Source organism: Paenibacillus dendrobii, assembly GCF_009807035.1.
GTDB lineage: Bacteria > Bacillota > Bacilli > Paenibacillales > Paenibacillaceae > Paenibacillus_AQ > Paenibacillus_AQ dendrobii.
In genome coordinates, this window is record NZ_WUBI01000006.1 from 94012 (window position 1) to 151682 (window position 57671).

45 protein-coding genes and 2 pseudogenes (1 of these 47 running past the window's edge) are annotated in these 57671 nt (G+C 46.5%); 38 read left to right on the forward strand and 9 right to left on the reverse strand.

Features of this window, described 5'->3' with window-relative positions:
• The 17 genes and pseudogenes from GRF59_RS26380 to GRF59_RS26460 form a co-directional block, all read left to right on the forward strand.
• Window positions 1–2395: S-layer homology domain-containing protein (locus GRF59_RS26380; protein WP_202128894.1), on the forward strand; the 2395-nt coding region annotated here is incomplete at its 5' end.
• A 726-nt stretch (window positions 2396–3121) separates the two neighbouring features.
• The gene (locus tag GRF59_RS26385; protein ID WP_160500711.1) at window positions 3122–3745 is read left to right on the forward strand and encodes a hypothetical protein; all 624 of its coding nucleotides are present in this window, start codon (window positions 3122–3124) and stop codon (window positions 3743–3745) included.
• 161 nt (window positions 3746–3906) lie between these two features.
• Window positions 3907–4172: pseudogene (locus GRF59_RS26390) on the forward strand (DUF4317 family protein); the annotation flags it as partial.
• A gap of 569 nt (window positions 4173–4741) precedes the next feature.
• A complete protein-coding gene (locus GRF59_RS26395; RefSeq protein ID WP_160500872.1) occupies window positions 4742–5923 on the forward strand; it encodes an ROK family protein in 1182 nt (393 codons plus the stop codon).
• Between the two features lie 189 nt (window positions 5924–6112).
• Window positions 6113–7195, forward strand: a complete 1083-nt coding sequence (locus GRF59_RS26400) for an extracellular solute-binding protein (RefSeq protein ID WP_160500712.1) — start codon at window positions 6113–6115, stop codon at window positions 7193–7195.
• Window positions 7196–7358: 163 nt separating this feature from the next.
• On the forward strand, window positions 7359–8441 hold the full coding sequence (locus GRF59_RS26405) for an ABC transporter ATP-binding protein (RefSeq protein ID WP_160500713.1): 1083 nt from the start codon (window positions 7359–7361) through the stop codon (window positions 8439–8441).
• A 16-nt stretch (window positions 8442–8457) separates the two neighbouring features.
• Window positions 8458–10203 carry an ABC transporter permease gene (locus GRF59_RS26410; protein WP_160500714.1) on the forward strand — a complete coding sequence of 582 codons (1746 nt, stop codon included), beginning with the start codon at window positions 8458–8460 and terminating at the stop codon, window positions 10201–10203.
• Between the two features lie 199 nt (window positions 10204–10402).
• A complete protein-coding gene (locus tag GRF59_RS26415; protein WP_237392087.1) occupies window positions 10403–12934 on the forward strand; it encodes a PIG-L family deacetylase in 2532 nt (843 codons plus the stop codon).
• Window positions 12935–13366: 432 nt separating this feature from the next.
• Window positions 13367–14878, forward strand: a complete 1512-nt coding sequence (gene argH, locus GRF59_RS26420; RefSeq protein ID WP_160500716.1) for an argininosuccinate lyase — start codon at window positions 13367–13369, stop codon at window positions 14876–14878.
• Entirely contained in the window at window positions 14875–15909 is a 1035-nt protein-coding gene (locus tag GRF59_RS26425; RefSeq protein WP_160500717.1) for a BadF/BadG/BcrA/BcrD ATPase family protein, read from the forward strand. Before argH ends, GRF59_RS26425 begins: the two co-directional genes overlap by 4 nt.
• A 549-nt stretch (window positions 15910–16458) precedes the next feature.
• Window positions 16459–17919, forward strand: coding sequence for an ATP-binding protein (locus tag GRF59_RS26430; protein WP_160500718.1), 1461 nt, complete (start codon window positions 16459–16461; stop codon window positions 17917–17919).
• A complete protein-coding gene (locus tag GRF59_RS26435; protein WP_160500719.1) occupies window positions 17920–20655 on the forward strand; it encodes a Z1 domain-containing protein in 2736 nt (911 codons plus the stop codon). It abuts the gene before it with no gap.
• Window positions 20645–21580 (forward strand): PD-(D/E)XK motif protein, encoded by a 936-nt coding sequence (locus GRF59_RS26440; RefSeq protein WP_237392070.1) that lies wholly within the window; start codon window positions 20645–20647, stop codon window positions 21578–21580. The genes GRF59_RS26435 and GRF59_RS26440 overlap by 11 nt, the downstream gene beginning before the upstream one ends.
• 19 nt (window positions 21581–21599) lie before the next feature.
• Window positions 21600–23678 (forward strand): AIPR family protein, encoded by a 2079-nt coding sequence (locus GRF59_RS26445; protein WP_160500720.1) that lies wholly within the window; start codon window positions 21600–21602, stop codon window positions 23676–23678.
• Window positions 23679–23694: 16 nt separating this feature from the next.
• Window positions 23695–25386 (forward strand): DNA cytosine methyltransferase, encoded by a 1692-nt coding sequence (locus tag GRF59_RS26450; RefSeq protein ID WP_160500721.1) that lies wholly within the window; start codon window positions 23695–23697, stop codon window positions 25384–25386.
• On the forward strand, window positions 25313–25726 hold the full coding sequence (locus tag GRF59_RS26455) for a very short patch repair endonuclease (protein ID WP_160500722.1): 414 nt from the start codon (window positions 25313–25315) through the stop codon (window positions 25724–25726). The genes GRF59_RS26450 and GRF59_RS26455 overlap by 74 nt, the downstream gene beginning before the upstream one ends.
• 608 nt (window positions 25727–26334) lie before the next feature.
• A complete protein-coding gene (locus GRF59_RS26460; RefSeq protein WP_160500723.1) occupies window positions 26335–28014 on the forward strand; it encodes a hypothetical protein in 1680 nt (559 codons plus the stop codon).
• 748 nt (window positions 28015–28762) lie between these two features.
• Here the strand turns inward: GRF59_RS26460 and GRF59_RS26465 are convergent.
• Window positions 28763–29110 carry a helix-turn-helix domain-containing protein gene (locus GRF59_RS26465; protein WP_160500724.1) on the reverse strand — a complete coding sequence of 116 codons (348 nt, stop codon included), beginning with the start codon at window positions 29108–29110 and terminating at the stop codon, window positions 28763–28765.
• 265 nt (window positions 29111–29375) lie between these two features.
• On the opposite strand from GRF59_RS26465, the gene GRF59_RS26470 reads away from it, so the two are divergent.
• From GRF59_RS26470 to GRF59_RS26485, 5 genes are all read left to right on the forward strand, one after another.
• Window positions 29376–29867 (forward strand): hypothetical protein, encoded by a 492-nt coding sequence (locus tag GRF59_RS26470; RefSeq protein WP_160500725.1) that lies wholly within the window; start codon window positions 29376–29378, stop codon window positions 29865–29867.
• Between the two features lie 50 nt (window positions 29868–29917).
• The gene (locus tag GRF59_RS29535; RefSeq protein ID WP_202128912.1) at window positions 29918–30103 is read left to right on the forward strand and encodes a hypothetical protein; all 186 of its coding nucleotides are present in this window, start codon (window positions 29918–29920) and stop codon (window positions 30101–30103) included.
• Between the two features lie 569 nt (window positions 30104–30672).
• On the forward strand, window positions 30673–31272 hold the full coding sequence (locus GRF59_RS26475) for a YdeI/OmpD-associated family protein (RefSeq protein ID WP_160500726.1): 600 nt from the start codon (window positions 30673–30675) through the stop codon (window positions 31270–31272).
• 148 nt (window positions 31273–31420) lie between these two features.
• The gene (locus GRF59_RS26480; RefSeq protein ID WP_160500727.1) at window positions 31421–31960 is read left to right on the forward strand and encodes a GNAT family N-acetyltransferase; all 540 of its coding nucleotides are present in this window, start codon (window positions 31421–31423) and stop codon (window positions 31958–31960) included.
• A 340-nt stretch (window positions 31961–32300) separates the two neighbouring features.
• Entirely contained in the window at window positions 32301–33485 is a 1185-nt protein-coding gene (locus GRF59_RS26485) for an alanyl-tRNA editing protein (protein ID WP_160500728.1), read from the forward strand.
• 557 nt (window positions 33486–34042) lie between these two features.
• Here GRF59_RS26485 and GRF59_RS26490 read toward each other — a convergent pair.
• Both GRF59_RS26490 and GRF59_RS26495 read right to left on the reverse strand, forming a co-directional pair.
• Entirely contained in the window at window positions 34043–34276 is a 234-nt protein-coding gene (locus tag GRF59_RS26490) for a hypothetical protein (protein WP_160500729.1), read from the reverse strand.
• 36 nt (window positions 34277–34312) lie between these two features.
• Window positions 34313–34903: a hypothetical protein gene (locus tag GRF59_RS26495; RefSeq protein WP_160500730.1), complete on the reverse strand. Its 591-nt coding sequence runs from the start codon at window positions 34901–34903 to the stop codon at window positions 34313–34315.
• A 596-nt stretch (window positions 34904–35499) separates the two neighbouring features.
• Here GRF59_RS26495 and GRF59_RS26500 point away from each other — a divergent pair.
• The 3 genes from GRF59_RS26500 to GRF59_RS26510 all read left to right on the forward strand — a co-directional run bounded on the left by GRF59_RS26500 (window position 35500) and on the right by GRF59_RS26510 (window position 37669).
• On the forward strand, window positions 35500–36579 hold the full coding sequence (locus GRF59_RS26500) for a Gfo/Idh/MocA family protein (protein WP_160500731.1): 1080 nt from the start codon (window positions 35500–35502) through the stop codon (window positions 36577–36579).
• Window positions 36576–37421, forward strand: coding sequence for a Gfo/Idh/MocA family oxidoreductase (locus GRF59_RS26505; RefSeq protein ID WP_160500732.1), 846 nt, complete (start codon window positions 36576–36578; stop codon window positions 37419–37421). Before GRF59_RS26500 ends, GRF59_RS26505 begins: the two co-directional genes overlap by 4 nt.
• Before the next feature lie 71 nt (window positions 37422–37492).
• The gene (locus GRF59_RS26510) at window positions 37493–37669 is read left to right on the forward strand and encodes a YjfB family protein (protein ID WP_160500733.1); all 177 of its coding nucleotides are present in this window, start codon (window positions 37493–37495) and stop codon (window positions 37667–37669) included.
• A 97-nt stretch (window positions 37670–37766) separates the two neighbouring features.
• Here GRF59_RS26510 and GRF59_RS26515 read toward each other — a convergent pair whose 3' ends face one another.
• Window positions 37767–38108: a helix-turn-helix domain-containing protein gene (locus GRF59_RS26515; protein WP_160500734.1), complete on the reverse strand. Its 342-nt coding sequence runs from the start codon at window positions 38106–38108 to the stop codon at window positions 37767–37769.
• Window positions 38109–38297: 189 nt separating this feature from the next.
• On the opposite strand from GRF59_RS26515, the gene GRF59_RS26520 reads away from it, so the two are divergent.
• From GRF59_RS26520 to GRF59_RS26530, 3 genes are all read left to right on the forward strand, one after another.
• Window positions 38298–38786, forward strand: coding sequence for a hypothetical protein (locus GRF59_RS26520; protein ID WP_160500735.1), 489 nt, complete (start codon window positions 38298–38300; stop codon window positions 38784–38786).
• Window positions 38787–39379: 593 nt separating this feature from the next.
• Window positions 39380–39895 (forward strand): DUF4241 domain-containing protein, encoded by a 516-nt coding sequence (locus tag GRF59_RS26525; RefSeq protein WP_160500736.1) that lies wholly within the window; start codon window positions 39380–39382, stop codon window positions 39893–39895.
• 130 nt (window positions 39896–40025) lie between these two features.
• Entirely contained in the window at window positions 40026–41420 is a 1395-nt protein-coding gene (locus tag GRF59_RS26530; protein WP_160500737.1) for an MATE family efflux transporter, read from the forward strand.
• A gap of 329 nt (window positions 41421–41749) precedes the next feature.
• On the opposite strand, the gene GRF59_RS26535 is transcribed toward GRF59_RS26530, so the two are convergent.
• From GRF59_RS26535 to GRF59_RS26550, 4 genes are all read right to left on the reverse strand, one after another.
• Window positions 41750–42244, reverse strand: coding sequence for a hypothetical protein (locus GRF59_RS26535; RefSeq protein WP_160500738.1), 495 nt, complete (start codon window positions 42242–42244; stop codon window positions 41750–41752).
• Window positions 42245–42517: 273 nt separating this feature from the next.
• Complete coding sequence (locus tag GRF59_RS26540; RefSeq protein ID WP_160500739.1) at window positions 42518–43450, reverse strand: dihydroorotate dehydrogenase; 933 nt, start codon at window positions 43448–43450, stop codon at window positions 42518–42520.
• Window positions 43434–44135, reverse strand: coding sequence for a dihydroorotate dehydrogenase electron transfer subunit (locus GRF59_RS26545; protein WP_160500740.1), 702 nt, complete (start codon window positions 44133–44135; stop codon window positions 43434–43436). The genes GRF59_RS26540 and GRF59_RS26545 overlap by 17 nt, the downstream gene beginning before the upstream one ends.
• A gap of 308 nt (window positions 44136–44443) precedes the next feature.
• On the reverse strand, window positions 44444–44650 hold the full coding sequence (locus GRF59_RS26550) for a hypothetical protein (RefSeq protein ID WP_160500741.1): 207 nt from the start codon (window positions 44648–44650) through the stop codon (window positions 44444–44446).
• Between the two features lie 205 nt (window positions 44651–44855).
• Here GRF59_RS26550 and GRF59_RS26555 point away from each other — a divergent pair, with 205 nt between their 5' ends.
• The 6 genes from GRF59_RS26555 to spoVB all read left to right on the forward strand — a co-directional run bounded on the left by GRF59_RS26555 (window position 44856) and on the right by spoVB (window position 52811).
• On the forward strand, window positions 44856–45842 hold the full coding sequence (locus GRF59_RS26555) for a serine hydrolase domain-containing protein (RefSeq protein WP_160500742.1): 987 nt from the start codon (window positions 44856–44858) through the stop codon (window positions 45840–45842).
• 254 nt (window positions 45843–46096) lie between these two features.
• Entirely contained in the window at window positions 46097–48685 is a 2589-nt protein-coding gene (locus tag GRF59_RS26560) for a winged helix-turn-helix domain-containing protein (protein WP_160500743.1), read from the forward strand.
• 12 nt (window positions 48686–48697) lie between these two features.
• Complete coding sequence (locus tag GRF59_RS26565) at window positions 48698–49354, forward strand: M48 family metallopeptidase (protein WP_160500744.1); 657 nt, start codon at window positions 48698–48700, stop codon at window positions 49352–49354.
• Between the two features lie 135 nt (window positions 49355–49489).
• On the forward strand, window positions 49490–50002 hold the full coding sequence (locus GRF59_RS26570; RefSeq protein WP_160500745.1) for a ferritin: 513 nt from the start codon (window positions 49490–49492) through the stop codon (window positions 50000–50002).
• 508 nt (window positions 50003–50510) lie between these two features.
• Complete coding sequence (locus tag GRF59_RS26575; protein ID WP_160500746.1) at window positions 50511–51011, forward strand: GNAT family N-acetyltransferase; 501 nt, start codon at window positions 50511–50513, stop codon at window positions 51009–51011.
• 243 nt (window positions 51012–51254) lie between these two features.
• Complete coding sequence (gene spoVB, locus GRF59_RS26580) at window positions 51255–52811, forward strand: stage V sporulation protein B (RefSeq protein ID WP_160500747.1); 1557 nt, start codon at window positions 51255–51257, stop codon at window positions 52809–52811.
• A 182-nt stretch (window positions 52812–52993) separates the two neighbouring features.
• Here the strand turns inward: spoVB and GRF59_RS26585 are convergent.
• Window positions 52994–53182: pseudogene (locus GRF59_RS26585) on the reverse strand (GTP pyrophosphokinase); the annotation flags it as partial.
• A 248-nt stretch (window positions 53183–53430) separates the two neighbouring features.
• Here GRF59_RS26585 and GRF59_RS26590 point away from each other — a divergent pair.
• The 4 genes in view from GRF59_RS26590 to GRF59_RS26605 are tightly spaced (at most 56 nt apart) and all read left to right on the forward strand, a layout consistent with a single transcriptional unit that may run on beyond the window.
• A complete protein-coding gene (locus GRF59_RS26590) occupies window positions 53431–54663 on the forward strand; it encodes a PTS sugar transporter subunit IIC (RefSeq protein ID WP_160500748.1) in 1233 nt (410 codons plus the stop codon).
• Window positions 54664–54711: 48 nt separating this feature from the next.
• A complete protein-coding gene (locus GRF59_RS26595) occupies window positions 54712–55989 on the forward strand; it encodes a hypothetical protein (RefSeq protein ID WP_160500749.1) in 1278 nt (425 codons plus the stop codon).
• Between the two features lie 56 nt (window positions 55990–56045).
• The gene (locus GRF59_RS26600; RefSeq protein ID WP_160500750.1) at window positions 56046–57077 is read left to right on the forward strand and encodes a Gfo/Idh/MocA family protein; all 1032 of its coding nucleotides are present in this window, start codon (window positions 56046–56048) and stop codon (window positions 57075–57077) included.
• Between the two features lie 16 nt (window positions 57078–57093).
• On the forward strand, window positions 57094–57671 hold the 5' portion of the coding sequence (locus tag GRF59_RS26605; protein ID WP_160500751.1) for an HD domain-containing protein. The gene runs 367 nt beyond the window's last position; only the first 578 of its 945 coding nucleotides appear in the window; it begins with the start codon at window positions 57094–57096; the stop codon falls past the right edge of the window.

Here is a 57671-nt window from a genome sequence, read left to right on the forward strand (position 1 = left end):
TATCTACCGAGTGATTGCCAGCGGTTCGGCAGGGCCAAACGCGGTGTCGAACGGCGCGACGCTGACGGTGAACTCGTCGCCGACGATCACCAGTCAGCCGAGCGCCGCAACGATTGCCGCCGGGGGCAAAACGACCTTCTCCGTGATGGCGTCGAATGCCACCGGCTACCAATGGCAAGTAGATCAAGGCTCTGGCTATACGAATATCTCGAATGGAGCGCCGTACAGCGGAGCGACGACGGCGATACTGACGATCACCGGTGCGACGTCCGGTATGAACGGCTATATCTACCGAGTGATTGCCAGCGGTTCGGCAGGGCCAAACGCGGTGTCGAACGGCGCGACGCTGACGGTGAACTCGTCGCCGACGATCACCAGTCAGCCGAGCGCCGCAACGATTGCCGCCGGGGGCAATACGACCTTCTCCGTGATGGCGTCCCATGCGACGGGTTACCAATGGCAAGTGGATACAGGAGCAGGATTTACGAACATTTCCAATGGAGCGCCATACAGTGGGGCGACGACGGCAACGCTGACAATCACCGGAGCGACGTCCGGTATGAACGGCTATGTCTACCGGGTAGTTGCCAACGGTTTAGCAGCGCCAAACGCGACATCGAACAGCGCGACGCTGACGGTGAACTCGCCGCCGGTGATTTCCAGTCAGCCGAGCAACGCCACCATAGCTACAGGGGAGAATACAACCTTCTCCGTGACAGCGTCTGATGCGACGGGTTACCAATGGCAGGTGGATGAAGGTGCAGGATTTACGAACATTTCCAATGGAGTGCCATACAGCGGAGCGACGACGGCAACGCTGACGATTACGGGGGCAACGTCCGGTATGAACGGCTATGTCTACCGGGTAGTTGCCAACGGTTTGGCAGCACCAAACGCGGTGTCGAACGGCGCGATGCTGACGGTGAACTCGCCGCCGGCGATTTCCAGTCAGCCGAGCAACGCCACCATAGCTACAGGGGAGAATACAACCTTCTCCGTGACAGCGTCTGATGCGACTGGTTACCAATGGCAAGTGGATACAGGAGCAGGATTTACGAACATTTCCGATGGAGCGCCATACAGTGGGGCGATGACGGATACGCTGACGATCACCGGAGCAACGGCAGGGATGAACGGCTATGTCTACCGGGTAATTGCCAGCGGTTTGGCAGCGCCAAACGCGACATCGAACGGCGCGACGCTGACGGTGAACTCACCGCCGGCAATTACGAGCCATCCGAGCAACGCCATCATAGCTACAGGGGAGAACACGACCTTCTCCGTGACAGCGTCTGATGCGACGGGTTACCAATGGCAAGTGGATACAGGAGCAGGATTTACGAACATTTCCAATGGAGTGCCTTACAGTGGAGCGACGACGGATACGTTGACGATCACCGGTGCGACGTCCGGTATGAACGGCTATGTCTACCGTGTAATTGCCAGCGGTTTGGCAGCGCCAAACGCGACATCGAACAGCGCGACGCTGACGGTGAACTCGCCGCCGGTGATTACCACACCGCCTGTAAATCCGCCTTATATTGCTTCAAATAATGCAGAGCTGAAGTCGTTGACGCTATCGGCCGGAGAAGGAGAATCGCTGACGTTATCGCCGGCGTTCCGGGCGGATGTGCTTACCTACGAGGCTAACACAGATGCGTCTCAGATTGTAATCGGGACGGCTGCGAATCACTGGGCGGCAAAGACAACGTATCGGTTGAACGGACAAGTCGTGCCCGCTGGCATAAAAGCGGATCTGAACCTGGGCAAGAACGAGCTTCTTATCCAAGTTCAAGCAGAGAACGGCACGACTCGCACGTATACGGTGAACATTACCCGTACCTCTGAAGAGACGACTTACAATGACACGAAGGGACACTGGGCAGAGCAGAAAATCGGACAAGCAACACGCCTGAAAATCGTCAGCGGATACGAAGACGGTTCATTCGCTCCGGACAAGTCCGTCACGCGTGCGGAATTTCTCGTGATGCTAATGAACGCATTGAAGCCGCAAACGGACGGCGCTGCGCTAACATTTTCCGACGCAGGCAACATCGGAGATTGGGCGCGTGACGCCGTAGCGCAAGCATTGCAGGCAGGCATTGTTACGGGGTACGAGGATGGTACTTTCCGTCCGAATGCGGAGATAAGGCGCTCCGAGATGGCAGTCATGATCGCGAAGGCGCTAGGCTTGTCCGCTAGTGCGAACACTGGCAATATCGGCTTCGCGGACGAGCGGGACATTCCGCTTTGGGCCCAAGGCGCGGTCGCCGCGTTGAAGCAGCTAGGCGTCGTCGGCGGTAAAGGCGCGAACGCGTTCGATCCCGCTGGCCTATTGACCAGAGCGGAAGCCGTAACGGTTGTAGTGAACATGCTGACGCAACTGAACAAGTAAGTTTTGAAGGGTGCAGCGATACGAGCGCAAGCGGCGGTGGTATTCATTCGTACGCTGCATCAGCTTGCAGTGACCGACTGAGAGACATCAACTAAGCGGTAAGAGGGTTATCCTGAAGGCTGTGAACTACCGGCTTCAGGATAACCCTTTTTGATTAGATGAGTGGACTCTGCTTACTCCGCACGTAGAATCTGTGGCTTGTTGTAAAGGGTTGGTGTGAAAAGTAATTAAAGTCTTCTCAAAAGCCAAAAAATTTGCATACGAGCTGAGTGAAAAGCAGGAATTGCCTACTGTTTCTCCTCAGCTTTTTTGTCATAAGCGCCGAACCTCCTAGATTTTAGATTTAACCTGGCATTTCCATGTTAAACTCCCTAGATTCTGAGTTAGTGGTGAATGACTTTTTCACAATACAGTCATTTTTTTACTCAGCGGGTGAGCGTACGGCTTTCTTTGTTATTTTGGGGAATGAAGGGAATGATGATCGATGCGGATCTGCAGATAAGTGGTGTAGAATGGAAACAATGTGATGGGATCTAGTGGTGCGGACGGACAAATAGTTGAGATGTATTGGCGGAAATAATAAGGAGCTTTTTTCTATAAAAGATACCTAACAGCTAGGAAGATTATCTCTTTTTGGGTTTTGTAAATGAAGTGCTACAATAAATTGTGTAGAGAGCCTTTACGTGAATCAGGCTTTCTTTCGCAAACTTTAAAGGAGAAAAACAAATGACCATAATCGATCAATTAGCAACCTCACTTAACCGCAAAGACGAAGGCCCTAATCAGGAACTGGCAAAATATATCGTTGACCAAGATGACCGGGAAGCTGTGAAGGAACTTGTTGACAACATGCATAACCAAGACAAAAACATTCAAAGCGATTGCATGAAAGTTCTCTATGAAATCGGAGAGCTCAAACCGTCTTTAGTTGCTGAATACATAGAAGAGTTCCTGGCATTGCTGGATCATAAGAACAATCGGCTTGTATGGGGTGCAATGACGGCACTAGATGCGATCACGCTTGAAAATCCGGAAGCCATTTATGGAAAACTTGCAAAAATTGTCGATATTGCTGACAAAGGATCGGTAATCACCAGAGATCATGGAGTACATATCCTGATAAAACTTTGTTCAGTCAAACCGTATGCCGACCATGCATTTGCCTTACTCATCCAACAGCTCGAGAGCTGTCCGACAAATCAACTTCCAATGTATGCGGAGAAAGCAATATCCATCGTTAACGATCAGAACAAGGTACTTTTCATAGAGACGCTTTCCTCCCGGCTCAGTGATATTGAAAAAGATACAAAACGAAAGCGAGTGGAGAAAGTAATAAAGAAATTGAGTTGATTCAGCCCGCACCGCATATATCGAATTGAAGCAAAGCCAGTAGAAACGGCAGCTACTGTCGATTGAACCAAATCTTATTAACGTGGCAGTATCCAGAACAAAATATCGCTTTTATGTCGTAGGAGATATAAAGGTCTGGGGAGCATTGGATAACATGAAGGACCAAGGAAGCTGTGGAACGGGCGTTTGAGACCATCGTTGATGATAAAAACTATGAACTGAAGGCCAGCAGCGTGGTCCCGAAATTCATGTCAAAATCGATCAAGATCGATACCAAGGTAGCCACGATTACATCAGTCCACAGAATCTAAGGTATATTAAAGAGGTGAGCTTTCAAGCCAGACGCTGCATTATGATTGAGGTTGATGAAGATGCTGTCATCGAGGGGTTTAAGCTCACAACAGAGACGTTATTGGAAAGAGCTTAACAGGACAACTATGAAACCGAGAAGTAACAAACAATAGGCATAAAAATCACCAGAAGACAAATGATTGTACCTCCTTCAAGATTTTGTAACTCGCAAAATAATAACAGAAAAGTTGTATAAGACTATGCTGTTGCAACTGTATAATGCTTGATATAAGAACGGCCCATTCGATGGGCTGTTCTTTTTTTGTGAGCTGATTTCCAGGTATTTATGCCTGATTGTCGACCGGTTTTTCCTCGTTAATATGGAGGATTGAAATTCGGAAAGAGGGAAAAAGGTTCCGGGAAGAAAGTCATAACGAACCAAAAACGTTTTTGAACAATATTTGGCCTATCCAAAGAGATATTTCAAAGATGGAGGAGAGTTGGAAATCCGCACCGTTCGGGGGCAACTGGGCATTTCATCCGTCAGGAAAAGGGGAGGAAAAGCATGGAGTTCGAGTTTTTTCGACGCTTAGGAAGGAATTCTCATTTCTGGGTAAACGCATTGACGTTTTGGAAGCGCATTCATATACTTGAGCCTAAATTTGAATTTGTTAGTTATTTTAACAAAGTAAGGTGGTGGATGACATCGTGATCAGGGGGAGAACCGGAAACACCAAATTCGTCAAACAGATGAACCGAGAAGGTATACTGCATCAGCTCCGGCAGGAGCCCCGCTTGTCACGAGCCGAATTAGCAGCCAAAACCAACCTCAGCCGCCCCTGCGTGTCGGCGCTCGTAGAAGAAATGATCCAGGAAGGGCTGATTCGCGAGGTCGGTACCGGGGAATCCAAAGGTGGGCGCAGACCCATCCTGCTTGAATACAATGTGCAGGCGTATGCGGTCGTGGGTGCCGTGTTCGAGGGAAGCGATCTCGAAATGGCGGTAGCCGATATGAAGGGCGAGCTGATCGCGCAGCGGCATACCCGTTTGAAACAGCCGGTGGACGGGGACTCCGCGCTGAAAGCGCTGGAGGAGACGCTCGCGCGTTTGCTCGCAGCAGGCGGGATAGACCGCGACCGGGTCGTCGGCATCGGCGTCGGCCTCCCCGGCATCACCCAGCGCCGGAGCGGCACCGTCAGCCATGCCCCGAGCACGGGCTGGATGGACCTGCCGGTAGGCCGGGAAATCGAGGAGCGCCTGCGGCTGCCGGTCGTGCTCGACAACGACGTCAACATGATGACGCAGGGCGAATTTTTTGGCGGTGCGGGGGCGGGCGTTTCCAGCTTGGTCTATATGTACGTCGGCACCGGCATCGGCGCAGGGATCATCCTGGACAAGCAGCTGTACCGGGGAAGCCGGGAGGCCTCCGGGGAAATCGGCTACATGCGGATCGGCGACTCGCCGGCCCGCCGCAAGGGAGAATTCGGCGTGTTCGAGAAGAACTTCTCGGTTACCGGCATTCACGGCAAAGCCCAAGCGCTTGGCCTGGTGGTCGATCCCGAAGAGAGCATTTTGCGGCAGCTCATCCGGTTGAGCGGAGAAGGCAGCGGGCCCGCGGAAGTCCTGCTGAACGAGGTGTATCACGGCTGGGCCTCCGGCATCGCCAACACGGTCAGCGTGCTCGATCCCGAAATGCTGGTGTTGAGCGGCGAGATGCTTCACTTGGACGAATCGGGGCTGAACCGGATTCGCGAGCTGCTGCTGGAGTGGGTGCCGGTGGTGCCGGACATCCGCCTGGCCGAGCTGCGCGAGCGCGCGGGCCTGATGGGCGCGGTGCACAGCGTGCTGGAGGCGCACTCGTTCGCATCAATGCCGGCCGGTAGTTAAAATTTTGGCATTTAAAAATGGGCTCATTATGTGCTCAGGCGGGCGGAGTAGCGAAGGGGTCGGAATCGTTTTGAAGGTATAAGTCTAAATCATGAAATTTGGTAACAACAGCGATCGGAAAAACGATCCGGAACCGCAGCGGCCAACCCGCCAACTATATTGAATTTAAAACCAAGGGGGATTCAAACGATGACAAAAAAATGGTTCAAGCTCGGCATGCTGTCCATGGCGCTGACGATGACGGTCGGTTTAACGGCATGCGGCGGGGGAGACAAGGAGCCTTCCGCATCCGGCGGCGGTGATAGCAGCTCCAAAGGATCGAAAAAGCTCGTCATCTACACCGCCCGCGACAAAAACGTCGTCGAGCAGATCGTGCCGAAGTTCAAGGAGCTGAATCCGGGCCTCGACGTCGAAGTAATGACGATGGGCGCGCAGCAGATCATGGAGCGGGTACGCGGCGAAAAGGCCAATCCGCAGGCGGATTTCTGGTGGGGCGGCACGCAGTCCTCTTTTATCACGGCGGCGAACGAAGGCCTGCTGGAATCGTATAAGCCGAGCTATGCGGACAGCATCCCGGCCGAATACAAAGACGCGCAGGACCGCTGGTACGGCGAGATGCTGCTGCCCGAGGTGATCATGTATAACTCCGAAGCGCTGAAGAAGGAGGATGCGCCGAAGGATTGGGACGACCTGCTCGATCCGAAATGGAAGGACCAAATCCTGATCCGCGGCGTCATGGCGTCCGGCACGATGCGGACAATCTATGACGCGATGATTTACCGCCAGGACTCGGCGAGCCCGGACAAAGGCTACGAATGGCTGAAAAAACTCGACGCCAACACGAAAGAATACACGCAGGACCCGACGCAGCTGTATCTGAAGCTGGCCCGCCAGGAAGGCAAACTGTCGCTGTGGAACCTCCAGGACATCCTGATCCAGAAGGAAATGCAGAAGCAGCCGTTCGATTACATCTATCCGGCCAGCGGCGCGCCGATCCTGGTGGATGGCGTCGGCATCGTCAAGGACGCCAAGAACATGGAGAACGCGAAGAAATTCTTCGACTTCATTTTCGATGAAGGTCAGCTGAAGGAAAAGGCGGACAAGCTGTTCCAGATCCCGACCCGGACCGATATCGACAAGAGTCAGTTCCCGGATTGGTACAAAAACCTCGATACCAAGCCGCTCGATCTGGACTGGACGGTGCTGGCGGACAAAGAAAAGGAATGGATGCAGCATTGGGACGAGAACATCAAGGGTAAGGGCGGAAAATAACGGAATAGGGTGCTTCGCTTTAGGCGATACAAGAGGCAGCGGCGGGGAGCTCCCCGCCGGGTCTGCCGGATATTCCAGCGGGCAGCTAAGTAGAGTGAATGTATATGGAAGGCCGATCAGGCTTGCATCGATACGCGAAACGAATTGAAGGAGGACTAACTTTATGATCGGAGTCACGCTGGATCGCGTCAGCAAAACGTTTGGCGGTGCCAAAGGTGTGGAGGACGTGGATGTACATATCAAGCCAGGCGAGTTTTTTACCTTTCTGGGACCGAGCGGCTGCGGCAAGACGACTACATTGCGCATGATCGCCGGCTTTTACTACCCCAGCGGCGGGCGCATCCTGTTCGGGGAACAGATCGTGACGAACATGCCGCCCAACAAGCGCAACACGGGCATGGTTTTTCAAAACTACGCCTTATTCCCGCACATGACCGTCTTCGAGAATATTGCTTTCGGTCTCCAAGTCCGTAAACAAGGGAAGACGGATATACGCGAGAAGGTGACGCGCGCCCAGAAACTCGTGCATCTGGACGGCTACGGCGAGCGCCGCATCGACCAGCTGTCGGGCGGCCAGCAGCAGCGGGTCGCGCTCGCGCGCGCTTTGGTGATCGAACCGAATATTCTCCTGCTCGATGAGCCGCTGTCCAACCTCGACGCGAAGCTGCGGGACGAGACGAGGCAGGAAATCAAAAGGCTGCAGCTGGAGCTCGGCATCACGACGATCTACGTAACGCATGACCAATCGGAAGCGATGTCGATGTCCGACCGGATCATGGTCATGAAGGACGGCGTCGTGCAGCAGATCGGCGCACCGCTTGAGATATACAACCGCCCGGCCAACCGTTTCGTCGCCTCGTTCATCGGCGAAACCAATCTATGGGAAGGCACGGTGGAACGCGTAGTAGGCGGCCTGGCGGACGTTCGGATCGCGCCGGATGTGCTGCTGACCGGCCTCACCGCGAACGCTTCGCCCGCATGCAAGCTGGCGGCGGGACGGAAGGTGACGCTGTCGGTACGTCCGGAGGCCATCCGGGAGGCAGACCCGCCTGAGCGAGGCGAAGCCAATACGTTATCCGTGAAGGTGCGGCTGTCGGAGTTCACCGGCGTCAGCGTGAACGTGATCGCGGAAGCCGGACCGCTGTCCGTAAAAGCTTTGTTCGTCGGGCAGGGACAGCGGATGAGGGAGCCGGGCGAGGAAATGCTGTTATGCGTGACACCGGAGAGCATTTATTTTCTGGAATAGGAGGTGAGCCGAAGCCATGAACCAACCACAACCTCAACCGCGGCGGCAGCCGACGCTTCGTCCGAACAGCCGCTGGAGTGCGTTGACGACGTCGCGGCATTTCGTCTACGTGCTGATCGCGCCGCTGTTTCTCATTCTGCTGGCCTATGTCGTATATCCGTTTTTCCAGACTTTCCTGCAGAGCATCAAGCAGGAGGGGAGCTTTTCTCTCCAAAATTATTCCCGCTTCTTCAGCCTGGAGCATACGTCGAACCTCGAAGCGCTGTGGACGAGCGTGTACATTTCGGTGCTCAGCGTTGTCACCTGCGGTATCGTGGGCATCAGCATGGCGTTCCTGCTCGAAAGGTATGATTTCCCCGGCCGCAAGCTGCTGTCGGTGCTCGTCCTCGTGCCCATGGCGCTGCCGCCGCTGATCGGGGTGTTGTCCTTTGAATTTCTGTACGGCTCGAGCGGGATCATCCCGCGCGGTCTGCAGCATTTGCTCCATCTGGAAAAGCCGCCTTTTACCTTAAAAGGCATCTGGGGCGTGCTCGTCGTCCATACGTTTACGATGTACACCTATTTCTATATGACCGCATCCTCGGCGATTAAAGGGCTTGACCCTTCGCTGGAGGAGGCAGCCGCGAACCTGGGCGCGAACCGCTTCACCATTTGGCGGCGGGTAATTCTGCCCATGCTCACGCCGGCGATTGTCGCGGCATCGCTGCTCGTGTTCATGATCTCGATGGCGTCCTATACGGCGCCGCTGATTTTCGGGATCGAGCGGACGATGACGATGCAGATTTACCTGTCGCGCACAAATGGCGACCTGGACATGGCCGCGACGCAGTCGACGCTGCTGTCCGTCGTGTCCATCCTGTTCCTCATCCTGATGAGATGGTATCAAGGCGCAAGGAACTACCAAAACATGAGCAAGGGCGTCAGCGTGCACCGGACCGAGGTAAAGAGCCGGGCCGTGCGCAATGTCTCGATGGTGCTGTCTTTTCTCGGGGTGCTCGTGCTCATGCTGCCGATCCTCGTGATCGTGCTGCTCGCTTTTTCGGAAGACGGGAAATGGACGACCCAGGTTCTGCCGCCGTCGTACACGCTCGATCATTTCAAGGATTTGTTCACCGACAGTAAAACCTGGCGCCCGATCGCGAACAGCTTCAAAATCAGCATCGTTGCCACAATCGGCAACCTGCTGTTCGGCGTCGCCGCCGCTTACGCCATCGTGCGCATGCGCTTCAAAGGCAAAACGCTGCTCGATATCCTGATCATGCTGCCTTGGGCGCTGCCGGGCACGGTCGTGGCCGTGAACCTGATCACGGCGTTCAGCGAGCCGAATGCGTTCTCGTTCGGGCAGGTGCTGATCGGCACGTTCTGGATTATGCCGCTTGCGTATTTCGTCCGGCATCTGCCGCTGATCTTCCGCTCGACGTCGTCCACGCTGATGCAGACTGACCGCTCGGTAGAGGAAGCGGCGCGAAACCTGGGCGCATCCTGGTGGTACACCTTCCGCCGCGTCGTGTTCCCGATGGCACTAAGCGGCATCCTAGCGGGCACGCTCCTGGCCTTGGTGGAGGGCATCGGCGAGTTCGTCGCCTCGATTCTGCTGTACACGAACAAGACGACGCCGATGTCGGTCGAGATTTTCCAGCGGATGTACGCATTCGAATTCGGAACCGCCTGCGCGTACGGCGTGCTGCAAATCGTCATGATCATTCTCGTACTCTACGTTTCCCGCAGACTGACCGGCGGCAATGCCGGCTCCGCGATTTAACCATAGATTGTCCTGAACCTGAAGCGGCAAGAAGCAATCCCATTCATTGCGCGCACGGCTTGTCCGATCCTGTACGGGCCTACCCGCGATAATGATACAAACTTTCACGCTTGAAGGAGGAGAAGTAACGTTGAATCCAAATCAATCGAGCAAGAAACGCAGGGGTAACAAATGGATGGCAGCATCCCTGAGCCTGGTGATGGCCGGAACGCTGGCTTTGCAGGCCGGTCCGGGAAAGGCATCCGCCGACAGGGGGGTGGTTGATTTATGGAAAGCGATCAAACCGCTCACCACCGTTGCAAGCGCAATGAACACGGGAGCTCACCCGGACGATGAACACAGCGCGACGCTCGCGTATCTATCGCTGGGTCTCGGCGTGGATACATACAGCGTGATCGCGAACCGCGGGGAAGGCGGGCAGAACGAAATCGGCAGCGAGCTGGGCAATGCCCTCGGCATTATCCGTACGCGGGAACTGCAGGAGGCGTCGAAAATTACCAACGTGACGCTGGCGAACCTGAGCCAGAAGCTGAATGATCCGATCTTTGATTTCGGATTCTCCAAAAGCCCGGACGAAACCTTGGCCAAATGGGGCGAGGACGTCGCTTACGAGCGGCTCATCCGTCAAATTCGCGAAAAACGTCCGGACGTACTCATTCCGGCGTTCCTGAACGAGGATTCGACGCATGGACATCATCGCGCGGTGAACGTGCTGACTGTGAGGGCTTTCAAGGATGCGGGCAATCCGGAGGTATTCCCGGAGCAGCTGAAGGAAGGACTACAGCCTTGGCAGCCGAAGAAGCTGTACGTTCCTGCATCGGATAAGGCCTACGATGCCTCTTTGCCGGTCAACGCATACAATGAGCTGTACGGCGCTTCCTATGCTCAGCTCGGCGAAGAGTCCCGTTATATGCACAAGAGCCAAGGCATGGGCAGACAGGTGGACGAAGGCCAAGGAACCGCGTATTACAAGCTGGAGGCAGCAGCGGACGACTCAAAAGCAAGCGGAAAGCCGGAAACATCTCTCTTCGGCGGCATCGCTTTCACGTTCGATGATCTGGCCAAAGAAATCAATGCCAAAGGAAAAGACAATAAGGTAGCCAAGCAGCTGAACGCGCTGCAACAGGACGCAAACGAAGTGATTGCGGCTTATCCCGCATTCGATAAAGTTGCCCGCGAAGTCCATGAGATGAAAGTGGACGTGCAAACCGCGGTGGAGCTGGTGAAGTCCTCTTCTTTGGACGCTTCGGCTAAAAATGATCTGCTGCACCGGCTGGACGTGAAGGACAGACAGCTGAATAAGGCCAGCCAGGAAGCGACTTCCGTCGTCGTGAAGGTGAAGCCGGAGACCGGAGAGCTCGTTCCGGGGCAAACCGCGAAGGTAACCGTTACCGCCTTCAATGGCGGGGACGTCAACGTCGGCAAGGTCGATCTGAAGCTGAACGTGCCGGAAGGCTGGAATGCGAAGGCGGCTGGAACCGCGACTTTCGCCAAGCTGGGCAAAAACGAAACGGTCAAAACGGAGTTCGAGGTGACCGTGCCGAAGCAGGTCGAGGATTTCAATCCTTATGCGCTGCCGCTCATTTCCGCGGATATCCGGTATGAGGCGTTCGGAACGCCGGCGACGCTGCATGCGGTTCCGGACAATGCGGTCGCGGTGCTGCCGCCGGTTGCGCTGTCCCTCAGCCCGGAAGCGGCGGTGTTGAATACGCTGAAGCCGGAAGATGCCGTATCGGTGAAGGTCACGGCAACGAATTACACGCCAGGGGCCGAGACGACGAAAGTATCGTTGAAAACGCCGGAGTTCTGGACGGTAGAGCCTGCGGTGCAGGAGCTGAAGTTCGCGGCCAAATACGAAACCAAGACGGCCGAATTCACCGTCAAAGCGCCTGCGGGCGTGAAGGCGGGAAGCTACAGCCTGTCGGCGGTATCGAGCATTGGCACAACGGACAGCAGCAGAACGGTGCAGGTCATCCAATATCCGCATATCGGCAAAACGTATTACGTCAAGCCTGCGAACCTCGCCATTCAGGCGTTCGATCTGAAGGTGCCGCAAAGCCTGAAAGTCGGATACGTCTCCAGCGGGTTCGATAATATCGATCAGGTGCTGCGCCAAGTAGGCGTCAATGTGACGAATCTGGATGCCAAAACGATTCAGTTCGGCGATTTGTCGCAGTACGACACGATTGTGCTCGGCATTCGTGCATATGCATTCCGTTCGGAGCTGATTCCAAGCAACCAGCGCCTGCTCGATTTTGCCAAGAACGGCGGCAACCTGGTCGTTCAGTATCATAAGCCGGAAGACAAATGGTCGCCGGAGCTGGCTCCGTATCCGATCAAGATCGGGGAGCCGCTGATCCAGTGGCGCGTCACGGACGAGAATTCCAAGGTGACCATACTGGCGCCGGATCATCCGATCTTCAATACGCCGAACAAAATCACGGCCGCCGATTGGGAGAACTGGATCCAGGACCGCTCCGCCTATAACCCGTCCGAATGGGGCAAGGAGTATACGGAGCTGATTTCGAACGGCGATCCGGGCGAAAAAGAGTTCACCGGCACGTTCCTCTCAGCCGATTATGGCAAAGGAACCTATACGTACAGCTCGCTCGTCTGGTACCGCGAAATGCCAAGCCTGGTGCCGGGCTCGATCCGCATGTTCGTGAACATGATCAGCCTGAAACAAGGCGCGGCGTCCGCAGGGACGACGGCTCCTTCGGGCAGCAAGTGATTGATTTGGACTTATCATAGTTCGTGGAATCAAGGTTAGATTGTATGAAAAAGGGTGGGCGCGAAGCGGTGTGCTTCGCGCCGCATCCTGGATGTTGGGATGAGGAAGATGGTGTGAGACTTTATTCAAGATGCACGTTAGGAATCTATAGTTGCTCAGCGGAGAGGACGAATGATTATACGGCTAAAGTAGCGGAGGAGACGGAATCGTTCAGGAGAAGCGTAGCGTTCGCCTTTGTGAGCGGATTTCGACCATGATCTCATTTCAATCAAGAAATCCGGGAGCAACAGCGATCGAAGGAACGATCCGGAACCGAAGCGGCCACTTTGCACGAAGTAAAATATTTCTGCTCAAATCCGTAGTTACTGTCGACTTGCTAAGATTCATTGGATATCGATCGATACATAAAACGATGGAAGGGAATGGGACAACATGAGGACTCGGGAACAGATTTTGCAGCAGGAAGGCGGGCACTTTCCGGGACGCACGTATACGGAAGTTGTGCTCGAACCCGCTTTTGACGAAGCGAAGATAAGTTTGCTCGGCGCCATGATGGCGATCAACAAAGCGCATCTGATCATGCTGAAGGAGCAGGGGCTCGTCAGCGAAGAAGAGGCTGGCCAGATCGCGTCGGCTATTCGTGGCCTTGACCTGGAGGGGCTTCGCCAAGCGGAATATACCGGACAATTCGAGGACCTGTTCTTTCAGGTTGAACATGAGCTGCATGCAGCGGCCGGAGACATTGCCGACAACCTGCATCTGGCCCGCAGCCGCAACGATATGGGTATCGCGATTTACCGGATCGTGCTGCGGGAGAAACTGCTCGTGACGCTTCGCGGAGCCCTTGCGCTCAAGAGCCAGCTGCTGTCGTTCGCGGAGGAGCATGCGGACACGATCATGATCGGCTACACCCATACGCAGCAGGCGCAGCCGACCACGCTGGCCCACTACATCATGGCTGTGACCGATTCGCTGGACCGCGACATCCGCCGGCTGAAGGCGGCCTATGCCAACTGCAACCGGAGCAGCATGGGCGCGGCGGCACTCACGACATCCGGCTTCGCCATCAGCCGCGAACGGGTGCAGGAGCTGCTCGGCTTCGACGAGCTGATCTATAACTCATACGACGCGATCGGCGGCGCCGATTACGTCGGCGAGATGATGACCGCAGTCCAGCTCGCGGCCATCAACCTGGGCAGATCATCGCAGGATTTTCTGCTATGGTGCACCCAGGAATTCGGCATGCTGCGCGTGGCCGATCCGTACGTGCAGATCAGCTCGATCATGCCGCAGAAGCGGAACCCGGTCTCGTTCGAGCATATGCGTGCGCTGCTCTCCAGCTGCGTCGGCAACACCCAAACCGTCCTGACCATGATGCATAATACCCCGTTCGGCGACATCGTGGATACCGAGGACGACATGCAGCCGTATGCCTGGAAGGCGCTGCAGGTGCTGGAACGGATGTACCGCCTGCTCTCCTGCGTCATCGGGACAGTGGACGTCAACAAAGAGGTGCTGCGCAAGCGTACCGAAGGCAGCTTCGCCATCGTGACCGAGCTCGCGGATACGCTGGTGCGTACCGACGGCTTATCGTTCCGAGGCTCCCACCATATCGTGAGCCGCCTCGTGAAGCACGCCGTCGCCGAAGGGCTAGCCGCGAACGAAATTACGCTGGAGCTCGTCAACGAGATCGCGCTGCAAGTGATCGGGAGGAAGCTGTCGCTCACCGCAGAGCAGCTGCGGCTGGCTCTGGACCCGGTACACTTCGTGGATATCCGCACCCTGCCCGGCGGGCCAGCGCCTTCGGAAATTCGCAGCGTCATCGCCAAGCGAAAGGAAAGCCAGCAGACACAGGAGCAGTGGCTGGATGCTGCCCGTACCCGCACGGAGGGCGCGCTAGAGAACCTGGACCGCTCGCTGGCCGGCTGGAGCGTCAGCCGATGAACCCGGCAACAGTTCCCCTGCTGGCCGTAGACGGCGGGGGAACGAAATGCCTGGCCGTGTTCGCGGACGCCGAAGGGCGTATGCTCGCAAGCGGGCGCGCGGGATCCTGCAACTACCAGGGCGTGGGCCGCGAGGCCGCGGCGCGTGAGCTGACGCGCGCGATCCGGGAGGCGAAGCGGCAATGGACGGCAGAGGGGAACGGTGGAATGACGGCCTCATCACTTGGCGTATCCCCGATAGAACATACTCCCGCAGCGGAGGAAGACGGACCGCTGCAAGTGGCCTGCGCCGTCTTCGGGCTTGCGGGCCTCGACACCGCTTACGATCGCCGCATCATCGAGGAGCTTGTCCACGAAGCGCTCACCAGCACGCAGGTGCAGGCGGATCGCGTCGTCGTAGAGAATGATGGCGTTGCCGCCCTGCTCGGCGCCTCCGGCGGCGATCCTGGCATCCTGATCATCGCCGGTACCGGCTCGATCGTGTATGGGATTAACGCCAAGGGCGACAGCGCCCGCGCAGGCGGCTGGGGCCACCGCGTCGGCGATGAAGGCAGCGGCTACTGGATCGGCAAACAGGCGATCCGGGCCGCGCTGCGCGGATACGACGGAAGAGGCGCCGCCACGCCGTTAACCGATAAGCTGTTGCAGCACCTGAAGCTGCAAAATGAAGAGGAGCTGTTCAACTGGGCTTACTCCGCTGCATATAGCGTAGATAAGACGGCCGATCTGAGCAGGCTCGTGGGAGAAGCGGCCCAGGAGGGTGACGCGTCTGCATGCCGGATACTTGAGGCAGCAGCCGTTGAGCTCTTTCTGGGAGCGCAGGCGGTCATACAGAAGCTTGGCCTGTCCAAGGCGGAATCCCCTTTTGTTGTAATTCTGCAGGGCGGCGTGCTGCAGCACAATCCCGTCGTGCGATGCCGGTTGGCGGAGCAGATCGCGGCTTTTTCGCCGCTGGCGCGGGTGAATGAAATGAAGCGGGAGCCGATTTTTGGGGTGATTGGGCAGGGGAGGAGATTGTTGAATCTCGGTTGATTTAGGCTGGCATAATTGCTTTGATCAATATCGTTTGGAATCTGTTACTCCTGGAGACTAGCGCTCCAGGGGTATTTTTGTCGGGAGGAAGATGGTCGACGTTTGTCAAAAGAGTGCTTATTTTAAGCTGCATTTTATGGAAACGTGGTCAATTCGCTAATGAACAGTCCGAAGGAGCAGCCGTGGTGTATTTACCATGTGTATTTTTGGAAAGGAGTGTGTGGAAAGGGTTCTTAGCGACAAAAGAAGAGGAAAGGAAGCCAGCTCCGACCGATCGCCGCGCCTTGCCCGATCTTGGACAAATGCGGCGGCTACCAATTGTAGCATATGGACTATGCTGCAACCGGAGCTGCGGCGTGGGGTAAGGTCCAAAAAAAAAGCTTTTCTCTCAATGAGATTATGCAAGGATCTGAGGCCTATAAATCAAAATCAACAGAAGAAAATTTGGAGTAGTAACTAAGTATAAGGTATTCCGAAAAAGGAATATGGGAAATTTTGTCGAATCCCTAGAGGGAGGTGTGTATTACGTCTAGGAAAGGGGAACTACGTGTGGAGGTCATTTCTATACCACCATATGCACCAGTTCTTATGGAGGCAACCCGAGCAATTGGCTATTCAGTAGAAACTGCAGTATCTGACATTATTGATAATAGCATTACTGCAAATGCCACACAAATAGACATTATGTTCTTCCCCGTTGAAGAACCTTATATTGCAATACTGGATAATGGTAATGGGATGGATAAAGACGAATTAACAAATGCGATGAGATATGGCAGCAAAAATCCATTGGATGATCGTGCAACAGGTGACTTGGGCAGATTTGGACTAGGATTGAAGACTGCATCTATGTCCCAGTGCAGAAGACTTACCGTTATTAGTAAAAAAGAGGGCCAGGTATCTGCGGCACAGTGGGATTTGGATTTTATTCAATCAACAAATGACTGGTCACTGAAAATATTTAGCTTAGAGGATATAACAGATATTCCTCATGTTGAAGGATTACATGAGAATGAGTCAGGGACCTTGGTAGTCTGGCAAGCATTAGACCGACTAAGCGTGGCAGAAATCAACTTCGATAAATCAATGGGTAAATACATGGATCAGGTTCGGGGGCACTTATCACTTGTATTTCATCGGTATCTTGCCGGGAGAGAGACTGGAATCAAAAAGGTTGAAATCTGGATTAACAAGGTGAAAATTAAACCGATAGATCCTTTTTTAGTCGATCGAAGCACACAAGTTATGGATGACGAGAGTATTTTAATTGAAGGACATAAAGTTATGATAAGGCCATATACCTTACCTCATATTTCTCAACTTTCCGAAATGGAATTAAACATGCTTGGTGGAAAAGATGGCCTTAGAAGACTGCAAGGATTTTATGTGTACCGCAATAAAAGACTTCTTGTTTGGGGTACGTGGTTTCGTTTGATGCGTCAAGGAGATTTATCAAAGCTCTCTCGTGTTCGTGTTGACATTCCTAACTCTCTTGATTATCTGTGGACGCTGGACATTAAAAAATCAATTGCAGTACCTCCCGAGGTTGTACGTAAAAATTTGTCTGGAATTATTGGGAAAATTTCCGAAAGTAGTGCAAGAACTTGGACATACAGAGGTAGGAAGGAAACTGACGATTCTCAAATTCATATATGGGATAGGGTGAAAACCCGAGAAGGAGGATTAATCTATAAGATCAACCGAGATTATCCTCTGATTGAAGTGCTAAATTCAAGTACGACCATAGAAAAGCAATTATTAGAGAAACTTTTGATTCAAATCGAGAAAGGGTTGCCCTTAAACCAGTTATACATTGATCTGACAAATGATCGGCGAATTTTAAATGAGAGTGAAACATCCAGGAGTGAAATGTTGGTACTTTTGGAGCAACTTTTATCTGTATGTAGAAATACACAGGAAAAAGAAGAGATGTTGAAGAGGTTGGAAAACACAGAGCCATTTAATCAATATCCGCAATTAATAATTCAATTAGTTCAGGAGGCTGAATAAATGTTGAGTCAAGTTGCCCAAATGCTGGAGCGATTCATTTCAGTTGCAATTAATACCAAGTATCCAGATGCTCCGCCAAGTGAAGATGAATTCATAGCGGAAGCCATGGGTTTACGCGAAGCTTTTCCTATAGCAGACAAAGAATTCGATCAAATTATGAAGAATTTAAAGGCGGCTTTGGTTATACAAATGGATGTCGGAGTGTATATTTCAAATAAAAATAGCGATCATCAATCATGGCTTCCAGGTCGCAGGGCAGAAATCGACTTTTATTACTGGAACAGGTTTAAACGATATTTGGAGGATGTAAAGGGATGGAACACTGGAGTGACAGCCACCTTAGAGACAGTATCTAATGAAATTGTAGACCAATTTGGAGATCCCCAAAGCAAGAAACCATGGCAGAGAAGAGGATTAGTACTCGGGGATGTTCAATCCGGTAAGACGGTTAACTATACTGCTATCTGCAATAAAGCAGCAGATACCGGATATAAGGTAATTATTGTTTTAGCTGGTATGATGGAAAATCTGCGTATGCAAACTCAGAAGCGGTTGGATAAAGAATTTGCAGGCAGATTGAGCAAAGATTTATTACGGTTGAAGGGGAAGCAGGAAGTAAAGAATGTCTTTGATGGTGTAGGAAAAATTGATTCATCAAAGCGAATATCTGCCTTTACATCTGTGCTGTATGATTTTAATACAAGCATTCTGAACAGCAACGATCTGACTTTGAGAAATATAAGTGAACCTGCCTTATTTGTTGTGAAGAAGAATAAATCAGTGCTTAAAAATTTAGAAAGCTGGCTTTTTACCAATAATGCAGATAGTTCTGGAAAAATAGATCTGCCCCTACTTCTTATTGACGATGAAGCTGATAATGCATCTGTAAACACAAAAAAGGAAGAAGAAGATCCTACAGCGATTAATGCGGCAATACGTTCAATATTAAATCGTTTTTATCAAGCCACATATGTAGGCGTTACAGCTACACCATTTGCCAATATTTTTATTAATCCTGAAAATGATGACGACATGGTAGGCGATGATCTATTTCCAAAAGACTTTATTTATTTGTTAGCTCCTCCTACAAATTATATCGGTGCTAATGCTATGTTTGGCGATGATGGCACCTATGAAAAAAATATAGAAGAGACAGATACTGATGAAATTGAAATGTTTTTTCCATTTAAGCACAAGAAGGATCTTGTTGTTGATGAACTACCGCCAAGTTTATATGAAGCAATGGGTTATTTCTTGTTAATTAATGCAATAAGAGATGTTCGTGGAGATATTAAGGATCATCGCTCTATGCTTGTTAACGTAAGCCGATTTACTGATGTCCAAGTGAGAATACGTGAGAAAATAATAGTCTGGCTGGAACAAGTTAAATCTGATGTGCATAATTATGGTGCCCTTGATGAGGTACAGACTATGAAAATAAAGTCGTTAAGGATGTTAAATCAAATTTGGGAAAAGTATCACCTGAAAGAGAAATCAAGAGTATCATGGGGAGATATGATTTCCATGTATTTACATAAGGCGATCTCTCCAGTTGAGATTCGAGCGGTTAACCAGAAAACGGGATCCGCCAGCTTAAATTATGATGCTTATGAGGATAATGGCTTACGTGTTATTACAGTTGGGGGAAACAGCCTGTCAAGAGGTTTGACACTCGAAGGTCTTTGTACTAGTTATTTTTATCGCAATTCTCAAATGTACGATACTCTTTTGCAAATGGCGAGATGGTTCGGCTATCGCCCTAATTACAGCGATTTGTTCAAAGTGTGGATGTCTTCCGATGCAATTGATTGGTATGGACATATTACCGCAGCAGCCAATGAGTTGAAAGATGAAATTAGCAGAATGAATAATTATAATCTTACACCGAAGGATTTCGGTCTTAGAGTAAGAAAACATCCTGAATCACTTATTGTTACAGCTAGAAATAAAATGAGAACAGCGACGGAGGTTAGTAGACCAATCTCTGTAACTGGAAAATTGCTGGAAACGCCACGATTAAAATCCAAGCCTGATGTTCTTGCAGCGAACGAGCGTGCCTTTAAGTTATTTGTGGCGAGTTTGGACACAGCAGGCTCAAGACGTGGCGTAGAACAATCAGGGCTTATGTGGAGCGGAATTCACAAAGATCTTATTGTAGAATTGCTTTACAGTTTTGAGACTCATCCTTGGCATATGTCATTTCAAGGAAAGGCTCTGGCTGAGTATATTGAAAAGAATTCAGGACTGGCTGAATGGGATGTGTTTATTCCTTTCGGCTCTGATTCAGATGATTTCGTACTTGAAGGTGCTAATGGGAGCATCAAAATAAAAAGGGAAAAACGTTATGTTGAAGAAGCAAATGGAATGATTAAGGTTATGGGCACTAAGGTTAGGGTGGGATCTGGAGGTTGTACAAAGGCAGGGCTTACTAAAGGTGAGATCAAGGAGGCTGAGGAGAGATTTAGAAAACTTAATCCAGGTAAAGTAAATAATATTCCTGATAGTGCATATCTCATAGGGGATCGAAAACCTATATTAATGTTGCATGTATTGAAAAGTACTGGTAAGAAGGATGCTCCAATCAATAATATCAAGATCCCTGAAACATTGTATGCTATTGGGGTTGGATTTCCTGGGAACGGTTATATAAAAACAGCAAATTACGTTGTGAATATGGTGGATATAAGCAATTGGATGGACGTAGATGATGAAGAGGATGATAATGATGTTGACTAATGAGCAACTTCTTGATAAGTGGAACGGCATTGTTCAATACACCAAGTCGTATGTAAGGATAGATGGCACTCATCCCCTGGATTGGCACATTGGCTATGAAGATATCAGTCAGAAATCTCTTTTGATAGTTTGCAGCTACGAACCCAAAATTCTCCCATCGTCCAAGTCAATTTTATCTTCAGTCGGACGCCGCGGCGATGGGAAGTGGACAATAACTTTTTGTTTAGTTCGTCAAGAAAATGAACAAGTGTTCATTCGATTGTGTTGCGATTTAATTGAATCATCAAGGAGCCAATGCGACTCAGTGCTAGGAATTGAATTTGTTGAAAAGCGGTATATGCAATGGTCAAAACTAATGGAGCAGCAAAACAGCGGCTTATTGGGTGATTCAGAAAGAAAAGGGCTTCTGGGGGAATTAATTCACTTGCATAATTGCATTTTAAATGGAATTCCTATGCATGAAGCAGTTGAGAGTTGGATGGGGCCCGAAGGAGCGGATCAGGATTTCGTTTTTTCGACTACCTGGCATGAAGTGAAGGCAACTGGAATTGGGTCAAAAACCATAACGATTTCTTCACTGGAACAATTAAAAGCACCAATCCCTGGAGAGCTTGTAATATACTTTATTGATAAAATTGCTCCTAACTCTTCTAGTTCTTTTACTTTGTTGAGCAAAGCGGATGATATTCGAGAAGTTTTAAAAAGCAATCCACCAACGTTTGATCTATTCAACGACAAGCTATTGCGAAATGGATTTATAGATTCATTAGAATATAAAGAATACTGGTATAGAATAGGCGGAAACCAGAGCTATAGAGTAGATGATAGTTTTCCTAAATTAATTAACACCAACGTTCCGCCTCAAGTCGTATCAGCAAGCTATAATATTAGTATTTCAGCAATTGAGGACTGGAGAATTCAATGATTAAATTTGGAGGTGCCATATGGATTTGCAGGATTTTAGAAAAGAATTTCTGGAGGATGTTCGTTCAACTTCTGCAGTCTATGGCGAGGGTTCAAGTGCGGCCTTTATTGGAATTGTTTCAAACTACCTTGTAAATGCTGAAGTGCTCCCGGATTTTGAAGCCTCGTTCTATTTAGGCTCAGGAATGCGTAACCGAAAGTTGAGAATTGATGGGTACGCACTGGATGAGTTTGATTATACTATGAACCTTATTGTGGCGGACTATCTGGGTGACGATGCTGAGAGGACGCTTACTCGGTCTGAAGCAGAGCAAATATTTCAGTGGCCGCTTCGGTTCGTTGAAGAGACTTTCAATAATAAATTGGGTGGTAAAATAGAGATAAGTAGTTCAGCAGCAGATTTAGTTGATATATTGAGAACTAATAAGGAACGTATTCGGAAGTATCGTGTTCTGCTGTTTACTGATGGATTAATGAGTGGCCGAATTGAAAGCTTCCCGGTGAAAGAGTTCGAGGGAGTAAGCGTGGAATTTCAGATCTGGGATGTTGAGCGACTGTATAAGATGTTTTTGGCAGAGTCTGGCCGTGAAAGTGTTGAGATTAACTTTACACAGTATACAGCTAACGGGATTCCTTGTCTTGATGCGGGCAATTTTGGAGACAAATCCTATCGTTCTTTTTTATGTGTAATTCCTGGTTCAGTGGTAGCTGATATATATGATTATTTTGGCTCGCAATTACTTGAGGGCAATGTGCGGTCATTTTTGAGCACTAAAGTGGCAGTAAACAAAAAGATACGAGAGACAATTCTTACTTCTCCTAAAATGTTTTTTGCTTTTAATAATGGAATTGCCGCTACCGCAGTGGATGTAGTAGTAGTAGAAAAACCTGAGGGGAAGTTTATTACCTTCGTTAGGGATTTTCAAATTATTAATGGAGGACAAACAACAGCTTCGCTATCAAGTGCACGTTATAAAGACAAGGCTAATCTTGATGGGATTAGTGTACAAATGAAACTGACTGAAATTAATGCAGAGCCTGATGAAACCCACAATTTAATGCAGAAAATTTCAAAGTCATCGAATAGCCAAAATAAAGTCAGCGATGCAGACTTTTTTTCAACGCATCCCTTTCATATACGTATGGAACAGATCTCACGAAGGCTGTTTGCTCCAGCAACGGGGGGATCTCAGCACGATACTCGCTGGTTTTATGAACGGGCAAGAGGACAGTATCTGCAAACTCAAATTCGTATGACTAAGGCCGAACGCAATCGGTTTCTTACGCAAAATCCTAAGCATCAGCTTATTACTAAGACGGACCTGGCAAAAGCTCGCAATACGTGGCGAGAGTTGCCTCATGTTGTCAGCAAAGGGGCTCAGTCTAATTTTAGAGAGTTCGCTGAATGGATTGATGATGAATGGCAACTATCAGAGGATTATTTCAATGAAAAGTTTTTTCAAGAGTCGATCGCTCTCTACATTCTATTCAAACACGTTGAGAAGCTGGTTACTCATCAATCATGGTACGAGCATGGATATCGTGCCAACATTGTAACTTACTCAATTGCACTGCTGGTACATTTGCTTAAAACTCAATGCTCGACCTACGTCTTGGATTTGCAAATTATTTGGAATAAACAAGAAGTGCCAAGTGTTCTTACAAGCCAATTAAATAAGCTAGCCAAAGCAGTACTAGACTCCATAACCGATTCCTCACGGGCTGTTGCTAATGTGACACAGTGGTGTAAAAGAGAAGCTTGTTGGAATAAGGTGAAAAGTTTAAACATTACTCTTGATACAGAAATAGAATCAGTGCTCATTGCTTCAGGAGATGAAAAGACAGAAGTTCGCAGAGCCCGTAAAGATCAGAAAATTGTTAGCGGCATTGAGGCACAGACAAGAGTGGTCAACTATGGGGCAGATTATTGGAAAAGAATGTACTCGTTTATTCTTGAGAAGCAAATACCTTATCACACAGAGGCAGATGCTTTAAAAATAGCTTGCAATATGCCCGCGAAGCTGCCAAACTCAATACATAGCCAGAAGTTGCTTTCTTTGCTTGAAAGGGTTATCATTGAAGGTTGGAAGAACGCTTGAAAAGAGGTGGAACAACGTGTATAGACTATTAGATTTATTTGCAGGTGCGGGCGGCATGAGTCTGGGTTTTATGCAGACAGAAAGATTTGATATTGCTGTTGCGGTTGAGAAAAATGATTATGCAAAAGCAACATATGAACGCAATCATGAGAATACAGAAGTACTAAGTGATATCTTGGATATAACGGACTACGACTCTTTCAAGCGTTCATATGGAGAATTTGATGTAATTGTTGGGGGCCCTCCTTGCCAAGGGTTTTCAAATGCAAATCGTCAACGAAATCATATTATTAGCCAAAATAATAGTCTGGTTAAGAAGTATGTTGAAGTGATTCTCAAACTGAAGCCGAAAGCTTTTGTGATGGAGAATGTTCGGATGCTTAAGTCGGATATTCACCGTTTTTATTGTACACATAGTGATGGGGTTGAGTTTGAGCAACTGGGAATAGTCACCCGCAACGAAACAATTTGTCTTTTAGATACCGAGTGCCCCGTGGGCGATATCTATGAGTATTTGTTTAATCCTGCTATTTTAAATGAACTGATTTTGCCTGACAAGGTGTTTTATGCATTAAGAATGTTGCATAAAAACTCCCGGAAGGAAGAGACAAGGGAGAAGGCTCTGAGCAAAGGCAAACAATGTATCAAGCATATCTCAGTACTGCCTCAAAGAAGCCCAGCTATTTCAAGACAGTATATTAATTTTGAGCAAGCTTCGCTTAATGCATTTATTAGATATGCTGGAGAGGAAATAGAATTTGAAGATGCGGAACATGAGATTTTGAGTTATCTGAATGTTCAACGTCTGATGATGCATGCAAAAGAACTATTGGATAATAATATAGCTGTACGCAACTTAAAGGTAGATCAAAGAGGCGTGTATGTAGATGCTAACTCATACTCAGTTATTGATTACATTGGTAAAAGGCTGGGGCAGTTGTATCAAATAGATGATGGTGTGCTTAATGCTGCATGGTTTGGGGTGCCGCAGCTTCGTGAAAGATATATTGCTATTGGGTTGAGAAAAGACTTGCATCTTCAACCGGAATTGCCTGTAAAAGTCTATAAAGAAGCAGAATATTTAACTGTATTTGATGCGATTCAGGATTTGGAGCAGATACATCCAGTTTTTAACACAGAGGATGATCCCATTCCGCTAAATAATGAATTTGAAGCAACGGAGCTTACGCGGCTACTACGCAATTCGGTCATGTTAAGCAATCACGTAGCTACGGAAACAAGAGAGACTGCCCAAAAACGTTTTGAAGCTTTGGGTCAAGGGCAGAACTTCCATGATCTTGATCGCAGTTTAATCGAGAATACGTATACTCGACCAGAAAGAACACAAAATTCAATCTATTTAAGACTTGAATATGGCAAGCCTTCTGGAACAGTTACAAATGTACGCAAATCAATGTGGATTCATCCAACGATTCCAAGGGCAATAAGTATACGAGAAGCAGCCAGACTGCAATCCTTTCCTGATGACTATGTATTTGTAGGGACAAAGGATTCGCAATACCAGCAAGTTGGAAATGCAGTACCGCCAATCATGGGGAGGGCTATCGCTGCTAAACTTGCAGAAATGCTCGATTTGTGTAGAGGGCTATCCAACATGCAGGGAGGACTTGCTGATGGTGGACACATTGACAACAGAAGAACGCAGCAAGATGATGTCCAAAATAAAGTCGAAGAACACTGCTCCTGAAATGATTGTCAGGAGGTATCTGCACAACAAAGGTTTCCGCTACAGACTGCATGATAAGAAACTACCGGGAAAGCCCGATCTTATTTTGCCAAAGTATAAGGCAGTTATCTTTATACATGGATGCTTCTGGCATGGCCATGAAGGTTGCAAGTACTTCCGTATCCCTAAATCAAATACAGATTACTGGGTTAAAAAAATCGATGGAAACTTATTAAGGGATCAAGAAAAACAACAGTTGCTTAGGGATATGGGCTGGAAAGTTAGCGTGGTTTGGGAGTGCGAATTGAAGCGGAATCCGGAGTATAGGTGTCTTAAATTAATTGAGCAAATTACCACCTAGTTTCTGGCTGAAGTTTTTTTGTTTGAATGGGTTCCTTTGATCGCGCCGCTCTGATCGCCATAGACTGTCTCAACCATGGGACCCAGGTCGAAGATCTGCAAACAGTAATAAAATTTATCCGACGATTCTCGAAAACATCAAACTCTCAAAGACGATGGTGCAACATCTTCGGGGGGGGGGGGAGGACAGGTGTACAACGCACTCTTCTCTTTGCACCGTATTCTATTTACCTCATCATCGGCTGTAAGCGGATTTTTCATTTTCGCAAGCTAGAACAGAACACGCTACTGAGTCATTTCCCGGGTGGACGCTACCAACATCATAGCTTGATGTATAGTATCTCGAAAGATGTGGGCGGTCGTTTCCCGAGCTAGCGATAGAATTGCGACGCTCCATCAAGGGAAAATCCACCGAAGCTTTTTCGGATTATAGGAGAAATTCGTTCTTGCTATTCGGATATATGTCGTAGTCTTCACCTAAAAGGCGCTCGCTCTCTTTGGGTAATGCTGTTCCGACGAACAACATTCAACCAGAGATTGGGCCTTTTTATGCTTCTTGAGAGTTGTACTTTCGAAGGTTTGCTTTTTTTATTTATGAAGGATGATTCTATGGAAATTACAACAATAATAAAAAAAATTAGAGATCATGCATTAAACAGAGTAGAAAAGTTTATATCAGGACTCTCAGTAAGAGAACAACAATTATTTATCAATGAAGTGGTTCGGTACTGTGATCAAATTTATGACTCGGTACTTCATAAAAGTCATAGAAACAGTGATAAAGATCTTAATTTTATTGATTTTTCTCTTCCAATAGCATTTCGTTACCTGTATAAAGATTATAATAAAGTTGAAGGGTGCCCAATAACACCTTCAACAACGCAATCTATCCATAGCGTTAAGGCATTCTTGGATATTTGTTTTAAAGCAGGAACCATGGAAAATTACGAAGAACTGCTTCGTTTCGGAATATTGAAATATGAGCTTATTACAGAAAAAAATGCACGTCTATCTTATGTGAATACGCATTATTCAATTGAAAGATATGAAAAAACAAAAACTGTGAAATACTCTCATGCAATGCTGAATTCTTTGGAGGATGAGTACATTAAAGGATTTAGTCAACTTCCAAAGATCATTAAAAAGATGGAGAAATTAGTATATACATGGAACTACAATTTTATTGGTTATGATGCTGACCCTGAAGTAGACCTTTTCTTCATTCGCAATGCACAGTTGGACTTTGTTCAAGCAACAGAATGGGACGGATTTGAATACACCTCTAAATTTGGAGATATTGAGTATCATTTTTTTCTAGACGCACTCATTGCTATTGAATCAATATGTTTAAAGCACTTGCAATTTGTTGAGATAGCAACAAAAAAAGATCCTAATCTGAAAAAAGTTAATATACTACCGCTTGTTGTAGATTACGATGTTTTCTTGGATTCTCTGACCTTTATTTTAGGAGTTTCTAAAGAAATAAGCGAGAATATATTTGACATGTTTATATATGATGAGACAAAAAAGGAATACTACGGCCATATAGGTACTCCAGTTCCTTTATTCACTAGGATATCTTCTACACAGTTGTTGCGTTCATTTACCGGCTGCATTTATAAGCCAATAGATTTTATGTTGTCTGAGATAAAAAGACAATATTCAAAAGATTGGGATCGCAACACTAGAGGAAGAGAGCAATTATTTAGAAACGAGCTTTATAAGTGCTTTGACAGCAAACGTTTCATTACATTTAATAGAAGTATAGATATTTTCGAAAATGGGAGAATTATTACGGATATTGATGCATGTATTTTTGATAAAGAGACAGGGGATATTGCTTTTATTCAACTAAAATGGCAGGATTTAATATATGAATCAACACGATCCTTTATAAGTAAAAGAAAGAATTATATAGAGAAGTCACAAAAATGGGTCAACGATATTGAACAATGGGTTAATGCAGTTTCAGAAAAACGGATAGCCGATTTTCTGCATCTAAGTCCACAACTTATAAACAAGGATAAAATTAAACTTTTTGTTATTGGTAGACACAATGGGAATTATTCTGGAGATGAAAAGCCACATAGTAACACGGCTTGGTGCCAATGGTACAATCTGCTTGAATTAATTGGGGCATTCGCAAGTGAAAGTATTACAATAACAAAACTTTTTGATTTAATTCAAAAGGAAAGTCCTTATAATCAAAAAAATGAATTAAAAACTTCAGTAATAAGATATGGAAACTATACTGTCGAAATGGTTGCACCGCCGTATAATCAGGCTTAAAAGTGAGACATAACACCAAAATATAGTAAGTAAGAGAATAGAAAGAGAAACTAGATATTACGACAGAGGACTAACCCGAATACGTTCGATATCCGTGATGCTTTTTTAGCACTTTGTGCCATTCCAGATTTTTTAAATCAGTATCCTTTAGTTGTTAACGGTTTAATAATCACAACCGAGTGTTGTATCGACTGATTAAGGGATGAGGTATCAGGGGTTTGCCGTAAGAGGCCCTAACCAGAAGTGAGTCACTGATATCACGTACATTGCCTTTAAACAAAGCTTTCTGTACGTGTCCGAGATTTATGATCTGTATAACAATGAAGTTATAGCTTTTGAGCTAGCGAACGAAATGATCTAAAGCTAGTTCTAGATACGTTTGATAAGGCCACGTCCGTAAGAAAACAAAGAATCTGTTGCCGTAGAGCGACCAGGGTTTTCAATACACCCTCAATCTTTACCATAATCTGCTCACCAAGAGAAACCTCGAGATGGGGTACTGCTTGGACATCGCTTGATTGAAGGGCTTTCGTCTCACCTTGAAAGCGAATGTATTCAATTCGAGAAATTCAAAACATATGAGTAGCTATTAAGTATGATTATAATACTGCCGCTTCTACAACCACGAACAATTTCAGACTAAATTAAACAGCCTTAGTCCGGTTAGCACCGAACTAGGGCTGTATTTCGATTCTCTTTTTTACTTGAGTCTATATGACAGAGATAACCTCAAAACCGATCGGCTGTATTAACCATTTTCATCAATCCGTCGAAAAATCTCAATCAACACATTCTTCACCATCTCTACATCCTTTGGATCACGTTCTCTCAGCAATGAGACAACTTCTTTCAAAGTCGATTCCTCAGGCAGTTCTTCCTGTTCCTTCAAATATGTAAAAAGCTCATAAACTCCAACGTCTAAAGCATTAGCAATCTTCCCCAAGTTTTTCATGGAAACATTACGTTCGGCTCGTTCAACAAAACCTATATAACTTATATTAAAGCCAGCCTTCTCTGCCAAGGCTTCTTGAGACAATCCCCTTAATTTACGAAGATCCCTAATACGTGTTCCGACTAATTTTAGATTATCTGACATCGTTACACCTCTCTTTATTAGAAGTGTAGGGAATGTTTTGATTTGTAATAACGTATAGATAATAAGTTATTTGTATTTATTACTACTATATAGTAATATTATGTATATATTTTATGCGTAAATTAGATATTTATTCATCTATTGTTTTCTAAGACTCTGACTGTGATACATCTACTTCTAATGCATTTGCAATTTTGGCACGGTCAATAAAAGCGAAACAATCGCATTTAGGAATCGCCAATTACCGCAATAGGAGCTGAAGCATGTGAATCATTCAAATTCCATCAACGAATGTAGAGATACCAAGGATAATTTGTTAATTATTCAGGACCGAAGCCGGATTCAAACCAAAGGCATGATCAAGATGCAGCATCTTGCCCAGATCCACATGAACTCAGCAGTCCGGATGATGCATCCGACCTCTGCTCATGTATGTATCTTGTTTAGTGACCGTGCTTTGGAGTACATGCTCAAGGCACTCTATATGAAGGAGAATAACTGCATGTTTCCCCCGGCTTCGTTTACGCTTCAGGATGTCGTCCAGCTAACGATGCAGGAATCCGTCCCGGATTTGGATAGGGTGATGTTTATGCATATCATTCATTTTCTGGCCAATTGCAATGATGGTTCCTTTCTTCGGCAGATTCACACCTCGCAGCTTCAGACGCTGCTGAAACGAGTGGACGATGTACTGCTCCACCTGTCAGGCAAAGTGGCATCCCATCCTTCCGAGTCGTACCGTTCTATTTTTCAGTAATAAAAATGTAAGCTAGTCAGTGAAGCCATGCAAGAGGGAGTCGCGTCTGCGTGTTTGATTTTAGGGACAGCAGCGTTTTTGATAGGGCCATCGAAATAGCAGAGCTCAAATCAGAGACGGAAGAGGATCTGCAAAAATGGCGGGAAACAAGACGTGCGGGTGCTGTTAAGGTGCAGCTGGATCATGAGCAGGTGGATTTGGCGAAGCGGGTGTTCGGAATCCGTAGAGGGCAGTAGGTGGGTCGACGGTTGGACATTGGACAAAATATATCATTATTAATGATTCTCTTTTCATAGAATGCTATAATTTGGATGGTACATACACACCTTGAGTGGGCGCATTCCTCCTTGTGAAGGGGGTGATGCGATGAACATTTCGTTCGGTGAGGCGATAACCTTCGGGATCTTCTTGTTGGCTTTGCTGACTTACATCGATAAACGAAAGTAACCCACTCTTAAGGTTCGCGCCTAAGTGGGTTACTTCCTGGTCTTACTGATCTTGGAGGAGAAATTCCCGCTCAAGATGTTTGTGCCGGGGAGCAGCAGGGCGGCTGCTCCTTATTTCTATTCTTATCTTAACATACCCATTTTTAGTCCTCAATAACGATGATCGCGAAATCCACCACAGAATCTCCAGCGCCAGAAGCCACTTGTCGGATCGTTTTAAGGAGGATAAAGTCTTGATGAATCGAATGATACCCAATGGAGAGTCATCTCTACCATCCGTATCATATAACGATTTTCTGTAAACAAATATGAATATATGCCTAAGCCACCTGCGAGAATAACAATTAAGGGGAACGAACATGACAAATGAAAATAAAATGAATCCTAAGGTAGATGCATTTGTAGGTAGAGCCACCAAGTGGCTGGAAGAAATGGAGACATTGAGAGCGATCCTGCTGGACTGTCCGTTGACCGAAGAATTGAAGTGGGGGAAACCTTGTTACACTTATGAGGGTAGAAACATCGTGATCATCCAAGGATTCAAAGAATACTTTGCGCTTCTATTCTTCAAAGGTTATTTGCTGCAAGACCCCCATGGCATTCTAGTCAAAACCGGGGAGAATACGAAGGTAGGTCGCCAGATTCGGTTTACTGATACCCAAGAAATCACCCGGCTGGAACCCATCTTGAAAGCCTATATTGCTGAAGCCATTGAAGTGGAAAAATCCGGTTTGAAAGTGGATGTTATTCAGGATACAGAGCTCGACATTCCTGAAGAATTTCAAAATAAGTTAGATGAAAATCCTGCCTTGAAAGCTGCTTTTGAAGCTTTGACGCCGGGACGGCAAAGAGCGTACGTGTTTTATTTTACTGCACCGAAACAATCCAAAACCCGGGCGTCCAGAGTTGAAAAATATGTGCAGCAAATTCTCGATGGAAAAGGGTTAAATGATCGGTAAATTGGCTTGAGTAACAACGGACTCCAACTTTAGTTTTTGAGAATAGATTTTACATGAAGCAAATGCAGATTTTAAACAATCCCCCAAGTCCTTTTATATACTTAATTTGCTTGATATGGCGAATCAAAAGGACTGGGTGGTTGATGAAATGTTAAAACAACGTGATTTGCACGAATGCCATTCTCTGTATCACTTCATGATGGATCCGGTGGTTTCTTCTTATGTTCGTTATCCATGCCAATCTTATGAGGAATATGTATTCGTAACCCAACAGTTGATCGCTGAGGAAGAGCTGGGGACATGTATCTCCAGAACCATTCTTAACGAGGTGGGACATCCCATCGGTACGATTGATCTCTACAATATTGTGCAACAGACAGGTTTCCTGGCCACATGGATTGGAACCCCTTATTTTGGAAAAGGGTATAATCAACGAGCGAAGGAAGCTTTTTTGGCTGAACTGTTTCTTGAACATGATATCGAAACGATTTATTTGAAAATCCGAACCCAAAATATTCGCTCGAAGAAAGCAGTCGAAAAACTACCGTATGTCCAATTAGCCAATGCACGAAACGAGCAGGTCTATCAATCGATTAATCATACGCAGCAGATCTACGATTTGTATTGCGTGGAGCGGTCAAGCTTTGTGGAAAGCAGTGTAGGGATGCAGCATGGGATTGCAACGTAATCAATGGTGCAGGTCCAGCCTAAGATAAAGTCTATCTAAGATGAGTCTGCCGTCGACATCTGGAGATAATGATTCATATGGAAAAGTGAAATAAATCTATCAGGTATGAACCCATGGTACGGAAAACTGTGCTGTTAAATAAAATGAACTAAAGTTGTACCTTGCTTCTCCTTGATTGCATCCGGAATACAGGTGAAGTGCTTGCCCGTTCTTTCGTTCATTTGATACAGATCGCTGCAGGCGGTCTTTTTTATTTTTAAGGAGGATTTGGCGCTTCGCCACCGTTTTATAGTAAGCTGATATTATGTGAATTTAACCTGGGAACAGTGAGGACATGAAGATGACGAAGAAACTATATTACGAATCTGCTTATATCCGGGAGTGGGAGACACGAATCACGCGCAAAGTGGAGCGGGAGGACGGAACCTATGTGGTCCTGGAGGAGACGGCCTTTTATCCGCATGGCGGAGGGCAGCCCTGTGACATGGGATGGATCGATAAAATTCCGGTTCTGGATGTCGTACAGGAGGACGGGGAGATCCTGCATAAAGTCGAGCATTTCCCCGAGAAGGAAGAGGTCGGCTGCCGCTTGGATTGGGGGAGAAGGTTCGACCATATGCAGCATCACAGCGGACAGCATCTGCTATCGGCCATGTGTCTGGAGGCATTCCAGGCAGAGACGCTCAGTTTTCACCTGGGTGAAGATTACGCGACCATTGATATCGCCCGGTCTGATCTGCCGCAGCACGAGCTGATGATGCTGGAGCTCGAGGTCAATGACCAGATTTACCTGAACCGTAAGGTGACGAATTATTTCGTGAGCCGGGAACAGGCGGACGAACTGTCGCTGGTGAAGCAGCCGAAGGTAACCGAAGATATCCGGATCGTAGAGATCGAAGGGATCGAATATAACGCCTGCGGCGGGACGCATGTCTCCGCAACGGGTGAGATCGGTATGATCAAACTGCTGAGAGCGGAGAAGCAGAAGGGGCATATGCGTATTTATTTTAAATGCGGCTATCGTGCACTCAGAGAATTTAATGCCGGCATGGAGATTCTCGGCAGCTTGTCCACGAGGTTCAAGACCGCCAAGGAAGAGATACCGGACCGGATTGCGAGATGGGATCAGGAGCAAAAGCAGCTCCAGGCTGAATTGATTGCCGTGAAGGCGGAGAATGACGCATATCTGGCTGAAAAGCTGTTGGCAGACCGTCAGGGAAGCCTGATCAAGTACACCTTTGCGGACAAGCCGCTGAAGGATATGCAAAATCTGGCGGCCAAACTCACCGACCACGCTGACGTTATCGTACTCTTCGTATCTGGCGCGGATCATAAGGTACTTCTTGCCCGAGGGGGAGAAAACGAACTCGCTTGCGGTGCGTTCTTCAAGCAGCATCTGAACGGATATGGCGGGAAAGGCGGAGGCAGCGATAAGTTGGCACAGGCCGGTTTTGCCAACGGAGAGGATGCCATGGCGTTTTATCTTTTTGCGGCACAGACCTTATCGCCGATTGAAGAGGAATAAGTGGTACGCTTTTTGCGGATGAATTGTTGTGCATGAATGTGGATTTCATAAATTTGGGGCTCAGCCTACCGTGGATGGATGCTGAGCCCCAATATGTATCCGACTTTTTATATTAAAGTACTTCTCATGGCCCATCTGTCATTTTATGCGGGGGATCTCTTCACGTATCCGATCTACCGCTGAAGGTGGGCCATGCCATCGCTGATGCAAACAGGAGCACTGACAGAGACATGGTGGGTGCAGTGATTGGGCGAAGAAAGTATTGGGGATTCGAGGCTAAGACTAATTTTAAAAATGGAAAATGTTATAGCGTCATGGCGAAAAGTCTTAAATCGGAATTGCAACAAATCGCAAGTGCAATCATAGCTCTGACTTTTTATCTTATGTTCCCCTAGTGGCTTTGGAGTATTTTTGTAGGTGTTTTCATTTTCGGACTTATGGTTGCTCAGTGGATTGGATGTGCATGGACAAAAAAAAGGCGAGCTCAATAGAAATTCATTATATAGATATAAAAGAAAAATCCGAGCCGTTATTAGCTCGGATCTTTTTAGAATGCCTTAGAAATTAAGATCTGGTTTCTCTAAATGCTCTCCAGTTCTTGCGTCAATGATAAATGGGGTTTCTTCGTATGTCTGTTTATAGATTTTTACAGCCTCTTCTCTAGAAGGGGGGGTTAGCACGTCAGGATTGCTAATGGAACCAATCTTTCCGTTAGATGCAGCTAATGCTACAGAACCTGTTGCAATCACAGAAATCACAGCTGTCAAAATAACAATTGCTTTCTTTTTCATGGAAAATCACCTCTGTCTTTATTTTATGTCAATAAGTTACGGATTTAATACTTCTCCACTACCAGTGATTCTACCATCTAAAGTACCTGTACTCCAAGTTTGTTGCGGTTTCGTCATTCTAAAACTAAGTGTGGCTCCTATTGGAACGCCAGTCCAATCAGCGTGTCTCCACCCACCTGTTAAAAATCGATAAGTACCTTGTGATACACCATTTGCATACAATGTAATATCATAATATCTCTGGCTAGGGTCAAGGATTTTAGGGAAATCATTTGTAACCCAGTCATAATTAGCAGTAATACGGACTGTAGTACTGTTTCCATTCTTCATATCACTTGCCGAGGATACCGAAGCATCAAAGGTTGAACTAAAATAGTAAGGGAGCGCGACAGCGGCTAGAGTACTTATACCATCTGTTCCATTCCCGTTATTTGCTATCTTTATAAAAGGTGTTTCCGCGTAGGTCTCTGATTGAATATCTTGTGCTGCCTGAATTGATTGCGGTTCTTTGAACTCGACTGTCCGATCATTCTGTGGGGTAACAGTAGAATCCGAAGCCGCAAAAGATGTTGACGAAAATCCTAGAACGATAACGAGAGAAAGAATGCTGGAAAGAATTTTTTTCATATAAACCCTCCTAACTAATAATTAAATGAAAAAAAACATGGCCTCCTTTATCATTTTTTGACTTACAATGTATAAACACCGTGAATTCCAAAAAAGTTACATAAATTATTAATAATAGAAAAATGAATTAGTAATCTAGAGGCAACGAATTTGGGCGTAAATAGTCAACTTGATGAGGTGTTCCAACAATGAAATCTGTATGAATGCTGGAAGCCGAGCTAGAAAGCAAGTAAGCCTGTCGGTTCCCTGCATAGCCAAAAGAACAGGCAAAATCGTAGGGGCAGAACCTGATCCAGTTGGCATACCCCTGCATCTCCCCGCATATTTTTTATAAATCGTACCAGCTTGTTCCATTCCCCTTCAAGCAACCACTCAGCTCCAAAAAATACGATGACCCAAGTTTCAATAAACGATTTTCACAACAAAATAAAGCGCTTACATGATATTATGTCAGTAGTTGGCCGCAACGATGGACGAATGAATTGCCGTCGGCTGGATAAACAATGGCATTCTTTCTCGAACCGCGTTCTCGGCCAAAATACTTTATGCCATCCGGAGCTGCCTGTCCGGGTGCAAACCATCGGAGGGAAGAAGTTATGAGCAAAACGATTGTAGCCGTGATCGGCTGTGGGACGATTGCCAATCATGCGCATATCCCGTCTTATATTGCTAACGAGGAGACCGAGATCAAGTATTTCTGCGACATTCGCAAGGAGCGGGCCGAGAAAGCGGTAGAGGAGTATGGATGCGGTACGGCAGTGGAGGATTACCGTGTCATTCTGGAGGACCCGGACGTGGTGGCGGTGTCGATCTGTACGCCGAACAACGTCCATGCTTCGATCGCGATCGAGTGCATGCGCGCGGGCAAGCATGTGCTGTGCGAGAAGCCTGTGGCCAGAACGTACAAGGAAGCACTGGAGATGCAGAAGGTACAGCATGAAACCGGCAAGACGCTGAACATCGGCGTTGTGAACCGCTTCAATAAAGGCGTTAACATCATCAAGGGAATGATCGAAAGTGGAGAGCTTGGTGAACTGTACCATGTCGTGGTCAGCTTCCGGGCGCATCGCTCGATCCCCGGACTTGGCGGAGACTTTACGACCAAGGCGGTTGCCGGCGGCGGGGCGCTCATTGACTGGGGCGTCCATTACCTGGATATTGTCATGTTCTGCACGGGCGATCCGCAGCCGAAGACCGTGACGGGACAGGCGTATTCCAAGCTTGGCAAAGACATGGAGAATTATGCATATCTGAAAATGTGGGCGGGTCCACCTAATTATGAAGGCAGCTATGATGTAGATGATTTTGTGACGGCCATGATTCGGACGGAAGGACCGTCGATCTCGGTCAATGGCGCTTGGGCGCAAAACATCGGCGTGGAAGAAACATACATTGATTTCCTCGGGGACAAAGCGGGCATTCGCCTTCAGTATGGCAAGGAGTTTACGCTGTACTCGGCGAAACACGGCGCGTTGATCGAAAGCACGCCAAGCTATTCGAATACCAATGCCTATCAAGAGGAGATTGACGGTTTCATCGCGGGTATTCATTCGGGGGAAAAGCTGCCGTCGCACATTGATACGGTGATCCTGACCGCACAAATGATTGAGGCCATTTACCAATCGTCTGAAGAAGGCCGCGAGATTTCCCTGTTGAAGCAGGAAGCGCAGGCATGAAGAAAATCGGCTTTATCGATTACTATCTGGATGAATGGCATGCCAATCAATACCCCGGATGGATTCGAAATGCCACAGGCGGCGAGATGGAAGTCGCCTTTGCGTATGCCATAAAGGATGCCGAGCACGGGCTGAGCAATCGGGAATGGTGCGCGAAGCATGGCGTGACGTGGTGTGAAACGGTGGAAGACGTGATCGCTGAGAGCGATGTTCTGATCGTGCTGTCGCCCGACAACCCAGAGCAGCACGAGATGCTGGCCGAGCTGCCGCTGGCATCGGGGAAGCCGACCTACATCGATAAGACGTTTGCCCCGGACCGGGCAGCGGCATTGCGTTTATTCGAGCGAGCCGCGAAGTATCAGACCCCGCTCTATTCCTCATCCGCGCTGCGGTATGCCGCGGAATATGAGGAAGTTGAACGTGCAGGGATCAAGGTCATCTCAAGCTTAGGACCGGGTTCGTTTGAAAATTACTCGATTCATCAGATCGAGCCGATCATTGCCCTGATGGGTACGGACGCGAAGCGCGTTATGTTCGTCGGCACGGAGGCTGCGCCAGCCCTTCTGATCGAGTTCGGGGGTGGACGGCAGGCAACGATCCAGCAGCCGGGACACGGCTGTCCGTTCATGATGGCCGTCAACTACGACTCGGGAGCCTGCCGCGTCGTGCAGCCGGCATCGGATTACTTCCAGAGCTTCATACGTGATCTGGTGGCGTTTTTCGAGACTGGCCAAGTGACCGTGCCCTCAGCCGAGACGATTACCACGATGACGATCATCGAAAACGGACTTATCGCCGCCAAGCAGCCTTATCAGTGGATGGAGCTGCCGGAGAGTGGATAAGAGGCCATAATCGCCTGGGAGTTGATGAGAATACCATCGGATGCCGATATAAAACCAGAGGAGGTGGCATGATGGATATTGCAGCGTTGTCTACCAAGATGAGCCAGGCGGCATTGTCTCAGCAAGTAAGCGTGTCGGTGCTCCGTTTGGCCAAGGGCCAGGCGGAACTTCAGGGGCAGAATCTGATCAAGATGATGGAAAAGAGCTTGGATCCCAACTTGGGAAAGCAAATTGATATTTCGGTGTGACCTTAACGTAATGAATGGAACTGATTTTACCTAAAGTTCAACCGAAAAAAGCCGATTGGGAAACCAATCGGCTTTTTACTATTTGATCTTAACCCGCTCACTTATAATTGAAAATTTCCTTTACCACATTCTTCGCCATCGCGACCTTCTGGGGATTCTGTTGATTGAGCATATAGTTGATCTCCTGAATATCCGCCTGGGTCTCTTCGCTATCCTCCCGATGGGCTTGGATGAAAAGCTGCGATATATCCACCTCGAGTGCTTCCGCAATTTTGGCGAGGTTCAATAGAGCGACGTTCTTCTCGCCGCGTTCGATTTGACCGATATATGAAAAATGAAAGCCGCCCTTTTCGCCGAGGGCTTCCTGCGTGAAGCCTTTTTCCTTCCTCAGCTCGCGGATGCGGGCTCCCACCCGAAGCAGTATGTCCTTATCTGTCATCCGTTCCACACCTCTCTACTAAAAAGTGTAGATAAAATATGATTCGCTATACACCGTCATCTAAATATCATATATAATATTTATTGATATCATTTTGATGTATAATGGTACATATAAGTATTTCCACGATTCGCAAAATCATAACTGCAGCTAAAGGAATCGTTAATAACCCAATGGGAGCTGAAGCATGTGAATCATTCAACCTCCATCGACGAATGCACAGATACCACGAATAAGCTGTTCACCATCCAGGAACGAATCCCGTTTCAATTCAAAAGCATGATTAAAATGCAGCATCTCGCACAGATCCACATGAACTCGGCAGCCCGGATGATGCATCCGACCTCCGCTCATGTCTGCATTTTGTTTAGCGACCGTGCTTTGGAGTACATGCTTAAGGCAGTATATATGAAGGAGAACCATTGTATGTTTCCGCCGCCTTCGTTTACACTTCAGGAAGTCATTCAGTTAACGGCTCAGGACTCCGTGCCGGATTTGGATGGGGTGATGTTTATGCATACCATTCATTTTCTGGCCGGCTGCAATGAACTTTCCCTTCTTCCGCACATGCACGTCTCGCAGCTTCAGAAGCTACTGCACCGGGTGGACGATGTACTGATTCGCTTGTCCACCAGAGTCGCATCCCATCCTTCTGAACAATACCGCTCTATTTTTTAATGGCATATGTAGAAATCATCCATAGAATCTTCCTATAGAATTACAATCCAGAACAAACCGAACGTTAAACCAATAGAACTGCCATTAGCTTATTCCAACGAAACGGTTAGGAGTAAGCTTTTTTGCGTTCCTTTTTTCGCCTGAGCAACTAAGGGTTGCGATTGAGCCCGGCGTCAAACAGGAGTCGGCTACAAACTAACTTTTGTTGGTTGATGCTGAAAATCATGTACGCTACACTTTGTCTGTTTGGTGAAAACGGGGATTTCAGCCGTGAATTGAGTACGGTCAAGCATACTGATCGATCTTATGGCTTAAGCAAATAGGGAATATCGGGATATGAAAGAACTCTTTTTACACATTTTACAGGAATGGAATGATTCGGAATGAGCTGGTATGCAAGGAAGATGAATAAGTGGTTGGCATTAGTCATCGAATCATAATTCTGCCGGAGAAAGTCGATCTGAGAAGACCGGCTTTTTTTGCCGTATGAGCTTCGGTTCTGGATAGGAGAAGGTGCACCCTGTCATACACTGCAATCGTATCGCAAAGCATGATAGAATAAAATGACTTACGCATGCATTGGAGGCATTCTCATGATTATTGAACTGGGCCATTTTGAAGTGAATTCCGGCCAATTGGCCGTAGCAGATCCTTGTTACGAATTGAATACGGAGACCATCATTATGGGAGTCATAGATAACGTATTGAACGGCGCCTGGGTAGGGCAAGCGGAGAAGGTGGAAGTAAGGGAGTGGGGCGAAGCGTGTTCCAGACTCACGGCCTATCATCATACGGTTGCTGATCAAGATGCAACGCTGGAGTGGGTGAAATGTCCGTTTGTGGTTAGGGCGGAGAGCGAACAAGCAGGGATTTTTGACATCACAAAATATCGGCTTCCTGATGCGGGCGCCCCGGAAAACGGCTCGCATCGCGAGACGGAGTGGTATTACGCCTGCTGCGATATCACGGAAAGCGGGGAAGAAGCGGGTGTGATGGATGGCGGCGTCGTTTCGCGCACAGGTATGGGAAACGGTTCCTACGGGGTATATATGTCCACGGACGGGCAGAATCAGGTGGTTGGTGTGAAGGTTGTATTTATCAAAAGATAGCCCATGATATGGATTGGCAAAAGTTAGATCGAAGGGTTGAAAGAAAAAAATCTCATTCATCACATTTCAGCGGCTCAAACCGTGCTATAATAATGTACGCATTAGACTACACTGAAAAAGAGATGATCCCTTGGGTACGCCAGCGCCTTATTATAGACAAAAAACAAATGTATTTCTTCATAAGTACTTCACCGGAAGTAAGCTTGATTATAAGCAAATTATCGCGATCATTATTCCGATATTTGTGGATCAAGCTTTTATTATTTTAATGAGTTTGATGAACACGGCGATGATCGCCTCCTCAGGCGTGGCTGCGGTGAGTGCGGTTAGCATGGTGGATTCGCTGAATATTTTTCTGATTAACGTCTTCATTGCCGTGGCGACAGGGGGTACGGTCATCGTTGCGCAGTATAAGGGAAGCGGAAATCAGCAGATGGCATCGAAGGCTGCGGGGCAGGCGATTACGGCCGTGGCGGTCTTGTCCGTGCTCTTGTGCGTGACGGTGATTGCCTTTCATACGCCCGTGCTGAACCTGCTGTTCGGCAAGGCCGATGCGGATGTATTCCACAACGCCAGGCTGTTCCTGATCGGCAGTTGTATTTCATATCCTTTTATCGCGATTTTTCAAGCAGTCACGGGGGCGCTGAGAGGCGTGGCAGAAACCAAGGCTTGCCTTGGATTGTCGCTGATCATGAACCTGACTTATCTGCTTCTGAATATCCTGTTCATTACGGTGCTTGATATGGGCATTATGGGACTCATCATTTCCATGATTACGGCGAGGGTTCTTGGGATGGCCGTGTCGCTGTTTTACATGATCCGAATGAATCACACGCTGCAGTACCGGATCAAGAATGCGCTGAAAATCGATTTTTCCATCCTGAAAAAGATTATGATCATCGGCGTTCCCTTTGCGGCGGAGCAAATGTTCTTCAACGGCGGCAAGCTGTTGACGCAAACCTTCATCGTGCAGCTCGGTACGCTGGCGATTACGGTGAATGCCATTAGCGGCTCGATATCGCTGCTGTTCCAGATCGGGGGCAGTGCGCTGAGCATCGCGGTAGTGACGGTGGTCGGCCAGTGCATCGGCAATGGCAGCATTCCGGACGCCAGGAAGTTTATCAAATCATTCATCGGGCTGTCGACGGCCTTCTTCATATTGATCGCGGCGGTGATCCTGCCATTGTTCCCATACATTATCAAGCTGTTCTCGCCGCCGGCCGAAATCGTTCCAGATATCTTCAAGCTGACGCTGCTGATCACGATTACGCAGCCGATTTTCTGGTCCGTCAGCTTCATCATGCCTTCGGCATTGAGAGCGGCAGGGGACTCCAACTTTACGTCGGTGACGTCTCTGCTGTCGATGTGGGTGCTGCGCGTCTTTTTGGGCTATTTCCTCGCGATAACGTTACAGATGGGAATTATGGGCGTATGGATCGCCATGGTCACTGAATGGGGCGTGCGCGGGCTGATTTTCTGGCTGCGATTCAGGGGAGACAAGTGGTATCGGCGGAAGCTGATTTAGGTTAATGCAGGAGAATGATCTCATCCTCTCGTATGGATTGTATGGATAGCAACAGCATCATTACTAATGTTCTAGTACAAGCGCAACGATCATTCTTTTGGTTCAATTTATTTGTCGTTCTTCGAAGGGAAATGGATCTTTTGGAGAATGAAAAAGGGCTTCCTCCTCTTGATGTTTTGGTGTTACAAATGATCTCTTAAAGTAGGGGGAAGTCCTTTTTCGTGTTATGTTCGAATGGACGTTGATGTCCATGGTCGAATGCTATTATTCACCATATCAGGAAAATTAGTGTACGGTGACTTTCACTACAGAGATCACTAAAAATGTGTTTACTGCAATCCTGTATCAGACACCCTTACTTGTACATTGCCTGAAACAGCTCCACTTTTTGTGGTGAAATCTATGCTGTGACGTCCACTTGTCGCATTATTGACTACGATTGCTGTAGATGAATTTGCCGCAATATCATATGAGTAAGATTGACTACCATATTTAACAGTCATCACCATTATTTCGCTTCTTGTATTTGTTGCATATACACGATAAGCAGGGTAACCAACTGGTTGGTCCCAACTATGTCCAAAGGTGCTCACGGCTTGATCTAATATAACGTAGTTGGAATAAGGTTCTATTGAAGGACCTGTTGAAATTTGAGGGTGTTCTTGTTCGTTACTAGTAGTATCTTTTGCAAATACAAGGCTTGAAGTTTTGGTTCCTGAAACTGAGGGGGATTCTGAGGTAGATGCTAAAACTGGCATAGCCATTGCTATTGATGCTACTAAAGCTAAAGACAAAATCGCAGAAAAAGCCTTTTTTTTCTTCATACAATTATTTCTCCTTTTTTTTTGCTGCGACATCTGGTTCGATGATCTAATATAATTAACACCTATAAATAGAAAAAGTTACACTGTGAGTGGAAAAAAATTACATTGTGGAGAAATTTGTTTGGTGCCAATTAAAATACTACTGGTTAAGGAGCTCCGTATGGAAGAAATCCTCGAGGATTGCCCATACGGTGGCTTCTTTGCTGTCGATGTTGGTGCTGCGTGTCTTTTTAGGCTATTTCCTCGCGACAACGTTGAGCCCGAATCTCATCCTCATCCTATAATCCCGCGAATTTCGTCCAGGCTCTGGATGTTCTCTTGTTCCATGAAGTTGTGCAGCCCGAGCAGCAGATTCTCGCCGGCACGCAGGTTCATGAAGTTATACGTTCCGACCTGCACGACCTCCGCGCCGGCCATAATGAATTCGATGATATCCGAGGCTGAGGTAATTCCACCCATACCCATGACGGGAATCGTTACCTGACGGGCAACCTGATGCACCATGCGCAAAGCAATCGGTTTGATGGCCGGGCCGGATAGTCCGGCATACAGATTCGAGAAGACGCTCCGGCGCTGATGGATGTCGATTGTCATGCCCGAAAAGGTATTGACCAGAGATACGGCATCCGCGCCTTCCTCCTCGCACATGACCGCCATGTCCACGATATTCTCCGCATTCGGCGACAGTTTCACGGCAAGGGGTAGCGAGGTGGCTTGGCGCACTTCACGAATGACTTCCCTGGCAACTTCGGTCTTGATGCCGAAGGCCATCCCGCCTTCCTTGACGTTAGGACAGGAAATGTTCAGCTCGATCATGTCCACGCCGCGAAGATGTGTATTATGGCGTTCTCCGGTATCTTTCGTGATTTTGACTGCGCCCAGAACGTAGTCTTCGATACTGCTTCCGCCCAGATTGGCGATCCGGACCGGTTCGATCGTTTCCCAGAACTTCATCTCTTCGGCGAGAAAGGCGTCGATGCCCGGATTCTCCAGGCCAACGCTGTTCATCATGCCCCCAGCCGTTTCCCAGATGCGGGTTCCCGTATTGCCCCTACGTGGATTCAGGGTCAGCCCTTTGCTGACGATGCCCCCGAGCTGATTGATATCGTACAGTCTGGCGTATTCCTGACCGAATCCAAACGTCCCGGATGCCATTACGATGGGATTACGAAAAGGTATGCCGGCAATGTTACAGGCTAAGTTCATGCCACTCAACCTCCTTTGCCAAAAATACGGGCCCGTCGGTGCACACCTTGCGATTGCCGTTCTTGTTCATCACCGAACACACGTAACAGGCCCCCACACCGCATGCCATTCGTTTCTCCAGAGATACGTACACCTTCGTCTCCAGTCCCTCCGCCATGCGCGCCGCTTCCTTCAGCATGCCGAGCGGACCGCAGACGATAGCATAGTCATAATGACTGAAGTTGACTTCCTCAAGAATGCTGCCGCCGATCTGCACGGTGAGCTGATTCGCATACGGCGTAAAAGCCTCTGTCAAATACGGCTGCTTCTGAAATCCCAGATAGACGTCGGGTTTGTCCAGCTGCCTGGCGGCGTACAGCAGAGGAGCAATGCCAATTCCGCCACCAATGAGAGCGATGCGCCCCTTCACCTGCGGAAACCCGTTGCCTAGCGGTCCCGCAAGTTTAATGGAATCGCCTCCGCGCAGCTCTGCCATCAATCGCGTGCCTTCGCCCGCGATACGGTAAAGGAATTGCATGCGGTCCTGCTCCAGGTTATGTATGCTGATCGGACGGGATAGCAGGGGGGCGTCCCGGGAGGTGCGCAGCATGTAGAATTGCCCCATGCGGGCTGCCTGGAAATCGCCAACGACTGTCATGAGGCAGATATTATCGTAAATGCGCTCGTTGGAAAGAATCGTATGCACGGTAGATGCTCCTTTTTTCGAGACTTTGAAAAGTCTGATCCGGCTGTTCTAATGACTCGCAAGTATTGCGCGCTTGCGCTCAGAGTCCTCAATCTCTCTCTACTATGACTGTTCTTTGCTATATTCTACCGTGATGCTCATCACAGCCCAGTTCCTATGCAAGTGCGCGGCGATGGGTTTACAAGGTTTGCTGTTCTGCCTGTGGTTTGTGCGGTGCAGTGGTAAGCGGGGAGATGAAGTAAATGGATCATGAAAGAAACGTAGCGTTAAACGAGGCGGAGGCTGTGTCATTTATATCATTCCATGTTCTATTTCTTTTTTTTGAAGAAATCGAACTTGATCACATAATCAAAGAGAGAGGTAATGACAACAGCTCCGAGTGGAATCATTGCGTATGCCCAAGGGGGATTGTTTGGAGCTTCACCAGGGGGTGCATCAATTAAAATCTCATAAAGGACAAAACAGTAAATTACGGCCACTATAATACCTGTTACGTTTCTATCTTTTTTGCGCATAGCTTTTCACCTCATATCCCCTCAAGAAATTCAAACTATTGTATTTTTCTACCTAAAAAAATTATAACACGGCGGCGCAACAACAAATGGGAGAGGTTTGACATATCATATAGGAAATGGTTACATATCCATGAAGAGGTTCACTGTAGCTGCAAATTACATATAAGTCTGGCAAATACACTTAGAAGCAAAAAAGGAGAATATTATGAATTACGAAGCATTGATGGATGATGATTTTAGTGGAGTTATATCCATTCGCAGACATGGCGAGGTCATTTTTGAAAAGGCTTACGGGTACGCTGATCTGCCCAATCAGGTCATGAATCAGATCGACACGAAATTTGCGACGGCTTCCGCAGGCAAGGCATTCGTGGCTGTAGCGATTTTGCGGTTGATAGAAGAGGGAAAACTCCGGTTTGATGAACGGATTGGGGACGCGCTGAGCCTGGAGTTGAATTCGATTGATCGGGGAGTCACGATCGAGCAGCTGCTTATTCACACATCCGGCATTCCGGACTATTTCGATGAAAGCGTGATGAATAATTACGATGAACTGTGGAGGGATTATCCGAATTATAAAATCCGGAAGTCTGCCGATGTGCTGCCGCTTTTTATTCATAAACCGATGATGTACCCGCCCGGCGAGAGATTTCAGTACAATAATTCAGGTTATGTCATGCTTGGTCTGGTGATTGAGGAAAAGACCGGAATGCCTTTTGATGAGTATCTGCAGCAGGTTGTTTTTGATCCATGCGGCATGAAGGATACCGGATATTATGAGCTGGACAGACTGCCTGCGCGCTGCGCGAATAACTATATATACGATACGCAGCGCAAGCAGTTCTATACGAATATTTACAGCGTAGATGTCAAGGGAACCGGGGCAGGCGGCGTATTTACGACGGTTGTGGACATTCATAAGTTCTGGGATGGTTTATTAGCCGGGGAACTACTCCCTAGTGCCATGGTCTCCAATATGCTGAGTATGCATAGCTCGGATCATTACGACGCATATGGTTACGGAATGTGGCTCATCAAGAAGAATGGCATTCCATACTTTCAAGGTTGCGATCCTGGTGTCAGCTTTATATCGACATATAGTTTGCAGCAGCAGCTAAATATTACCATTATGAGTAACTTCGGATGCAATGTCTGGGGCATCAACGAAAAGATTTTGGAGCAAGAAAAATAGTCGGGGCCCCGTATGATAGGCGGAGCGTGAACTTTGGTTCATGCTCCGCTTTTTTTGTTCCCGCAGGCAAAGTGGAGAAGGCACGGATTTCATATTTTGATTTCATATTTTAATGCGGTGCTATCTCATATATACTACGATTATTAGACGGACCTTTCTTGATATATTTATTTGACGTTTTTTTCTTTAGATAGATTCGCGGTACGAACATCATAGTGCCGCTGTACCGAATGTGATTTACGGAGGGACTTCCATTGATTGTAAGTACGAAGCTTCATATCCCTCATGTGCGAAATGCTTTAGTGTCCCGTCCCAGGCTTCTTCGAATGCTTCATGAGGGGATGGACGCCAAGCTGACGCTTGTGTCTGCGCAGGCTGGTTACGGGAAAACAACGGTGTTAAGTGAATGGGCGAAACAGTGCCGCAGCCATGTGGCATGGGTTTCCCTGGATAAACAGGATAATGATTGGATTCAATTTTGGAGTTATCTTATCGCCGCAATTCAGGAGAGCGTTCCCGGTTTTGGTCCGTCGCTTGAAGCCATATTTAAGAACGGGCCGTCGGGGACGCTGGAGTCTGCGGTTTCGGGGCTCTTGAACGAGCTATGTCGGTTATCGGGCGAGCTGGTCATCGTCTTCGACGATTATCATGTCATTGAACTTCCCGCGATCCACCAGTCCTTGACTTATTTGCTGGAGCATTTGCCTCCCCATATTCATCTATATATTGCGAGCCGTACCGATTTGCCAATCCCTACCGCCAGACTTCTGGTCACAGGCGAACTGCATCAAATCATGATGTGGGATTTACGCTTTCAGCTCGATGAAGGGGTGACCTTTTTTCGGGAGGTGAACCAATTATCACTAACCCGGGAGCAGGCGACGGAGCTGTTTCATCAGACGGAAGGCTGGATCAGCGGATTACAGCTCGCGGCGATCTCGCTGAAACGCAGCAGGAATATTACCGAGACCATTGCGCAATTTGGCGGTCAACAGCATCATATTTCCGATTATTTGCTTGAAGAAGTGTTTCGTCATCAATCCGAGTCTATTCGCGCATTTCTATTGGAAACGTCTATTTTAGAGCGGATGAATCGTTCCTTATGCCAGGCGGTAACAGGGCAAAAGAACGCCCAGAAGCAGCTGGAACGGCTGGAGCAGCTGAATTTATTCGTCATTCCTTTGGACGAGCATAGAGATTGGTACCGGTATCATCATCTACTGTCTGACTTTTTGCAAAAAATGTTGTTGACGACAAATCCGGATCGCTGGGTCCAAGTCCACACCCGAGCGGCGGTCTGGCTGGAGAGCCATGGCTTAGAGGAGGCAGCGGTCGAGCATTACTTGAAGGGCAAACAAGCCAGGGATGCATTGCGGTTGATTGAGAAAAATCTGCATGCGTTAGTGCAATCCAAAAGCGTGGTGCTGATGCGATGGGTATCTGCATTGCCGGAAGAGTCTCTGGCGGAGAAGCCGATAATCGAATTATTTTATATATCCGTTCTGCTGGGAGTCGGGGAATGGAAGGCCGCCTTCCGGAGAGTGGAGCAGGCTAAAGTCCGGTTTCAATCGCTGCAGGGAAAAGTGAGCGAGGCTGACTGGGACCAAATGATGGGCAACATCTACTTTTTCTGTTCGGTCGCCGCCTATCTGCAAAAGGATTTGGAGCAAACCTCTGCATACTTCACATTGGTCGAGAAATACGTGCCTGAGGGCAGCTTCTTTCAAACCATGGGACGCAACCGTTACCAAGGTTACGAAGCGTTTGACGATCACTTGGCGCATATCAATGATTTTCATGCAGCGTATGCCTTCTTGAAGAAGTGGATTGGGATCTGGGAGCATAAGGAGAAATATCCGTTTTTCGGGTACTTGTCTGCTTCGTATAGTAAGGTGTTGTACGAATGGAACCGGTTGGACGAAGCCGAGCATGTGATCAGCCGGGTCCTTGGTCGCAAGGACATGGAGCCCTTTGCCCGGATCCTGATTCATGTTGCCACTAGCGCTTCGCGAATACAGCAGGCCAAGGGCAATTCGCACCGCGCATCGGAGCTGCTTACGCAATTGAAAGGTAAAATTAATTCACCCGATCATGAGTTATTCATGCTTAGAATCGAAGCCGAACAAGCAAGTTTAGCTGCGCGGCAAGGCGCCCTCGAAGAGGCGCTCGATTGGCTGCAAACATGCGGTCTGGCGCATACAGATGAGGTCACACCGAACCAAATGCCGGATTACCTGGCTCTGGCTGCAGTGCTGTTGGCGTGCGAGCGATTGGATGAAGCACTAAACCTATTGAAACAGTTGCAGCGTTTATTGGAAAAGACAGAAGGCCTGCGGGACCGAATCAAAGTACTTATTATGCAAAGCGTGGCTTTTTGGCGATTGGGCCAAACGGAGGCTTCGCTCCTTCCACTGGAGACGGCCTTACACTTGGCAGAGCCGCACGGGTATATTCGCAGTTTTATTGACGAAGGTCCGATCATGGCTGACATACTATCAGCTTATTTGAACAAGTTACGGCAGGGAAGCTTGACCGGGGGAATCCCGGCTGGCGCCCTCGGCTCCTTAAGCTATGTCAAACAGCTGCTTGAAGCTTTGCATGTCACTCCGAAAGAAGAACGGCAGCATATAGATAGACTAACGGAACAAGAGTCGAAGGTTCTCCGGTTGATCGCGGATGGATTGTCCAATAAAGAAATTGCTCAGCGGCTATATGTCACAGTCGAAACCGTAAAGTTTCACATTAAGAACGTGTACAGAAAGCTTGGCGTAAACAACCGGGTTCAGGCGCTGCAGTGCGCCCATGAGCTGATGATATTACAAGGCCAAAAACCATATGAATAGAAGTGATTGGTAATGAAAATTGAATTGGAACGGCAAACCATCGAAGTTCACGTGTCCTATGGGCCCCGAAAAAAAATGACGATTCAGATCGACCCTACGGGCTTGGTTACGGTTAAGGCTCCTAATGGTACGGGGCAGGACGTCGTGATGAATGCCGTGAAGCAGCACGGGGAAAAGATTTTGAAACAACTGCAAGCCATTGAGCAGACTCGTGCTGCAGTCCCACAGCTCAAAGAGTATCAAGATAAGGGCAAATTCCTTCATTTGGGGAAATACCATGTTCTTCAGGAGCTCATTGAGACGGAGAATCGGAGTGAAGAAGAGCTTAAACGCGATCTGAAAAAATTTTACTTCTCCAGCTGCAAAAAAGTGATCCAGGAACGGCTCCCTATCTATCAGAAGCAGCTCAAGGTAAATCCCAAAACCGTCGAAATCGTCGAGTCCAGAACCAAGTGGGGAAGCTGCAGCTCGGATAAGCATTTAACCTTCAATTATCGTCTGGCCATGGCACCCGTTGAAGTGATTGATTATGTGATTATCCATGAGCTATGTCACCTTACGCATATGAACCATGATCGATCCTTCTGGAGACGGGTAGGAAGCGTGATGCCGGACTATAAAGAAAAGGAGCAATTTCTGGCAAGGTATGGACAAGCGATGACATTGTAGTACTCTTTACAATCCCGCTTATTTCCAACATACTAAAAGTAGATTAGAAGGAAGCCATGGTAAAAGCAGCACAACGATTACTGCCAAATTCCGGCTTACCTTTCTTCTAGATTAGTGATAAGGGAGAATGATCCGATGTTAAGTGAGAAGCTGCTCGCGAAGTTAAACGATCAAATGAATTACGAATTTTATTCTTCCCAAGTGTACCTGGCGATGGCGGCGTATTGTTCGTCGGAGAGTTTTGACGGCTTTGCGAATTTTTTCATCATGCAATCGGAAGAAGAAAAATATCATGGGATGAGAATATTCCATTTCATCAATGCGCTGGGGAAACGGGCTATCGTGACAGGTATGGACAATCCTCAGAATGAATATAACTCTTTGCTGGATGCTTTTGAACATTCCTTTGAACATGAGAAAACAGTGACCAAACGCATCTATGAATTATCTGATATTGCATGGGATGAGCGGGAACATGCGACGATTAATTTCCTGAAGTGGTTCATTGACGAGCAGGTGGAAGAGGAAGATACCTTCGATAGCATTATCCAGAAGCTGCGCCGCATCGATAATGATAGTAACGCGTTCTACATGCTCGATTCCGAGCTGGCGAAGCGCACGTTTACGCCACCAGCAAGCGAAGAATAATCATACACGCGACGAAGAAGCTGTTTTCCTTAGGAGAGCAGCTTCTTTTTCAGATATAAGAGCCTTAAGCACTTCATGTTAATCGAGAGAATACTCCCCATTTGGGGAGTTATTTTTTGATGGCAGCTGTTTTATAGTTGAACCTTGAAATGAGTTTCGACATCAAATGACAAAAACAACTGCATCGGAATGCCGATCACTGATCACACCTCATCATCGTGCAACTGCTCAACATTTGACTTTCTGGCCTCAACTTAAAAGATTATCACTACGTTTCCCTCTGGCGGGATATTGTAACGAACGAACAGCTGGAAGATGACTCAGTTAAAGCGATAGGGCGGGGGATGAAATGAGGATCATTCTCTGCTTTTTTTTGTGCCGAAAATAAAGGAGGAAGGCGTACTCAGGCAGAAAGGTAGAAATGAGTAACTCTACAAGGAAGAGAAGCGCGAAACCATGATCGGGCTGTGCGAAAAAGAATGGTACCATACGGAAAGTGGGTTGAAATATGAAACTGGAAACCGAACGCTTAGTGCTGCATACGTTGGATTTGGATTGGATTGACGCGGCGGCTAAGCAGGACACACACGCTTTTGAAGTCATGGGTTATACGTCTAACGGCGAATGGCCGGGGCCAGATTTTTATGACGCGCTGCCTTTTTTTCGGGATCTGCTCATCAAAAATAACGGCACGCGGGGATTCGATTCCTGGATTATGGTGACTAAGGACAATCATGAAATCGTAGGTGGGATTGGATTTTTGGGCGAACCGGATGCTGAGGGGGTCATCGAAATCGGTTTTGCGACGAATGAGAGCCATCAGCGGAAGGGCTATTGCTTCGAGGCTGCTACCCGATTGATCCATTGGGCTTTGGGTCACGATGAGGTGAAGCGAATCACGGCCCGCTGTGAGCTGGACAACACCGCTTCCCAACACGTGCTGGAGAAGCTTGGATTCCAAATCGAGCGGCGTGACGAGGAGTTCATCCATTGGATTTACCGGGGATAATGCAGATTTAATTATAAAAGCGCTTCACATAAAAACGGCCATGGAGAATCAATGCTCCATGGTCGTTTTTTGCTTATTGGGGCTGACCCTTGCGTTCCCGCTTTTCTGCTTAGCGCTTTTATTCCACCTGTGTAGTGATAGGTTTCTTACGAACCATCCGCATACTTGTCTGCATGTATTGGCGTGTTTTCGAATAGGTTTAAAAAGTAGGACAGGACAGACAGTAGGGTGGAGATGCGACGCATGGAAATGAAAAAGCAAAGCTTTATTCGCGGGACGTTCATTTTAACCGTTTCCTCTTTTTTTACGAAAGGACTCGGATTTGTGAACGGCATATTGCTGGCGCGTTTTTTGGGAGCCGAAGGGGTAGGGCTGTTGATGATCGCCCATCCGCTGCTTCCGTTGTTTATTACGTTAACGGAGCTCGGCCTTCCTGTTGCGATTTCGAAGCTGGTGTCGGAGGCGGAGGTCAAGGGAGACGAGGCACGGATAAAACGGATTCTGACCGTGTCCTTATCGGTTACGGGCAGCTTAAGCGTCGTATTGACCCTGGCGGCTCTATTCGGTTCCAAATGGATTGCCTCGATGGTGTTAGCCGATCAACGGGCGTATTACGCGATGGTCGCCATCACGCCGATCATTCCGATTATTGCGATGTCGGCCGTACTGAAGGGGTATTTCCGCGGCAGGCAGAACATGAGCCCGCTCGCTTTATCCGACATTATTGAGAATCTGGCGCAAATCATCGTCATTATCGGCGTTGTTAACATTCTGCTGCCGTATGGCATCGCGTATGCCGCTGCGGGAGCGATGGCTGCATCCGTTATCGGTGAAGGCGTGGGGCTGATGTATTTGTTTGCCATGTTCAAATGGGTCCACCGGGGGAAGACGAGGGAAAAGCCTGCCATAGCGCCAAGCGCTTCACCTACAAAAGACCGCACGCTGAGGGACTTGCTGCGCATTGGACTTCCGATGACGGGCAGCGGCTTTATCCATTCGATCTATCATGCCTTTCTCCCGCTGCTCATTACGAAAAGTCTGGTGCTGTTCGGTGTCGGGGTTGAGATGGCGACGAAGCAGTTCGGCCTGCTCGCCGGTTATGCCATTCCGCTGTTGTTCCTGCCCAGCTTCTTTACGCAATCGCTGTCGACCGCATTAATTCCGGCGATCAGCGAAGCCAGCGTGGACAACAATAGCCAACTCATGCACAGCCGCATGGACATGGCCATGCGTACCGGTCTTATTGCCGGCCTGCCCTGTACCATCATCCTGTACTTATGGGCAGAACCGCTGACGACGGTGATCTACCATGCGCCGGAAGCGGGCGTGCTGCTGCAGCTGCTGGCACCGCTTTTTTTCCTCCATTATTTTGAGGCGCCGCTTCGCGCTATTCTGCTTGGTTTGGGCCGGGCGTCCACCGTCATGTGGAACCATGTGATGACGAATATTTTTGAAGTAAGCATGATCTTCGTGCTCGGTTCCAATCTCGGAATCAAAGGGGTTGCCATGGGCTTTGGCCTTGGTATTCTGATGCTGGCGATGCTCAATTTCTGGGCCGTGGCCGGAACGATCGGATTTTACTTAGACATCCGGGTCGTACTCAAGGCAGGTGCGGGTGCGATTGTCATGACGATTACCAGTCTGGCAGCACATCGCTTTCTGCTGCAAATGGACTTGGGGCAGACCATTGCGTTATTCGGGGCGCTGCTTATTTCGCTTATCGCCTATGGGGCAACGCTGCAATTAACCCGGGCACTGCGCAGCGGGCCGAAGACGCCGACGATTACGCCGATTTCTTAAGCGGGATGACGCTAAATGCGCAAATGCAAAAGAAAATCCGATACCAGGATGGTATCGGATTTTCTTTGGACTTGGCAGACATCGCTTACTCTATCTTAGAGACCAGCTTAAGCAAATTTTCCGGGATTATGAATTTCTCGTTGTCGATCAGCAATTGAAAATCCTCTTTGGCATCGGACTGATGGGACCGTTTCATTGCATTTGTAGAAGATCTTATGCTCCAGGCTCGCCCAAAAATCCATCGCAATAGTGCGGATTTGGATTTCCACGCACATGGATTCCTCGTGGTCGGTCATGAACACGGGGACTTCGGCCAGGATATGAAGGCTTTTGTAGCCGTTTGGTTTCGGGTTTTGAATATGATTTTTCAGATATTTCCGGATGATAGAATATAGTCTTTTTTACTCATAAATGTATGTCGATAAAGAGCAAATAAATAACCTTTTTAAGGGATATTGTCAAATTTTACCCCTTAATTGTAGAAAAATGCCCCTTCAAATAAAACAATATAAGGAATAAAATATATTGGTAGTAAAAAATTGTAATAAAAAGGAGGTTGTTAGAAATTAAATGGTCGCTACTTTGAACAGAATAAAAGCGCTTACAGGAGAGAGGATTCTTGAGAAAAAAACTTGATTTGATTATGAACTCCATACTGTTACAAACCATTAAAAATGGTTTTACCAGCATTAGTTCGCTTACTATTGTTGCTTCGGTATTTGTATTATTAACGAATTTCCCCATTCAGTCTGTGAATAATTTTATGATTGATAATTTCAGTTTGTTATGGTTAGATATCTTGCCTTCAATCTCTGCTTCATTTTATAGCTTGATAAGTGTTTATATTGTGATAAGTATCTCTTACCATTATTCAAAAGAATTATGCTTACCCGCATTGATTACTTCAGTATCGACATTATATGTATATTTGGTTTTCATACCGTTTTCTTCAATTAACAATGGGGAATACATTTCTACATATTATTTGAATTCTAATGGGATTTTCTTTTCTATGATAATAGGTCTTATAGTTCCTAGGATAATAAAAATAGTCTACAAAAGAAATCTAACAATAAAATTACCGAAGGAAGTTCCCAAAGAAGTATCCGAAAGCTTCGAATCTATCATACCACTTCTATTAGTTTTAACTGGCGCAACTATAATCAATATTCTAATAAAATCTACAAGTTATAATAACATTCCTAATTTAATAATGAAGATTTTACAAGAGCCAATTACGTATTTGGGAGGCACTTTAATTGCGGTAGTGATTATTAATTTTGGAGTGAGTTTTTTTTGGTTTTTCGGATTTAATGGCTCATTTTTGTTTAAATCAATCACTACGCCTGTTTTTACTACTTTATCTATTGAAAACATAAATGCATTATCTGCAGGAAAAGATGCTCCCAATATTATTACAGCGACTTTCCAATCAGTATTTATCAATTATGGAGGAAGTGGTAGTACATTAGCTCTAATAGTTGCCATACTAATTACTTGTAAGAATATTAAGTTGAAACAATTAGCTAAATTATCTTTTATACCAGGATTATTTAATATTAATGAGCCGATTGTTTATGGCATCCCTATTATTTTGAATCCAATTTTGTTTTTTCCGTTAGTGATTTGTCCTGTAATTAACACAATTTTAGCCTATTTTAGTATGTACTTTAAGATCGTTAGTTATACAAATGGCATTCAACTACCATGGACTACACCACCTTTTATCTCAGGATTTTTAAGTTCGGGAATATCAGGATTATTTTTACAGGTGTGTCTTTTAGTTTTAAATGTATTGATTTATTTGCCTTTTGTTAAAAAATTAGATAATTCATCTAAACAATTTTTTTGAAAAATTTCAAAAATGTATCAATCATTTTAGGAAGGGGAATTTTTAATTTTGTTAATATATAGTAAGAAATTTCTAAAACAGTTTAATGTTTATAAAGAAGAAAAAATAGATGATTTCATAAAGTTTCCAGCAGTTGATGATCGTTCTCATACGATGGCAAATGCAATAGATGAATTCTGCTTTCAGAAATTACCCATAATTGTGTTAAAAGATTATTTAGAACGTGGATATTCTCTGGATATCTTGGGAGTTTTCCCAGAGATATTTAAACTTTATTTTTATAAATTTAATTACAAAAACATTGTGGAAATAGGCTTTAATTATAATCCTAGAGTGAAATTTTACAATTACGTAAGACCACTTTTTTTTGTAGGAAACAACAATGAAAATGAAAAGAAAATTATCGTTTCTATTCCTCCTGGGGAGGATTACTTAAAGCACTATACCTCTATTCTGAGACACCTTATTAATAAACTTAGGATGGATGAAAAAACAATTAAAATATTTCGATTTCCTTTACACGAGAAAAATATTACTGAATGGACAGGATTAAACAATAATTTTGTAAAGAGAAATGATATCGTAATTCTTGGTTACACTGAGGAGATAGAAAATAATTTAAATAATAAAATGACTTTAGAATCTGAACATTACAATGAGTTTTATGGATCAAGAAGATATAAGTTAAATGGTAAAATCATTAATTTTCTTGGTGTTAAATATAGTTATTGGGGAAATATGAGTAAAAATATAACAAATAAATTACTATTTTTAGGAGCTACAGAAATAATCTACTCAGCAAAGTTAGGAACGTTAGTAAATTATAATGATATCTACAATAAAATATATTCACCCATAGAGTATATTGTTTTAGATTATACAAGGATAAAACATAAGAAGTTCAAGTTGAAGAATAATTTTGTGAAATTATTTCCAGAATTCAACAGTGGCTTACATTGCAGTGTTCCTACTATTCTAGAGCAGAATTATCGGTTTAGGGATATCGTCACAAATTTATCCATTAATTCAATAGATAATGAGATTTCCCAAATGGCAGAGGTTGTATATGAGCATAACCGTAAGAACAATTCAGATATAAGTTTTTTTGCTGTACATTTTCCTACCGACTACGTTAGAAAATATGACGAAAAGAACCTGGATACTAAATTCGATTTAAGTAATAATAGGTTGCCTTTGTCTAGTAGTAAGAAAAGAAAAATCATAAATGAAATTTCAAATTACCTGCATTACTATTTGGTATCATATACGGACCTTTCAATTAATAACTCAAAAATTAAATCGGAGATCATACCTTCTCGTGTCTAATCCAATCCTGAAAATGAAATTTTAAGAAACATCAAATTAATGAAGAGGAGTACAAAATGAAGAAACAATTGAATTGTGCCGTTATCGGTACAAGATTTGCTGCTCGTACTATTTTGCCAGCTATAACTGGATTACATAATGTGAATATTAAATATCTATGTGGTGGAGAGGACAAGCAAAAAACTAGAGAAATAGCTGAAGCATATAATATTAAAAATTATGAATTCACTTTTGATGAAATAATAAACGATATGGACCTGGATGCAATTTTCATTGCCACTCCACATCATTTACACTATAAAATGCTAAAAAAAGCTCTTACTACAAATTTTGCGATATTTATTGAAAAACCTATAGCTAATAGTGTTGAGGAGATTGATGAAATATTAAAATTGTCATATGGAAAAGAGCAAGTAATGCTAGTCACTCATCAGCTACCTTATTATCCGGTGTTTTCGAAAATCAAGGAAAAACTAAATTTGTTGGGAGAAATTTATTATGTCAACATTCAATTTCAAACCAATAGACTAACAAATTTAAAGCAGTGGAACTGGTCTCTTGATTCTAAACATGGCGGTGGAATGCTTCTGGCCATGGGAAGCCACATATTAAGCCTATTGCGGTATTTTTTTGGTGATTCTACTACATACAGCAACCTACAATCATATCAGGACAATAATGTATTGGCCGAGAAGGGGGAGGAGATAAACAAAATAAGTGATGCTGAATCATTATTTGAATTTCAGTGTTTGTTAAATAAAAATATAAGAACGAATGTTCTTTGTATCGGTACTGGTCACAGAGAGGATTTTTTGAGTTTGCAAATATTGGGGACTGACGGTGAAATTTATTATAAATCAAACGGTGTAGCACAAATTATATATAAAGATTCAAAGGTAGAATCCTTAGATTATGATTTAGATAAAGAAAGGTCTATCTGGAAGGTGGGGTATGAATATTACATAAATGAGGTATTGAAAAATATCGAAATGAAAGAAAAATTATATGAAGATGTGAGAAATACTCCGTTTGAGGTATATAAAAAACAATTTCTTTTCTTGGAAAAAATAAAAAATAACATTCATTAGATATGAGGTGAAAAGTATGAAGGGGTTTATGGATACTCTCTATGGGACTGATGAAATGGAGCAAGTGATTATTGATATTATTAATAGTAATGTTTTTCAAAGATTAAAATATGTTCATCAAGGAGGGGCTGGTTTCTTAGTTAATGAAAGGTGGAATGTAACAAGGTATGATCATTCAATTGGCACTATGATTTTAGCAAAAAGATTAGGAGGGAATATTCAGGAACAAATTGCTAGTTTATTACACGATGTGTCCCATACTGCTTTTTCACACGTCATAGATTATATATTGAAAAATAGAGATGAAAACTATCATGATACAAACTGGAGAAAGGTTATAGATAATTCTGAAATTCCATTAATTTTGAGACAACATGAAATAAAAATAGAAGAAATTTATGATGTGAATTATTTTGCGTTAGAGGCTGATCTACCTTCCTTATCTATAGACAGAATTGATTACACGTTAAGAGATATGTTTCATCAAGAAGAAATTACAAGGGAGGATATAAACAATTTTTTATCTTCTCTATCCACAGATAATGAACAGATCTGCTTAAACTCCACTAAAGTAGCAGAATGGTTTTTTAAACT

What these genes read in the sequence shown, in the direction of transcription:
- GRF59_RS26385 (WP_160500711.1), top strand. Translation starts at nt 3,122, where the DNA reads ATGACCATAATCGATCAATTAGCAACCTCACTTAACCGCAAAGACGAA.
- GRF59_RS26400 (WP_160500712.1), top strand. Translation starts at nt 6,113, where the DNA reads ATGACAAAAAAATGGTTCAAGCTCGGCATGCTGTCCATGGCGCTGACG.
- GRF59_RS26405 (WP_160500713.1), top strand. Translation starts at nt 7,359, where the DNA reads ATGATCGGAGTCACGCTGGATCGCGTCAGCAAAACGTTTGGCGGTGCC.
- GRF59_RS26410 (WP_160500714.1), top strand. Translation starts at nt 8,458, where the DNA reads ATGAACCAACCACAACCTCAACCGCGGCGGCAGCCGACGCTTCGTCCG.
- GRF59_RS26415 (WP_237392087.1), top strand. Translation starts at nt 10,403, where the DNA reads ATGGCCGGAACGCTGGCTTTGCAGGCCGGTCCGGGAAAGGCATCCGCC.
- argH (WP_160500716.1), top strand. Translation starts at nt 13,367, where the DNA reads ATGAGGACTCGGGAACAGATTTTGCAGCAGGAAGGCGGGCACTTTCCG.
- GRF59_RS26425 (WP_160500717.1), top strand. Translation starts at nt 14,875, where the DNA reads ATGAACCCGGCAACAGTTCCCCTGCTGGCCGTAGACGGCGGGGGAACG.
- GRF59_RS26435 (WP_160500719.1), top strand. Translation starts at nt 17,920, where the DNA reads ATGTTGAGTCAAGTTGCCCAAATGCTGGAGCGATTCATTTCAGTTGCA.
- GRF59_RS26440 (WP_237392070.1), top strand. Translation starts at nt 20,645, where the DNA reads ATGTTGACTAATGAGCAACTTCTTGATAAGTGGAACGGCATTGTTCAA.
- GRF59_RS26445 (WP_160500720.1), top strand. Translation starts at nt 21,600, where the DNA reads ATGGATTTGCAGGATTTTAGAAAAGAATTTCTGGAGGATGTTCGTTCA.
- GRF59_RS26455 (WP_160500722.1), top strand. Translation starts at nt 25,313, where the DNA reads ATGGTGGACACATTGACAACAGAAGAACGCAGCAAGATGATGTCCAAA.
- GRF59_RS26460 (WP_160500723.1), top strand. Translation starts at nt 26,335, where the DNA reads ATGGAAATTACAACAATAATAAAAAAAATTAGAGATCATGCATTAAAC.
- GRF59_RS26465 (WP_160500724.1), bottom strand. Translation starts at nt 29,110, where the DNA reads ATGTCAGATAATCTAAAATTAGTCGGAACACGTATTAGGGATCTTCGT.
- GRF59_RS26475 (WP_160500726.1), top strand. Translation starts at nt 30,673, where the DNA reads ATGACAAATGAAAATAAAATGAATCCTAAGGTAGATGCATTTGTAGGT.
- GRF59_RS26480 (WP_160500727.1), top strand. Translation starts at nt 31,421, where the DNA reads ATGTTAAAACAACGTGATTTGCACGAATGCCATTCTCTGTATCACTTC.
- GRF59_RS26485 (WP_160500728.1), top strand. Translation starts at nt 32,301, where the DNA reads ATGACGAAGAAACTATATTACGAATCTGCTTATATCCGGGAGTGGGAG.
- GRF59_RS26490 (WP_160500729.1), bottom strand. Translation starts at nt 34,276, where the DNA reads ATGAAAAAGAAAGCAATTGTTATTTTGACAGCTGTGATTTCTGTGATT.
- GRF59_RS26495 (WP_160500730.1), bottom strand. Translation starts at nt 34,903, where the DNA reads ATGAAAAAAATTCTTTCCAGCATTCTTTCTCTCGTTATCGTTCTAGGA.
- GRF59_RS26500 (WP_160500731.1), top strand. Translation starts at nt 35,500, where the DNA reads ATGAGCAAAACGATTGTAGCCGTGATCGGCTGTGGGACGATTGCCAAT.
- GRF59_RS26505 (WP_160500732.1), top strand. Translation starts at nt 36,576, where the DNA reads ATGAAGAAAATCGGCTTTATCGATTACTATCTGGATGAATGGCATGCC.
- GRF59_RS26510 (WP_160500733.1), top strand. Translation starts at nt 37,493, where the DNA reads ATGGATATTGCAGCGTTGTCTACCAAGATGAGCCAGGCGGCATTGTCT.
- GRF59_RS26515 (WP_160500734.1), bottom strand. Translation starts at nt 38,108, where the DNA reads ATGACAGATAAGGACATACTGCTTCGGGTGGGAGCCCGCATCCGCGAG.
- GRF59_RS26525 (WP_160500736.1), top strand. Translation starts at nt 39,380, where the DNA reads ATGATTATTGAACTGGGCCATTTTGAAGTGAATTCCGGCCAATTGGCC.
- GRF59_RS26535 (WP_160500738.1), bottom strand. Translation starts at nt 42,244, where the DNA reads ATGAAGAAAAAAAAGGCTTTTTCTGCGATTTTGTCTTTAGCTTTAGTA.
- GRF59_RS26540 (WP_160500739.1), bottom strand. Translation starts at nt 43,450, where the DNA reads ATGAACTTAGCCTGTAACATTGCCGGCATACCTTTTCGTAATCCCATC.
- GRF59_RS26550 (WP_160500741.1), bottom strand. Translation starts at nt 44,650, where the DNA reads ATGCGCAAAAAAGATAGAAACGTAACAGGTATTATAGTGGCCGTAATT.
- GRF59_RS26555 (WP_160500742.1), top strand. Translation starts at nt 44,856, where the DNA reads ATGAATTACGAAGCATTGATGGATGATGATTTTAGTGGAGTTATATCC.
- GRF59_RS26565 (WP_160500744.1), top strand. Translation starts at nt 48,698, where the DNA reads ATGAAAATTGAATTGGAACGGCAAACCATCGAAGTTCACGTGTCCTAT.
- GRF59_RS26570 (WP_160500745.1), top strand. Translation starts at nt 49,490, where the DNA reads ATGTTAAGTGAGAAGCTGCTCGCGAAGTTAAACGATCAAATGAATTAC.
- GRF59_RS26575 (WP_160500746.1), top strand. Translation starts at nt 50,511, where the DNA reads ATGAAACTGGAAACCGAACGCTTAGTGCTGCATACGTTGGATTTGGAT.
- spoVB (WP_160500747.1), top strand. Translation starts at nt 51,255, where the DNA reads ATGGAAATGAAAAAGCAAAGCTTTATTCGCGGGACGTTCATTTTAACC.
- GRF59_RS26600 (WP_160500750.1), top strand. Translation starts at nt 56,046, where the DNA reads ATGAAGAAACAATTGAATTGTGCCGTTATCGGTACAAGATTTGCTGCT.